48 protein-coding genes (1 of these 48 only partly in view) are annotated in these 56,955 nt (G+C 74.6%); 35 read left to right on the top strand and 13 right to left on the bottom strand.

The features are described 5' to 3' along the window. The first annotated feature begins 260 nt into the window (after positions 1 to 260). The 4 genes from ACIA5A_RS12425 (at position 261) to ACIA5A_RS12440 (ending at position 3,693) form a co-directional block, all read left to right on the top strand. A complete protein-coding gene (locus ACIA5A_RS12425) occupies positions 261 to 668 on the top strand; it encodes a hypothetical protein (RefSeq protein ID WP_396760175.1) in 408 nt (135 codons plus the stop codon). Next, a complete protein-coding gene (locus ACIA5A_RS12430; protein WP_181572704.1) occupies positions 668 to 877 on the top strand; it encodes a DUF6186 family protein in 210 nt (69 codons plus the stop codon). The genes ACIA5A_RS12425 and ACIA5A_RS12430 overlap by 1 nt, the downstream gene beginning before the upstream one ends. Positions 878 to 1,812: 935 nt before the next feature. Continuing rightward, positions 1,813 to 2,328 (top strand): adenylate kinase, encoded by a 516-nt coding sequence (locus tag ACIA5A_RS12435; protein WP_396760177.1) that lies wholly within the window; start codon positions 1,813 to 1,815, stop codon positions 2,326 to 2,328. 42 nt (positions 2,329 to 2,370) lie between these two features. Next, entirely contained in the window at positions 2,371 to 3,693 is a 1,323-nt protein-coding gene (locus ACIA5A_RS12440; RefSeq protein WP_396760180.1) for an MATE family efflux transporter, read from the top strand. 25 nt (positions 3,694 to 3,718) lie between these two features. Here the strand turns inward: ACIA5A_RS12440 and ACIA5A_RS12445 are convergent, their stop codons facing one another. Continuing rightward, positions 3,719 to 4,678: a hypothetical protein gene (locus tag ACIA5A_RS12445; protein ID WP_396760183.1), complete on the bottom strand. Its 960-nt coding sequence runs from the start codon at positions 4,676 to 4,678 to the stop codon at positions 3,719 to 3,721. A gap of 104 nt (positions 4,679 to 4,782) precedes the next feature. After that, complete coding sequence (locus ACIA5A_RS12450) at positions 4,783 to 5,778, bottom strand: hypothetical protein (RefSeq protein ID WP_396760186.1); 996 nt, start codon at positions 5,776 to 5,778, stop codon at positions 4,783 to 4,785. A gap of 107 nt (positions 5,779 to 5,885) precedes the next feature. Between ACIA5A_RS12450 and truB the strand changes: the two genes are divergently transcribed. The 8 genes from truB to ACIA5A_RS12490 all read left to right on the top strand — a co-directional run bounded on the left by truB (position 5,886) and on the right by ACIA5A_RS12490 (position 14,593). Beyond that, positions 5,886 to 6,770, top strand: coding sequence for a tRNA pseudouridine(55) synthase TruB (truB, locus tag ACIA5A_RS12455; protein ID WP_396760189.1), 885 nt, complete (start codon positions 5,886 to 5,888; stop codon positions 6,768 to 6,770). A 32-nt stretch (positions 6,771 to 6,802) separates the two neighbouring features. Continuing rightward, positions 6,803 to 7,729, top strand: a complete 927-nt coding sequence (locus ACIA5A_RS12460) for a bifunctional riboflavin kinase/FAD synthetase (RefSeq protein ID WP_396760192.1) — start codon at positions 6,803 to 6,805, stop codon at positions 7,727 to 7,729. Between the two features lie 163 nt (positions 7,730 to 7,892). Then, on the top strand, positions 7,893 to 8,162 hold the full coding sequence (gene rpsO / locus ACIA5A_RS12465) for a 30S ribosomal protein S15 (protein ID WP_013284678.1): 270 nt from the start codon (positions 7,893 to 7,895) through the stop codon (positions 8,160 to 8,162). A gap of 222 nt (positions 8,163 to 8,384) precedes the next feature. Beyond that, positions 8,385 to 10,757, top strand: coding sequence for a polyribonucleotide nucleotidyltransferase (locus tag ACIA5A_RS12470; protein ID WP_396760195.1), 2,373 nt, complete (start codon positions 8,385 to 8,387; stop codon positions 10,755 to 10,757). A 120-nt stretch (positions 10,758 to 10,877) separates the two neighbouring features. Next, on the top strand, positions 10,878 to 12,209 hold the full coding sequence (locus ACIA5A_RS12475; protein WP_396760198.1) for a M16 family metallopeptidase: 1,332 nt from the start codon (positions 10,878 to 10,880) through the stop codon (positions 12,207 to 12,209). A 51-nt stretch (positions 12,210 to 12,260) separates the two neighbouring features. Next, entirely contained in the window at positions 12,261 to 13,028 is a 768-nt protein-coding gene (dapB, locus tag ACIA5A_RS12480; RefSeq protein ID WP_396760200.1) for a 4-hydroxy-tetrahydrodipicolinate reductase, read from the top strand. Positions 13,029 to 13,104: 76 nt separating this feature from the next. Then, positions 13,105 to 14,031 (top strand): helix-turn-helix domain-containing protein, encoded by a 927-nt coding sequence (locus ACIA5A_RS12485; RefSeq protein ID WP_396760202.1) that lies wholly within the window; start codon positions 13,105 to 13,107, stop codon positions 14,029 to 14,031. Between the two features lie 94 nt (positions 14,032 to 14,125). Further along, entirely contained in the window at positions 14,126 to 14,593 is a 468-nt protein-coding gene (locus ACIA5A_RS12490) for a GNAT family N-acetyltransferase (protein WP_396760204.1), read from the top strand. Positions 14,594 to 14,666: 73 nt separating this feature from the next. Here ACIA5A_RS12490 and ACIA5A_RS12495 read toward each other — a convergent pair whose 3' ends face one another. Next, complete coding sequence (locus tag ACIA5A_RS12495; protein WP_396760206.1) at positions 14,667 to 16,778, bottom strand: glycogen debranching N-terminal domain-containing protein; 2,112 nt, start codon at positions 16,776 to 16,778, stop codon at positions 14,667 to 14,669. Positions 16,779 to 16,952: 174 nt separating this feature from the next. Here ACIA5A_RS12495 and ACIA5A_RS12500 point away from each other — a divergent pair, with 174 nt between their 5' ends. From ACIA5A_RS12500 to ACIA5A_RS12515, 4 genes are all read left to right on the top strand, one after another. After that, on the top strand, positions 16,953 to 17,915 hold the full coding sequence (locus ACIA5A_RS12500; RefSeq protein WP_396760209.1) for a LacI family DNA-binding transcriptional regulator: 963 nt from the start codon (positions 16,953 to 16,955) through the stop codon (positions 17,913 to 17,915). A 25-nt stretch (positions 17,916 to 17,940) separates the two neighbouring features. Further along, on the top strand, positions 17,941 to 19,188 hold the full coding sequence (locus tag ACIA5A_RS12505; RefSeq protein WP_396760211.1) for an extracellular solute-binding protein: 1,248 nt from the start codon (positions 17,941 to 17,943) through the stop codon (positions 19,186 to 19,188). A gap of 83 nt (positions 19,189 to 19,271) precedes the next feature. Beyond that, on the top strand, positions 19,272 to 20,390 hold the full coding sequence (locus tag ACIA5A_RS12510; protein ID WP_396760215.1) for a carbohydrate ABC transporter permease: 1,119 nt from the start codon (positions 19,272 to 19,274) through the stop codon (positions 20,388 to 20,390). Position 20,391: 1 nt separating this feature from the next. After that, positions 20,392 to 21,276 (top strand): carbohydrate ABC transporter permease, encoded by an 885-nt coding sequence (locus tag ACIA5A_RS12515; protein ID WP_396760218.1) that lies wholly within the window; start codon positions 20,392 to 20,394, stop codon positions 21,274 to 21,276. Positions 21,277 to 21,358: 82 nt separating this feature from the next. Here the strand turns inward: ACIA5A_RS12515 and ACIA5A_RS12520 are convergent, their stop codons facing one another. Continuing rightward, positions 21,359 to 21,943 (bottom strand): GNAT family N-acetyltransferase, encoded by a 585-nt coding sequence (locus ACIA5A_RS12520; protein ID WP_396760221.1) that lies wholly within the window; start codon positions 21,941 to 21,943, stop codon positions 21,359 to 21,361. Between the two features lie 35 nt (positions 21,944 to 21,978). Here ACIA5A_RS12520 and ACIA5A_RS12525 point away from each other — a divergent pair, with 35 nt between their 5' ends. After that, complete coding sequence (locus ACIA5A_RS12525) at positions 21,979 to 23,292, top strand: glycosyltransferase 87 family protein (protein ID WP_396760224.1); 1,314 nt, start codon at positions 21,979 to 21,981, stop codon at positions 23,290 to 23,292. Here the strand turns inward: ACIA5A_RS12525 and ACIA5A_RS12530 are convergent. Beyond that, on the bottom strand, positions 23,191 to 23,742 hold the full coding sequence (locus ACIA5A_RS12530) for a GNAT family N-acetyltransferase (protein ID WP_396760226.1): 552 nt from the start codon (positions 23,740 to 23,742) through the stop codon (positions 23,191 to 23,193). The two genes, ACIA5A_RS12525 and ACIA5A_RS12530, sit on opposite strands and share 102 nt — an antisense overlap. 81 nt (positions 23,743 to 23,823) lie before the next feature. Between ACIA5A_RS12530 and ACIA5A_RS12535 the strand changes: the two genes are divergently transcribed. The 7 genes from ACIA5A_RS12535 to ACIA5A_RS12565 all read left to right on the top strand — a co-directional run bounded on the left by ACIA5A_RS12535 (position 23,824) and on the right by ACIA5A_RS12565 (position 32,187). After that, the gene (locus tag ACIA5A_RS12535; RefSeq protein ID WP_396760229.1) at positions 23,824 to 25,053 is read left to right on the top strand and encodes a winged helix-turn-helix domain-containing protein; all 1,230 of its coding nucleotides are present in this window, start codon (positions 23,824 to 23,826) and stop codon (positions 25,051 to 25,053) included. Continuing rightward, positions 25,043 to 25,672: a DUF2752 domain-containing protein gene (locus ACIA5A_RS12540; RefSeq protein ID WP_396760231.1), complete on the top strand. Its 630-nt coding sequence runs from the start codon at positions 25,043 to 25,045 to the stop codon at positions 25,670 to 25,672. Before ACIA5A_RS12535 ends, ACIA5A_RS12540 begins: the two co-directional genes overlap by 11 nt. A gap of 229 nt (positions 25,673 to 25,901) precedes the next feature. Continuing rightward, entirely contained in the window at positions 25,902 to 26,639 is a 738-nt protein-coding gene (thyX, locus tag ACIA5A_RS12545; protein WP_091071150.1) for an FAD-dependent thymidylate synthase, read from the top strand. A 52-nt stretch (positions 26,640 to 26,691) separates the two neighbouring features. Then, positions 26,692 to 27,618, top strand: a complete 927-nt coding sequence (dapA, locus tag ACIA5A_RS12550; protein ID WP_396760234.1) for a 4-hydroxy-tetrahydrodipicolinate synthase — start codon at positions 26,692 to 26,694, stop codon at positions 27,616 to 27,618. Positions 27,619 to 27,669: 51 nt separating this feature from the next. Beyond that, positions 27,670 to 29,358, top strand: a complete 1,689-nt coding sequence (locus tag ACIA5A_RS12555) for a ribonuclease J (protein ID WP_396760237.1) — start codon at positions 27,670 to 27,672, stop codon at positions 29,356 to 29,358. 174 nt (positions 29,359 to 29,532) lie between these two features. After that, positions 29,533 to 31,080, top strand: a complete 1,548-nt coding sequence (locus ACIA5A_RS12560; protein ID WP_396760240.1) for a S1 family peptidase — start codon at positions 29,533 to 29,535, stop codon at positions 31,078 to 31,080. 204 nt (positions 31,081 to 31,284) lie between these two features. After that, positions 31,285 to 32,187, top strand: coding sequence for a TolB family protein (locus ACIA5A_RS12565; RefSeq protein ID WP_396760243.1), 903 nt, complete (start codon positions 31,285 to 31,287; stop codon positions 32,185 to 32,187). A 150-nt stretch (positions 32,188 to 32,337) separates the two neighbouring features. Here the strand turns inward: ACIA5A_RS12565 and ACIA5A_RS12570 are convergent, their stop codons facing one another. After that, positions 32,338 to 33,918: a YbjN domain-containing protein gene (locus ACIA5A_RS12570; protein ID WP_396760246.1), complete on the bottom strand. Its 1,581-nt coding sequence runs from the start codon at positions 33,916 to 33,918 to the stop codon at positions 32,338 to 32,340. Next, a complete protein-coding gene (locus ACIA5A_RS12575; protein WP_396760248.1) occupies positions 33,915 to 34,385 on the bottom strand; it encodes a YbjN domain-containing protein in 471 nt (156 codons plus the stop codon). The genes ACIA5A_RS12570 and ACIA5A_RS12575 overlap by 4 nt, the downstream gene beginning before the upstream one ends. Before the next feature lie 113 nt (positions 34,386 to 34,498). Here ACIA5A_RS12575 and ACIA5A_RS12580 point away from each other — a divergent pair, with 113 nt between their 5' ends. Beyond that, positions 34,499 to 36,961, top strand: a complete 2,463-nt coding sequence (locus ACIA5A_RS12580; protein ID WP_396760250.1) for a DNA translocase FtsK — start codon at positions 34,499 to 34,501, stop codon at positions 36,959 to 36,961. A gap of 57 nt (positions 36,962 to 37,018) precedes the next feature. On the opposite strand, the gene ACIA5A_RS12585 is transcribed toward ACIA5A_RS12580, so the two are convergent. Both ACIA5A_RS12585 and ACIA5A_RS12590 read right to left on the bottom strand, forming a co-directional pair. Then, positions 37,019 to 37,264, bottom strand: a complete 246-nt coding sequence (locus tag ACIA5A_RS12585) for a hypothetical protein (RefSeq protein ID WP_396760252.1) — start codon at positions 37,262 to 37,264, stop codon at positions 37,019 to 37,021. 86 nt (positions 37,265 to 37,350) lie between these two features. Further along, complete coding sequence (locus ACIA5A_RS12590) at positions 37,351 to 37,665, bottom strand: DMT family transporter (protein WP_396760254.1); 315 nt, start codon at positions 37,663 to 37,665, stop codon at positions 37,351 to 37,353. A gap of 215 nt (positions 37,666 to 37,880) precedes the next feature. On the opposite strand from ACIA5A_RS12590, the gene ACIA5A_RS12595 reads away from it, so the two are divergent. From ACIA5A_RS12595 to ACIA5A_RS12625, 7 genes are all read left to right on the top strand, one after another. Continuing rightward, positions 37,881 to 38,804 (top strand): ornithine cyclodeaminase family protein, encoded by a 924-nt coding sequence (locus tag ACIA5A_RS12595; RefSeq protein ID WP_396760257.1) that lies wholly within the window; start codon positions 37,881 to 37,883, stop codon positions 38,802 to 38,804. Between the two features lie 63 nt (positions 38,805 to 38,867). Further along, a complete protein-coding gene (rimO, locus tag ACIA5A_RS12600) occupies positions 38,868 to 40,367 on the top strand; it encodes a 30S ribosomal protein S12 methylthiotransferase RimO (protein ID WP_396760260.1) in 1,500 nt (499 codons plus the stop codon). A 47-nt stretch (positions 40,368 to 40,414) separates the two neighbouring features. Continuing rightward, positions 40,415 to 40,996: a CDP-diacylglycerol--glycerol-3-phosphate 3-phosphatidyltransferase gene (gene pgsA / locus ACIA5A_RS12605; RefSeq protein WP_396760654.1), complete on the top strand. Its 582-nt coding sequence runs from the start codon at positions 40,415 to 40,417 to the stop codon at positions 40,994 to 40,996. Between the two features lie 50 nt (positions 40,997 to 41,046). Beyond that, positions 41,047 to 41,595, top strand: coding sequence for a CinA family protein (locus ACIA5A_RS12610; RefSeq protein WP_396760262.1), 549 nt, complete (start codon positions 41,047 to 41,049; stop codon positions 41,593 to 41,595). 140 nt (positions 41,596 to 41,735) lie between these two features. After that, positions 41,736 to 42,185: a helix-turn-helix domain-containing protein gene (locus tag ACIA5A_RS12615; protein WP_396760265.1), complete on the top strand. Its 450-nt coding sequence runs from the start codon at positions 41,736 to 41,738 to the stop codon at positions 42,183 to 42,185. Between the two features lie 127 nt (positions 42,186 to 42,312). Then, the gene (locus ACIA5A_RS12620; protein WP_396760268.1) at positions 42,313 to 43,170 is read left to right on the top strand and encodes a PspA/IM30 family protein; all 858 of its coding nucleotides are present in this window, start codon (positions 42,313 to 42,315) and stop codon (positions 43,168 to 43,170) included. Positions 43,171 to 43,185: 15 nt separating this feature from the next. Beyond that, complete coding sequence (locus ACIA5A_RS12625) at positions 43,186 to 43,947, top strand: hypothetical protein (RefSeq protein WP_396760270.1); 762 nt, start codon at positions 43,186 to 43,188, stop codon at positions 43,945 to 43,947. A gap of 577 nt (positions 43,948 to 44,524) precedes the next feature. Here the strand turns inward: ACIA5A_RS12625 and ACIA5A_RS12630 are convergent. Continuing rightward, the gene (locus ACIA5A_RS12630) at positions 44,525 to 48,130 is read right to left on the bottom strand and encodes a fibronectin type III domain-containing protein (RefSeq protein WP_396760272.1); all 3,606 of its coding nucleotides are present in this window, start codon (positions 48,128 to 48,130) and stop codon (positions 44,525 to 44,527) included. Between the two features lie 170 nt (positions 48,131 to 48,300). Beyond that, complete coding sequence (locus ACIA5A_RS12635; RefSeq protein WP_396760274.1) at positions 48,301 to 49,092, bottom strand: DNA-formamidopyrimidine glycosylase family protein; 792 nt, start codon at positions 49,090 to 49,092, stop codon at positions 48,301 to 48,303. A gap of 107 nt (positions 49,093 to 49,199) precedes the next feature. On the opposite strand from ACIA5A_RS12635, the gene ACIA5A_RS12640 reads away from it, so the two are divergent. After that, positions 49,200 to 50,435: a hypothetical protein gene (locus ACIA5A_RS12640; RefSeq protein WP_396760276.1), complete on the top strand. Its 1,236-nt coding sequence runs from the start codon at positions 49,200 to 49,202 to the stop codon at positions 50,433 to 50,435. A 76-nt stretch (positions 50,436 to 50,511) separates the two neighbouring features. Here ACIA5A_RS12640 and ACIA5A_RS12645 read toward each other — a convergent pair whose 3' ends face one another. Continuing rightward, entirely contained in the window at positions 50,512 to 51,312 is an 801-nt protein-coding gene (locus tag ACIA5A_RS12645) for an S-adenosyl-l-methionine hydroxide adenosyltransferase family protein (RefSeq protein WP_396760280.1), read from the bottom strand. A 26-nt stretch (positions 51,313 to 51,338) separates the two neighbouring features. Beyond that, on the bottom strand, positions 51,339 to 56,039 hold the full coding sequence (locus ACIA5A_RS12650; RefSeq protein ID WP_396760283.1) for a DEAD/DEAH box helicase: 4,701 nt from the start codon (positions 56,037 to 56,039) through the stop codon (positions 51,339 to 51,341). A 168-nt stretch (positions 56,040 to 56,207) separates the two neighbouring features. On the opposite strand from ACIA5A_RS12650, the gene ACIA5A_RS12655 reads away from it, so the two are divergent. Together ACIA5A_RS12655 and ACIA5A_RS12660 are read left to right on the top strand one after the other, a co-directional pair. Next, entirely contained in the window at positions 56,208 to 56,561 is a 354-nt protein-coding gene (locus tag ACIA5A_RS12655) for a hypothetical protein (RefSeq protein ID WP_396760285.1), read from the top strand. A 231-nt stretch (positions 56,562 to 56,792) separates the two neighbouring features. After that, positions 56,793 to 56,955 carry the 5' end (the start) of a Na+/H+ antiporter subunit A gene (locus ACIA5A_RS12660; RefSeq protein WP_396760287.1) on the top strand. Its footprint extends 2,669 nt past the window's final position, so 163 of the gene's 2,832 nt are visible here — the first part of the coding sequence; its start codon is at positions 56,793 to 56,795; the stop codon falls past the right edge of the window.

Raw genomic sequence — 56,955 nt, forward strand, 5'->3', positions numbered from 1 at the left:
GCCTTCCTCAAGGGCCTCAAGCAGGTCGACGGCTGGCAGGACATGCCCCTCACCAAGGCCGCCCAGACCGTCCAGGTCTCCGCCTACCCGGACGCGTACGCCCAGTGGGAGAAGCAGGCCACCGACCTCGTCAACCAGCACTGGACCAAGTAAGCAACACCACGAAGGCCGGCACCCCGGGTGCCGGCCTTCGGCGTTTCGGGGCAATCACGAGGCGTGCCGGTCTTCCCGCCTTACGTCACGCTGGGGACAATCGGGTGATGGATCATCCCCCCGAGCTCACCGTCGAGGCGCCCCGGGTCTGGGACCGGCCGGTCGTCTCCGTACCGGTGTTGATCTGCCTCTCCCTGGTCGGTGGTCAACTGCCGTCGTTCTCGACCGCGGCGAACCTCTACATCCTCGGCACCGGCGGGGGACTGATCTGGGTCGGCCTCAACAACCGGGTGCCCCGACGCCCGGCGCCGCGCCGGCTGCCGTCGGCCGCGCTGTGGTGGCTGCTGCCGGTCACCGTCTTCGGGGTCTTCGAGGGGGCGACCTTCGTGATGTCCGTGGGCGACGACTTTCCCACGTTCTCCCGGCTGGCCGATCCGCTGCTCGAGGACCATCTCGCCCGGTCGGCGGCCTGGTTCGCCTGGCTGGCCGCGTTCTGGGGACTGGTCCGCCGATGATGCGCGCGCTGGCCATCGGCGGGTTCCTGACCGCGCTGCTGCTGTTCGCAGCCGTCGAGTGGGCCGCGCGTCGGGAGGGTTCGCGGATCCCGTCCCTGGCCGACGTCTGTGCCTTCGTCATGCGATACGAGGTCGGTCCGGTGCCGGTGGGCCGGATCGGTCTGTTCGGTTTCTGGTGGTGGCTCGGCTGGCACTTTCTCGCCCGCTGAGGAGCTGCCGAGAAGCCACCCGGAAAGAGGTTGGCCTGTCCGCATCGCGGGAACTGTGCGCAGTATCTGGAAAGTGAACGTTAATTTGGGTGAGGGATCGGCGCTTCGCGGCGCTGGTCACGGGCGGTGGTGCCGCACCCGGCGCCGCCTCCCTCCAGGGTCAGACCGACCCGGGCTCACGTTGCCAGGCGAGCCGCTCCGGTGATCCCGGACCGCTGCCGGGCGCGCAGCAGGCCGACGACTCCGGTCACGGCGCGACTGTCGTCGCGCCGCCCGAGCACGGGGCGTCGGGCGCCCGCAGGGCTGCCGTGCGCGGTGGTCCGCACCCTGGAAGGACACAGTCATGTCGAGCAAGCGCAAGCCGCAGACCGAAACCACCACCGACGAGGCGCGCGAGCAGATGCGTCGCGCGCTGCAGACCTCGATGGACACCCGTCAGTGACGCAGGCCGTCCGGCGGTGACGCCGGCCGGGGCCGCCGCAGCACCATGATCGGCCCCGCCACCCGCGTCACCGCCGCACCGGTCGCCGGAGCGGCCTCCCGCCGGCCGAACTCGGCTCCGGCCGAGCCGGACGCGCTCCCGCCGCACCGAGGTCGGCCGCCCGTCGGGCGAACTCAGCTCCCACCGGGCCGGGCGAGGCTCCCACCGGGCCGGGCGAGGCTCCCATCGGCCCGGAGCGCGGGCTCCCATCGGCCCGGAGCGCGGGCTCCCATCGGCCCGGAGCGCGGGCTCCCATCGGGCCGAGGTGAGGCTTCCACCGGGCCGGAGCGCGGGCTCCACCGGGCCGGAGCAGGCTCCACCCGGGCGATAAGGACGCCGGGCAACCGGAGCGGATCTCCACTGGACCGGGTCGGGCTCCGGCAGGCGGGGAGCCGGTGCCACCGCCGTGCGTCGGGCTGCTGCGTCAGGGCGCGACGGCGCTACCGTTCCCCGGGTGCGCCGCATCCTGGTCGTCGGCAGTTCGGGAGCCGGCAAGAGCACCCTCGCCGGTGAACTCGCCCGGCGGCTCGATCTTCCGCTGATCCACCTCGACCGCCACTACTGGCGGCCCGGCTGGACCGCCCCGGCCGGGGACGAGTTCCGCGCCCGGGTGGCCGAGTTGGTCGCGCGCCCGGCCTGGGTGATGGACGGCAACTACGCGAGCACACTCGATCTTCGGCTGCCCCGCGCCGAACTGCTGGTGCTCTGCGACCCGCACCGGCTGCGGTGCCTGGTCCGGGTGCTGCGCCGCCGCTGGGCGTACCGCGCCGAGCCTCGGTCGGATCTTCCGCCGGGCTGTCCGGAGCGCGTCGACCTCGACCTCCTGCGTTACGTCTGGCACTACCCGGTCCGGTCCCGGCCCCGGGTGGTGGCGGCCGTCGCCGCGTACGCCCCGACCGTGCCGGTGCGCCGGGTGCGCGGCCGGCGCGACGTGGCGCGCCTGCTGGCCGAGGTGAGTAAGCAGTCCTAGGGGGTTGTGGACCTTACCGGGCGCGTGCCAGGATCAGCGGCGATGAGCAGCACCGTCGTACCCGCCACCGCCGTGTCGCCCCGGCGGATCGCCGCGCTCGCGCTGCCCGCCCTGGTGGTGCTGGCGGCGGAGCCGCTCTACGTGCTCGTCGACACCGCGGTGGTCGGTCACCTGGGGCGGGTGCCGCTCGCCGCGCTCGCCATCGGCGGCACGGTCATGACGCTCACCGCGTGGATCGGCACTGTCGTCGCGTACGGCACGACGGGGCGCTCGGCCCGTCGCTTCGGCGCCGGCGACCGGGCCGCCGCGGTGGCCGAGGGCGTCCAGGCGTCCTGGCTCGCGCTGACCGCCGGGCTGCTGGTGGCGGTCGCCATCGGCGTCGGCGGGGGCGCGTTGGCGCGTACCCTCGCCGGAGGCCCCGGCGAGGTGGCCGACGCCGCCGCCGGGTGGCTGCGGATCGCGGCGCTGGGCGCGCCCGGCCTGCTGCTCGCCGCCGCCGGCAACGGGTGGCTGCGGGGGATCCAGGACACCCGGCGGCCGCTGCTGTTCGTGCTCGCCCCCAACCTGCTCTCCGCGGTGCTCTGCCCGCTGCTCGTCTACCCGGCCGGGCTCGGCCTGGCCGGCTCCGCAGTGGCCAACGCCGTCGCCCAGACGCTCTCCGGTGTGCTCTTCGCCGCCGCGCTGGTGCGCGAGCGGGTCGCGCTGCGGCCCCGGCCCCGGGTGATCGGGCAGCAGTTGGTGCTCGGCCGTGACCTGCTGGTGCGCGGCATCGCGTTCCAGGCGAGCTTCCTGTCCGCGACCGCTGTCGCGGCCCGTTTCGGCGCCGCCGCGGTCGGGGCGCACCAGATCGCCGTACAACTCTGGTTCTTCACCGCGCTGGTGCTGGACGCCCTCGCGATCGCCGCGCAGGCGCTCGTCGGCGCCGCGCTCGGCGGCGGCGACGCGGCCGGCGCGCGGTTCCTCGCCCGCCGCGTCGCGCTGCTCGGTGGGCTGTGCGGCGTGGCGTTCGCGGTGCTGATCGCCGCCGGCGCCGGCGTCGTGCCGTCGTTGTTCAGCTCCGATCCGCTGGTACGCGACCAGGCCATGGTGGCCTGGCCCTGGCTGGTGGCGCTCCAGCCGATAGGCGGCGTGGTGTTCGCCCTCGACGGCGTGCTGATCGGCGCCGGGGACGTGCGCTACCTGCGCAACCTCACCATCGTGGCCGCGTTCGGCGCGTTCCTGCCGGCGATCTGGCTGGCCTACGGACTCGACCTCGGGCTGGGCGGGATCTGGGCCGGGTTGACGCTGTTCGTGGTGCTGCGGCTGGTCGCGTTGCTGCTGCGGCTGCGCTCCGGCGCCTGGGTGGTGGTAGGCGCGGTCCGCTGACCACGGCCCGTCCCGGTGGCCGGGCTCAGCACGAGACCGGCAGGCGGATCGGGTGCGCCGGGTCGTAGAGCTTGTCGGGGTCCTCCGGGGGCGGTGGGGCGTCCGGGTCCGCCCGGCCGGGGCGGATCAGTCCGTGCCGGATGACGTCGCAGTCCACCCCCCACGCGTAGCTCGACATCCGGTGCAGCCACAGGCCCCGGTCCGACCGGACCACGTCGCCGGCGCGGGGCAGGCGCCAGACCACCTCGTCGTGCAGCACGACGACGGAGTGGCCGGTGCGCGAGTCGAGGTCTCGGAAGCCGTAGACCCAGACGACGTTGCCGGTCACCTCCAGCGTCCGCGCGCCGCCCTCGTCCCGGACCCCCCGGTAGGTGACGGTGCCCTTCGCCCGGGGTGGGTCCGGGGTGAGCCGGGCGTCCGGGGCCAGCCGGGTCGCGTAGGTCTCGATGGTGGCGGTGGACCAGTCCTTGCGTACCAGCTCCCGGGCGGCCGGGGCGAAATGGCGCAGGAGCGGGGTCGGGCTGTCGCCGGTCATGAACGCCCGGTCCAGGCGGGCGGTCAGCATCGTGGCGCGGACCCGGGCCAGCCCGGCCGACACCTCGGCCGCGGTGAAGCCGTCCGTCGGCCGGGCCACGGGCCAGGTGATCCCGGCCGGCCCCGCCGGCCAGTCCGCCGCCGGGGTTCCGGCGAAGACGCCCGGCGCCGGCGCGCTCGACGTCCCGGCCGCCGGGGACGCCGCCCCGTCGGCCGGGGGCGTCGCGGCGGCCGGGCGGCGGAACTGCCGGTACCCGTATCCGCCCGCGCCCAGCAGGGCGGTCAGCAGGATCAGGACCCCGGCGGCGGCCAGCAGCCGGCGGGCCCGGCGCCGGCACCAGATGCGCAGCCGTACGACGGGGCCGGGCCGGATCTCCCGCTCCAGCCGGTGCAGCCAGTCGGGGTAGCCGTCCGGCCCGGCGTGGTCGGCGGCGGGGCGCTCAGGCGTCATGGCGGACGATCCGGTGGAAGAGGCGGAGCGTGCCCACCGGACCGGTCGGCGGATCGGTGCTCATCGTGGGTTCCTGTCGATCGCGGGGGTGGCCTGGCGCGGGGTCAGCACGTGTCCGGCAGGTCGAGGGTCTTGTCCGGGTCGAAGACCGCGTCCGGGTCCGGGTCGGCGGGACCGCCGAACGAGGGCTCGCCGAGCGCGAGCAGGCCCTTGTCCCAGGCCGCGCAGTCGATGTTGGAGGCGTACGAGTCGGACTTCTCGATCCAGAGTCCGACGGAGCCGGGACGCACGTCGCCGGGGTGCGGCACGCTCCATACCACGGTGTCGTGCACCACCACGACACCGTCGCCCGGCACCGTGCTCGCGGTGGGGAAGGCGTACGCCCAGACGAAGTTGGCGGTGATCGCCAGGATCCGGATGCCGTCGCGGTCCCTGGTGGCCCGGTAGCTGACCCGGCCCTTGACCCGGGGCTGGTCGGCGGTGAGCCGGGCGCCGGGGGCCAGCCGGGTGGCGTAGCTGCCCGCCTCGCCGGAGGGGAAGTCGTCCCGCAGGTCGGCGCGGGCGTCCGGCGCGAACTGGCGGACCAGTCGTTCCGGGTCCTTCGCGGTGAAGAACGCGCGGTCCAGCCGCGCGGTCACCATGGCCCTGCGCACCTTGGCGAGCGCGTCGGTGACCTGCCGGGCGGTAAACGGGCCGGTCCGCTTCGCCGGTGGCAGCGCGATCCCGGCCGTGCCCTGCGGGAAGCCGGCGGCCGGGGTGCCGTCGAACGGCCCGCCGGCCGGTGGCGGCGACGCCGAGGTGACGGCCTGCTCGCCGCTCGGCGGGCTGACCGTCGGGTAGGCCACCGGGGCGGCCCGCCACCGCTGGTAGCCCTGGTAGCCGACCGTGGCGACCACCCCGGAGCAGGCCAGCAGCAGCACCGCGACGCCGGCGCCGAGCAGCTTGCCGGAGTGCCGCCCCAGCGCGATCCGCGTGCGGTCGGCGCGGCCGGGCTCGACGTCCGGGGCGGGCTGCCGGAGCCACTCGGGGACCGGGCCGAGCGACTCGCCGGACGGGTCGCCGGCGGGACGCGGTTCGGGGGTGGGGCGGTGATCGGTCATCAGGCTTCCCGGGGCGGCGGGGCGAGGGCGCATGATCTTGACACCCCGTTGACCGGGGCGGTATCCCCCGCAGGGTCGATCACCGGCGTCTGGCAGGCTTGGCGGTCGTGAGCGCAGACGGTCTGATCGTGGTCGACAAGCCCGGCGGCATGACGTCGCACGACGTGGTGGCCCGGATCCGCCGGCTGGCCCGGACCCGCCGGGTCGGGCACGGCGGCACGCTGGACCCGATGGCCACCGGCGTCCTGGTGATCGGCGTCGGCCGGGCGACCCGGCTGCTCACCTACGTGATCGGGGCCGGCAAGAGCTACACCGCCACGATCCGGCTGGGCCAGGCCACGGTCACCGACGACGCCGAGGGCGACGTGATCGCGACCACGCCGGCCGGCGCGGTCACCGACGACGCGGTACGCGCCGCGCTGGCGCCGTTGACCGGCGAGATCGACCAGGTGCCGAGCGCGGTCAGCGCCATCAAGATCAACGGAGAGCGGGCGTACAAGCGGGTCCGCGACGGGGAGGCGGTCGAGCTGCCGGCCCGACGGGTCACCGTGTCCCGACTCGACGTGCGGGAGATCCGCCGGGACGTCCCCGATGTGGTGGACGTGGACGTGGACGTGACCTGCTCGTCCGGGACGTACATCCGGGCCCTGGCCCGGGACGCGGGCCTGGCGCTCGGGGTCGGCGGCCACCTCACCGCGCTGCGGCGTACCGCGGTCGGCGGCTTCGGCCTGGCCGAGGCGGCCACCCTGGCCGAGTTGGAGGAGCGCGCGCCGGAGGTGGTGAACCTGCCGCTGGACGCCGCCGCTGGGCGGTTCTTCCCGCGCCGGGACGCGACCGAGGCGGAGGCGCGGACGCTGTCGCACGGCGGGCCGCTGGCCCCGGCCGGCATCGCCGGCCCGTACGCGGTCTTCGGCCCGGCCGGCGGCGTGATCGCTATCGTCAGCGAGCGGGACGGGCGGGCCCGCGCGGAGATCGTCCTGGCCCCGGCCTGACGGCGCGCGGTCGGACACGGGAGGGGAGCGGCATGCAGCGGTGGCGGGGGTACGAGGCGGCGCCCGGCGGCTGGGGACGCTCGGTGGTCACCATCGGCGTCTTCGACGGCGTGCACCAGGGGCACCAGGCCACCATCGGGCACGCCGTGGCGCGCGCCCGGGAACTCGGCGTCCGGTCGGTGGTGGTGACGTTCGACCCGCACCCGGCCGAGGTGGTGCGCCCCGGCTCGCACCCGGCGGTGCTCACCGAACCGGCCCGCAAGGCGGAGTTGATCGAGGCGCTCGGCGTGGACGTGCTCTGCGTGGTGCCGTTCACCGCCGAGTTCTCCCGGCTGCCGGCCGAGGCGTTCGTGCACGACATCCTGGTCGAGCACCTGCACGCCGCGCTGGTGGTGGTCGGCGACAACTTCCGGTTCGGGCACCGGGCGGCCGGCGACGTGGCCCTGCTGGAGCGGCTGGGCCGCACGTTCGGCTTCGGCGTGGAGGGCGCGCCGCTTGTCGCGGAGGCGGGCACGGTCTTCTCCTCCACGTACATCCGGTCCTGCGTCGACGCGGGCGACGTGCGGGCGGCGGCGGTCGCGCTGGGCCGGCCGCACCGGGTCGAGGGCGTGGTGGTCCGCGGCGACCAGCGCGGACGTGAGCTGGGTTACCCCACCGCCAACCTGCTGACCCACCGCTACGCGGCGGTGCCCGCCGACGGGGTGTACGCGGCCCGGCTGGTGCGTCGCGGCGGCGACCCGCTCGCGGCGGCGGTCTCGATCGGCACCAACCCGACGTTCTCCGGCCGGGAGCGCCGGGTGGAGGCGTACGCGCTGGACTTCAGCGGTGACCTGTACGGCGAGCGGCTGGCCCTGGACTTCGTGGCGCACCTGCGCGAGCAACGGACGTACGACGCGATCGAGCCGCTCGTCGCCCAGATCGCCGAGGACGTGGAGCGCACCCGCCGGGTGGTGTCCTGACCGCGCGCCGGGCCGGGGCTGGTAGGCTGACGGAGACGTCGGCTGACCGACGGGGGCCTCGCGTGCCTGCACGACGCCGCGGGTGCGAGGAACCGGTCCGTCGCACCGGTCATCACGACCGCTCCGACGAACCTCATCGAACCACCCACGAAACAGGGAGAACATGGCGCTCGACCAGGAAGCCAAGGCCAAGATCCGCCAGGAGTACGCGACCGCCGAGGGCGACACCGGTTCGCCGGAGGTGCAGGTCGCGGTCCTGACCAAGCGGATCGCGGAGCTGACCGAGCACCTGAAGGTGCACAAGCACGACCACCACAGCCGCCGTGGGCTGCTGCTGCTGGTCGGCCGGCGCCGTCGGCTGCTCAACTACGTCCAGAAGAAGGACATCAACCGCTACCGGTCGCTCATCGAGCGGCTCGGCCTGCGCCGATGACCTGACGGGGGAGTGGCCGCTCGGCCGCTCCCCCGTTCCGGTACCACCAGAACCAACCCCGGCCGCGCGACGACCCGAGAGGGAGCCGTCCAGCACCGGTCTCCGGTAGTGGCCCCCGGGAATCCCGGCAGATGCCGGCCCACCCGGGCGCTTCGATCGAAGACCGGCCGCCTGAGCAGTTCCCGTGTCGTCGGCCGACGACGCGAAGGAGCACCACAGCACATGACCGAGACCAACCTCGGCACCGAATCCCGCACCGCCGTGATCGACAACGGGTCCTTCGGCACCCGTGAGATCACCTTCTCCACCGGCCGGCTAGCCCGGCAGGCCGCCGGCTCCGTCGTCGCCCAGCTCGGCGAGACGGTCGTCCTCTCCGCCACCACCGCCGGCAAGCAGCCGCGCGAGTCGTTCGACTTCTTCCCGCTGACCGTCGACGTCGAGGAGCGGATGTACGCCGCGGGCCGGATCCCCGGCTCGTTCTTCCGCCGCGAGGGCCGGCCCAGCGAGGACGCCATCCTCACCTGCCGGCTGATCGACCGGCCGCTGCGCCCGTCGTTCGTCAAGGGCCTGCGCAACGAGGTCCAGGTCGTCGAGACCGTGCTGGCGCTCGACCCGCAGCACCCGTACGACGTGGTGGCCATCAACGCCGCCTCGATGTCGACCAAGCTCTCCGGCCTGCCGTTCTCCGGCCCGATCGGCGCGACCCGGGTCGCCCACGTGGACGGCCAGTGGGTCGCCTTCCCGACCCTGGAGGAGCTGGCCCGGGCCACCTTCGACATGGTCGTGGCCGGTCGCACCCTGACCGACGGCGAGGTCGCGATCATGATGGTCGAGGCCGAGGCCACCCCGAACGCGGTGGCCCTGATCTCCGACGGCGCCACCGCGCCGACCGAGGAGATCGTGGCCAGCGGCCTGGAGGCCGCCAAGCCGGCCATCCGTGAGCTGTGCCGGGCGCAGAGCGAGCTGGCCGAGGTCGCCGCCAAGCCGGTCAGCGAGTTCCCGGTCTTCCTGGACTACTCCGACGACGTCTACGACGCGGTGGCCGACGTGGCCCGCGCCGACGTCACCGAGGCCCTGAAGATCGCCGGCAAGGCCGACCGCGAGGAGGCCCTGGACCGGATCAAGGCCAAGGTCGCCGAGGAGCTGACCGGTCGCTTCGAGGGTCGCGAGAAGGAGCTGTCCGCCGCGTTCCGCTCGCTGACCAAGTCCGAGGTCCGCAACCGGGTGCTGCGCGAGCAGGTCCGCATCGACGGCCGCGGCCCGCGTGACATCCGTCCGCTGAGCGCCGAGGTCGGCGTGCTGCCGCGGGTGCACGGCTCGGCGCTGTTCGAGCGCGGCGAGACCCAGATCCTGGGCGTCACCACGCTGAACATGCTGCGCATGGAGCAGATGGTGGACACGCTGTCCCCGGAGAACCGCAAGCGCTACATGCACAACTACAACTTCCCGCCGTACTCGACCGGTGAGACCGGCCGGGTCGGCTCGCCGAAGCGTCGCGAGATCGGTCACGGCGCGCTGGCCGAGCGGGCGCTGATCCCGGTGCTGCCGTCGCGCGAGGAGTTCCCGTACGCGATCCGGCAGGTCTCCGAGGCGCTCGGCTCCAACGGCTCCACCTCGATGGGCTCGGTCTGCGCCTCCACGCTGGGCCTGCTCTCGGCCGGTGTGCCGCTGAAGGCGCCGGTCGCCGGCATCGCCATGGGCCTCATCTCCGACGAGGTCGACGGCAAGACCCAGTACGTGACGCTGACCGACATCCTCGGCGCCGAGGACGCGTTCGGCGACATGGACTTCAAGGTCGCCGGCACCCGTGACTTCGTCACCGCGCTGCAGCTCGACACCAAGCTCGACGGCATCCCGTCGGACGTGCTGGCCGCCGCGCTCCAGCAGGCGCACGAGGCCCGGCAGACCATCCTCGACGTGATGCAGCGGGCCATCGAGACGCCGGCCGAGATGTCGGACTACGCGCCGCGGGTCACCACCGTCAAGATCCCGGTCGACAAGATCGGCATGGTGATCGGCCCGAAGGGCCAGACCATCAACGCCATCCAGGACGAGACCGGCGCCGAGATCTCCATCGAGGACGACGGCACCATCTACGTCGGCGCGACCAACGGCCCGTCGGCCCAGGCCGCGGTGGACCGGATCAACGGCATCGCGAACCCGACCCTGCCGAAGGTGGGCGAGCGGTTCCTCGGCACGGTGGTGAAGACCGCCGCGTTCGGCGCCTTCATCTCGCTGCTGCCGGGCCGTGACGGCCTGCTGCACATCTCCAAGGTGGGCGACGGCAAGCGGGTCGAGAAGGTCGAGGACTTCCTCAACGTCGGCGACAAGGTCGAGGTGGAGATCGCGGACATCGACGCCCGCGGCAAGATCTACCTGGACAAGATCCGTCCGGAGGGCGCCGAGGCGCCGGCCGCCGGTGAGGCCGCTGGTGGCGAGCGTCCGGCCGGCCGGGACCGCGGCGGCGACCGTGGCCCGCGCGGTGACCGTGGTGGCGACCGCGGCGGTGACCGTGGTGGCGACCGTGGCGGCGAGCGCCGCTCGGAGGGTGGCGAGGGCGGCGACCGGCCGCGTCGCCGCACCCGGCACAGCTGATCACCGACCGGCCCGGGTGACGTACGCGTCGCCCGGGCCGGCCCACGGCTCCAGGTCGCGTGGCGAGCTGGAGCCGTCGTTCGTCCCACCCCCCTTCGTGGCACGGAGAGCAGGTCTGTCGTGAGTTCGTCCTCCCCGGCACGGGCGGTCACCCGCACCCTCAGCGACGACCCGCTCGGCGGCACCGTCCGCCGCACCGTGCTCCCCAGCGGACTGCGGGTGCTCACCGAGGCGATCCCGGCGATGCGCAGCGTCTCGTTCGGCATCTGGGTGGCGGTCGGCTCCCGGGACGAGACCGGGCCGCAGGCCGGCGCCGCGCACTTCCTGGAGCACCTGCTCTTCAAGGGCACCAACAAGCGCAGCGCGCTGGAGATCTCGGCCGAGATCGAGGCGGTGGGCGGCGAGACCAACGCGTTCACCACGAAGGAATACACCTGCTACTACGCGCGGGTGCTGGACGAGGACCTGCCGCTGGCCATCGACGTGATGTGCGACGCGGTCGCCGACTCGGTGCTGGCCGCCGCCGACGTGGAGACCGAGCGCGGCGTCATCCTCGAAGAGATCGCCATGCACGACGACGAGCCCGGTGACGAGGTGCACGACCTCTTCGCCCGCGCGGTCTACGGCGACCACCCGCTGGGCCGGCTGATCTCCGGCACCGAGGAGACGGTCACGCCGATGACCCGGCGGCAGATCCAGGGCTTCTACCGCAGCCGCTACACCGCGCCGCAGATCGTCATCGCCGCCGCCGGCAACCTCGACCACGCCGCAGTGGTCAAGCTGGTCCGGCAGGCGCTGCGCGGCACCCCGCTGGACACCGACCCGGCCGCGCCGGCGCCGCACCGGGCGACCACCCCGGCGGTACGCACGAAGCCGGCCACCACGCTTGTCGAGCCGAAGGAGACCGAGCAGGCGCACGTGCTGCTCGGCTGCCCGGCCATCGACCGCACCGACGACCGGCGCTTCGCCCTGGGCGTGCTCAACAACGTGCTCGGCGGCGGCATGTCCAGCCGGCTGTTCCAGCAGATCCGGGAGCAGCGCGGGCTCGCCTACTCGGTCTACTCCTACGCCAGCCAGTACGCCGACAGCGGCGTGTTCGCCGTCTACGCCGGCTGCGCGCCCGGCAAGGTCGACGAGGTGCTGGACCTGACCCGCGCCGAGCTGGCCCGGGTGGCGGCCGAGGGCGTCACCGAGGCCGAGCTGGCCCGGGGCAAGGGGATGAGCAAGGGCTCCTTCGTGCTGGGTCTGGAGGACACCGGGTCGCGGATGAGCCGGCTGGCCAAGGGCGAGCTGCTCTACGGCAACCTGATGCCCGTCGACGAGCTGCTGGCCCGGGTAAACGCGGTGACGCTCGCCGACGTGAACGACCTGGCGGCCGAGCTGCTCGCCCTTCCGATGTCGCTGGCCGTGGTCGGCCCGTTCGACTCCGGCGCGTTCACCGTCGGTCGCTGAGCCGGCCGACCGGCGGGTGGGGCGCGTCCCGATTGGGATAGGTTGTGCCCCGTGACTGACGTGCGGGAGAAGGACCCGGCCCAGGCGGCCCGGGTCGGCGTGCTGGGTGCCCGGGGCCGGATGGGCATGGAGGTCTGCCGGGCGGTCGAGGCCGCCGACGACCTGGACCTGGTCGCGGGTGTCGACCAGGGCGACGCGCTCGACGCGGTCGCCGACGCCGGCGTGGTCGTCGACTTCACCACCCCGGACGCGGTCATGGACAACCTGCGCTGGTGCGTCGACCGGGGCATCCACGCCGTCGTCGGCACCACCGGCTTCACCGAGCAGCGGCTGGACGAGGTGCGGGGCTGGCTGGCCGACCGGCCCGGGGTGGGCGTGGTGATCGCGCCCAACTTCGGCATCGGCGCGGTGCTGATGATGCAGTTCGCGGCCCGCGCGGCCCGGCACTTCGAGTCGGTCGAGATCGTCGAGCAGCACCACCCGCGCAAGCTGGACGCGCCCAGCGGCACCGCCACCCACACCGCCCGCCTGATCGCGGCGGCCCGCGCCGAGGCCGGGCTCGGGCCCGCGCCGGACGCCACCCGCGACGAGGTGGCCGGCGCCCGGGGCGCCGACATCGACGGGGTACGCGTGCACGCGGTCCGCGCCACCGGCCTGGTCGCCCACCAGGAGGTGCTGTTCGGCACCACAGGCGAGACGCTCACCATCCGGCACGACTCGTACGACCGGGCCTCGTTCATGCCCGGCGTGCTGCTGGCGGTGCGCGAGGTCCCCCGCCGGCCCGGCCTCACGGTCGGCCTGGACGCCCTGCTCGACTGACGCCTGTCGCGCGGCGCCCGGCAGGTGCGCAACGGCGATCAAGCGACACCGCACCCGGCGGGTGCAGGCTGAACGCATGAACCGGAACGACGGACTCACCGGCCTCCTCGACGTCCTGCAGGCCGCGCTCGACGATCCGGCGGCGAGCCCGTCGGGTCTGGCCGCACGGGTCCACCTGTCCCGGTTCCACTTCGACCGGCTGGTCGCCGCGGCCACCGGGGAACCGCCGGGCGCGCTGCGTCGACGGCTGCTCCTGGAACGTGCGGCGCACCGGCTCGTCACCAGCGACCGGACCGTCCTCGACATCGCGGTCGAGGCCGGGTACGGCTCGCACGAGGCGTTCACCCGCGCCTTCCAGCGGTCGTACGGCTTCGCCCCGACCGCGGTCCGGCGGCGTCCGCCGCTGGTCTTCCGCGAGCTGGAGCTGCCCTGCCCCAGCGGCGTCCACTTCCAACCGCCCGGTGGCCTGCGGCTGCCGGCCGCACGTCAGGAGACCCCGATGAACGTGCTCCAACACCTGGTCGACCACCACGTCGAGACCCTCACCGCGATCATCGACCGCGCGGGCGGCCTCGACGAGGAGGTGCTCGACCGGCCGGTCACCGTGTCCGTGGAGACGATCGACGACGACCCGACGCTCCGCTCGCTGATCAACGCGATGGTCACGCAGGAGGAACACTGGCTGTCGGCGCTGCGCGGCGGCGACTGGCCGGACGAGAGCGACAGGTCGGTGCGCGGCCTGGCCGCCCGGCACGCGGTCGCCGGGCGGGACTGGCGGGCCTTCGTGGCCCGGACGCTCGCCGACGGCACCCTCGCGGACACCTTCGTCGACACCACCTGCGCGCCGCCGACCACCCACACGCTGGGCGGGACGATCGGTCACGTGATCACCTTCGCCGCGGTCCGCCGGACCATGGCGATCGGCGCCCTGCGCAGCGCCGGGGTCACCGACCTCGGCGCCGGCGACCCCCGCCCGTACCTCGACCACGCCGCCCGGGCGTAAGGAGGGGCCCCCTGTTAACGCATTCTGCATAACAGGGGGCCCCTGCTAACCCGCCCTATGGTCGGCGGGTGGGGGCGGTCCTAGGCTGGCGATCATGATCGACTCTGGAGAGCGTGACCGCCTCGGCCGCCTGGTGACCCTGCGGCCGGTGGGCGACGACAACTGGCGGCCGGTGGCCGACGTGGCGCCGCGCGACGACCAGCGCGGCTTCGTGCCGGCCCTGGCCGCCCGTTACCTGCTGCTCACCACGCACTCGGACGTCTGGACCTCGCTCGCCGTCTACGCCGACGACGCCGTGGTGGGGCACGTCATGTGGGGTGTGGACGACGACGGCTCCCGCTGGATCGGCGGCATGGTGATCGACGCCGCCGAGCAGGGCCGGGGCCTGGGCCGCGCCACGGTGCGCACGCTCGCCGGCCGGCTGGCCGAGGCGGGCCACCCGATCCGCCTGAGCTACCACCCCGACAACACCGCGGCGGCAGCCCTCTACACCTCCCTCGGCTTCCACCCGACTGGCGCCATGGAGGACGACGAGTTGGTGGCCGAACTCCTCCCGTCCTGACCCGCCCACCCGCCGCGCGAGCCGTCGATCATGAAGTTGGCGGCAGTGGGGGAGATCCACGAGACCGCCAACTTCATGATCGACGCGCGGGCGCGGGGGTGAGGGGGGTGCGGGGGGTGGGGATGTGGGCCGGTTTGAGAGAGGGCGGGAGGTCGGTCAGGGTGGGGTGGCCGGTGTGGTCGACGGACGCGGTGACCGGGGTGCCGGCGATGCGCAGGTTCGAGGCGCTCAGCGCGCCCAGTTCGGGGCCGGCCAGCGGACGCAGGTCGACCCGGCCGTTCGGCACGTCGGGGTAGACGCCCAGCCCGGCCTGGAGCAGCAGCACGGACGCCGCCGCCGACCAGGCCTGCGGCCGGCAGGCGGCCGGGTAGGGCACCGGCCGGCCGAGCGTCGCCCGGTCGTCGCCGCCGTACAGCTCGGGCAAGCGGTAGTCGAACGCCTCGGCGGCGGCGAGCAGGCCGTCGGCGAGCCGGAGCGCCGCCGCCCGGTGTCCGCCGCGGGCCAGGCCGGCGAGCACGATCGCGGTGTCGTGCGCCCAGATCGAACCGCAGTGGTACGACAGCGGGCTGAAGCCGGCGTCGTCGGTGGACATGGTGCGCAGCCCGAAGCCGCCGGCCATCGCCTCGGTGGAGAGCAGCGCCGCGACCTGGGCCGACTCGGCGTCCGACAGCAGCCCGGTGCCGAGCAGGTGGCCGATGTTGCTGGTCAGTGAGTCCACCGGGCGCTTGTCCCGGTCCAGCGCCAGCGCGGGTTGCGGGCCGTGCCGGCCGTCGACCCAGAACGTGGACCGGAACCGCTCGGCGAGCCGGTCGGCGTGGTCGCGCCAGCGGTCGGCGCCCGGGCGGCCGAACGCGTCCAGCAGGTTCGCCCCGTCGGTGGCCGCCTGGTACGCGTACCCCTGCACCTCGGCCAGCACGATCGGCGGCGCGGCCAGCCGGCCGTCGCGGAAGCGCACCGCGTCGCCGGAGTCCTTCCAGCCCTGGTTGGCGAGGCCGTGGCCGGTGGTGTCGACGTACTCGACGAAGCCGTCGCCGTCGGCGTCGGCGTGCTCGCCGAGCCAGCGCAGCGCCGCCTCCAGGTGGGGCAGCAGCGCCTCGACCTCCTCGGCGGGCAGGCCCCACCGCCAGGCGTCGTGCAGCAGGTTGACCCAGAGCATGGTGGCGTCGACAGTGCCGTAGTAGGCCGGCGGCAGCCGGAGTCCCTCGTTCGGGGCGAACTCGTGCCGGCGCAGCTCGTGCAGGATCTTGCCGGGTTGCTCGCCGGTGGCCGGGTCGACGCGGGTGCCCTGCCGGCGGGCCAGCACCCGCAACGTGCCGGCGGCCAGGTCGGTGCCGAGCGGCAGCATCATCCGGGCGGCCCAGAGGCTGTCCCGGCCGAACAGGGTGAGGAACCAGGGCACGCCGGCGCCGAGGAAGACGTCCTCGGGGTGGGCGGGTTCGGCCAGCCGTAGCCCGCGCAGGTCGGCCAGGGAGCGGTCGAGCAGCCGAAGCAGGCGGCGGTCGTCGGCGTCGGCGCGCGGCTCGGCCCAGCTCGCGTCGGGCGGGGCGGCGGTCACCACGGCCCGGGGGTCGGTGACGGCGAGCCGCCAGCGCAGCGTGACCGAGGTGCCCGGGTCGACGGTGACCGGCCAGCTCAGGCGCGGGGTGACCGCGCGCTCACCGGCGGCGTCCACGGTGGCGTCCTCGCCGGTGACGGTGACGGTCAGCCCGTCGGCGGCCCACCGGACCCGGCCCGGCTCGTCGGTCCCGGCCGCGAGCGGGACGACCGCGTGCCCGATCTTGACCTGCTCGATCGGCGCGAGGTCGCAGGCCAGGTCGACGGTGACGGTGGTGCGGACCGGCTCGGCGGCGGTGGAGGAGACGACGATCTCCTCGGTGAGCCCGCGCGGGCCGGCCTGCCGGGTGCGCTCCACCCGGACGGTCGGGTCGGGGGTGGGGTCGCCGAGCCAACGGGCCAGGCTGACGAAGCGGGCGTGGTGCGGACCGGTGGCGCCGCCGGCGATCGGCTCCGGCTCCCGCCCGTCGAGGCGCAGTTCGGCGTGGGAGAGCACCCGGGCGTCGGCGTGGAAGACGCCCTGGACGCCGCGCGGCCGGAGCTGACCGGCCGCGTCGCCCAGCGCGCTGGTGGGGGCGTGCACCACGCCGACCAGGTCGTGCAGCAGCGGTTGGAGGTGGCGTTCGGTCACGGAGGGACTCCTGGTGCTGATCGGTGGCGACGGACGTCTTGACAGATGGCCGTGGCCGGGTGCACAGTGCGAAACATTCCAGAAACTTTGAACGTTCTAATCCTGCCCCATCGGGATTGGATCGTTCAAGGCGGCGAGAGGGATTTCGTGGGAGAAAAGGTAACCATCGCAACGGTGGCCCGGCACGCCCGGGTCAGCCGGCAGACCGTCTCCAACGTGCTCAACGCGCCGCACATCGTCCGCGAGGACACCCGGCAGCGGGTACGCGAGGCGATCGCCGCGCTCGGCTACCGGGCCAACCAGGCCGCCCGGCAGATGCGGACCGGGCGGTCCCGCCTCATCGCCGTCCGCATCGAACCCACCCGCGACGGCATCAACGGCTCGGTGCTCGACCGCTTCCTGCACGGCCTCACCGAGACCGCCGACGCCACCGGCTACCGGGTCATGCTCTACACCGCCCGCGGCGACGAGCAGGAGATCGCCACCTACGACGACCTGCTCGGCGCGTACGACCTGGACGCGTTCGTGCTCACCGGCACCAAGCACGGCGACCCGCGCACCGCGTGGCTGGCCGAACGGAACGTGCCGTTCGTGACCTTCGGCCGGCCCTGGGACACCCCCGAGGCGCACCCCTGGGTCGACGTCGACGGTGCCGCCGGCACCGCCCAGGCCACCCGGCACCTGCTCGCCGCCGGGCACCGCCGGATCGCCTTCCTCGGCTGGCCCGCCGGCTCGGGAGTCGGCGACGACAGGCGCGCCGGATGGCGTACCACGATGGCGGAGGTCGGCCTGGACGGCGCCGCGCCGGACCGCGCCACCGAGGACGGCATCGCCCAGGGGGAGCGCGAGTCGCGCGCGCTGCTCGCCCTCGACGCGCCGCCGACCGCGGTGGTCTGCGCCAGCGACTCGCTCGCCCTCGGCGCGTGGCAGGCCGCCCGGGACACGGCGACCGACCTCGCCGTCGTCGGCTTCGACGACACCCCGGTGGCCGCCGCGGTCGGGCTGAGCAGCGTCAGCCAACCGCTCGGCGAGGCCGCCGCCCGCTGTGTCGAGCTGCTCACCGGGCTGCTCGACGGACAGCAGCGCGACCCCCGACTGCTGCTGAATCCCTCGCTGGTGCTCCGGCACTCGGCGTGATCCCATCCCCCACCAGGAGAGACAGATGACCCCTCGGATTCTCACCCGGGCCGCGGTGGCCGGCATCGCCGCCGTCGCCCTGCTCGGTTCCGCCGCCTGCGGCAGCGGCTTCGACGACTCGGCCGACGACGCCAAGCAGTCCAGCGGCCCGGCCAACCTGCAGATCCTGATCGGCTCGTCCGGCGACGCCGAGACCAAGGCCGTCAAGGACGCCGCCGCCGCGTGGGCCGGCTCCTCCGGCAACAGCGCCACCGTCACCCCCGCGCAGGACCTCACCCAGCAGCTCGGCCAGGCGCTCGCCGGCGGCACCCCGCCGGACGTGTTCTACGTCGACGCGGCCCGCTTCGCCGACTACGCGAGCGTCGGCGCGCTGGAGCCGTACGGCGACAAGGTGAACAACTCCGACGACTTCTACGAGAGCCTGCGCACCGCGTTCACCTACGACGGCAAGCTCTACTGCGCGCCGAAGGACTTCTCCACCCTCGCCCTGCAGATCAACACCGACCTGTGGGCCAAGGCCGGGCTGACCGACGCCGACGTGCCGACCACCTGGGACCAGCTCACCGCCGTCAGCCAGAAGATCAAGGCGAAGGGCCAGGTGGCGATCGCGCTCGGCGACACCCGGGACCGCATCGGCGCGTTCCTGGTGCAGAACGGCGGCTGGCTGATGAGCAAGGACGGCAAGCAGCCGACCGCCGACACCCCGGAGAACCTCCAGGCGCTGCAGTACGTCAAGTCGCTGCTCACCAACGGCTACGCGAAGTTCCCGAAGCAGCTCGACTCCGGCTGGTCCGGCGAGGCGTTCGGCAAGGGCAAGGCCGTCATGACGATCGAGGGCAACTGGATCAAGGGCGCCCTGCAGAACGACTTCCCGAACGTGAAGTACAAGGTGGTGCCGCTGCCGGCCGGGCCGAAGGGCCAGGGCACGCTCTCCTTCACCCAGTGCTGGGGCATCGCCGCCAAGTCCAAGTACAAGGAGCAGGCGATCAAGTTCGTCGAGGCGATGACCGCCGGCGAGCAGCAGATCGGCTTCGCCAAGGCGTTCGGCGTGATGCCGTCCCGCCAGTCGGTCCGCGACCAGTACACCGGCGCGTTCCCGGCGGACAAGCCGTTCATCGACGGCGTCGAGTACGCCCAGGGCCCGGTCAACGCGCCGAAGATGGACAGCGTGCTGCGTGACCTGGAGGCCGGCCTGCAGGGCCTGGCCACCGGCGACCCGAAGACCATCCTGGCCAACTTCGACAAGAACGCCAAGGCGGCGCTCGGCGGCTGAGGTGTGAGGCGGGGCCCCTTATTAACAGACGTGTGTTAACAAGGGGCCCCTCCTTACACCTCCCACGAGCGAAGGAGGAGGGAATGGCAACGGACACGCTCGCCGCGCCGGGCACCGCGCCGGCCGGCCGACCGCGCCGCCGCCCGGGCGGCACCCGCAGCAACGAGAACCTCGCCGGCTGGCTCTTCGTCGCACCGGTGATCGTGATCCTCGGGCTCTTCATGCTGCTGCCGATCCTGATGGCGCTCTGGGTGAGCCTCACCGGCTGGAACGGCCAGGGCAGCCCGTTCACCGGCGACGTGCCGTTCGTCGGCGGCGACAACTACGGCCGGCTGTTCACCGAGGACGGGCTCGCCCGCCGCGACTTCATGACCAGCATCCGCAACAACATCTACTACGTCGGGATCGTGGTGCCGGTGCAGACCGTGCTCGCGCTCGGTCTCGCCCTGGTGGTCAACAACCGGCTGCTCAAGGGGAAGGCGTTCTTCCGCAGCGCGTTCTACTTCCCCTCGGTCACCAGCTCGGTGGCGATCAGCGTGGTGTTCCTCTTCCTGTTCGCAAACTCCGGCGCGGTCAACCGGCTGCTCGGCCTGCTCGGCATGGACGGGCCGGAGTGGTTCGCCGACGGCCGCGGCGTGCTGCACCTGCTGTTCGGCGCGTTCGGCGTGGACGCCCCGCCGGCCGCGCTCACTTCCGGCGGCCCGTTCGGGCTGACCTGGTGGGACTGGCTCTCCGGGCCGAGCGTCGCGATGACGTCGATCATCTGCCTGGTCATCTGGACCACCTCCGGCACGTTCATGCTGATGTACCTGGCCGCGTTGCAGAGCGTCCCGGTGGCGCTCGACGAGGCCGGCATGCTCGACGGGGCGAGCCGCTGGCAACGCTTCCGCTACGTCACCCTGCCGCTGCTCAAGCCCACCACGTTCCTGGTGGTCACGCTGGGACTGATCGGCTCCTGGCAGGTCTTCGACCAGGTGTACGTGATGAGCCAGGGCGACCCGGCCAAGACCACGCTCACCCCGGCGTACCTGTCGTACCGCACCGCGTTCCGGGACTTCGACTACGGCTCCGGCGCGGCCATCTCGTTCGTGCTGTTCCTGATCATCATCGTGCTCACCCTGTTCCAGCGCCGGCTGATGGCCGACCGGGACGGTCCCCGGCGTGGCCGGTGGTGGCGTCGACGCGTACCGGAGGGGTCCTGACATGGCCGTGCTGACCGACCGGCCGGCGCCCGTCGCGCGCCGCGCCGACCGCGGGCCGCGCGCCCGGGTCAACCGGATCCTCGGGTACGCCGTCCTGATCTTCTTCGGGCTGGTCTTCCTCTACCCGTTCGTCATCCAGCTCGCGAACTCGCTCAAGACCGAGCCGGACGCGGCGGCCAACCCGCTCTCGCCGTTCCCCGACCCGCTCACCCTGGCCGGCTTCGACCGGATCTTCTCGGGCACCAACTTCCCGCTCTGGCTCGGCAACTCGCTGCTGGTCACCGTGCTGGTGACGCTCGGCCGGGTGTTCTTCGACTCGCTCGCCGGTTACGCGCTGGCCCGACTGCGGTTCCGTGGCCGGGCCGGGCTGTTCGCCGCGGTCATCGCGGTGATGGCGGTGCCGGGCGTGGTGCTGCTGATCCCGAAGTTCCTGGTGCTCAAACAGATCGGCCTCTACGACAGCTACGCCGGCCTGGTGGTGCCGCTGCTCGCCGACGCGGCGGGCGTCTTCATCATGAAGCAGTTCTTCGAGTCGATCCCGGTGAGCATGGAGGAGGCGGCCCGGATCGACGGGGCCGGCGTGTTCCGCACGTTCTGGTCGGTGGTGCTGCCGATGGCCCGACCGGCCCTGATCACGCTGACCATCCTGTCGTTCCAGGGCTCCTGGAACGAGTTCCCGCACAGCCTCGTCTCGGTGCAGAACCCGGATCTCTTCACGCTGCCGCGTGGGCTGGCCGACCTGGTCAGCGGCTCACTCGGCAAGGGCACGCAGTATCCGCTGAAGCTCGGCGCGGCGCTGCTGGCCACCATCCCGGTGGCGGTGCTCTTCGTGATCTTCCAGCGCTACTTCGTCCGGGGCGCCAACGAGGGGGCGGACAAGGGCTGACGGACGGCGGCCGGCGGTCCCGCCCCGTGCCGGGACCGCCGGTCTGCGCCGTCAGACGTCAGACCGGCGGCCGGCCGGAAACTCATCGCTGCGCCGGCACCTTTTCCTCCGGCACGGCGACGTGCAGGCGGAGCTGCGGAACCAGCATGTCGTCCACGTCCAGCGCCCGGGTCGCGCCGTCCGGCTCCCAGCCGGTCGAGCCGAGGAACGCGCGGGTCGCCGCGTCCGCGTCGAACGCCCACGCCACCGCCCGGCCGAAGCCGTCCGCGCGCCAGTGCTCGACCGCGGCGGCGAGCAGCCGGCTGCCGTGCCCGCGCCGGCCCCAGCGCGGCTCGACCAGCAGGTCCGTCACCGCCACCACGCCGGACGCGAGCGCGTCCGCCGGCTCACCCGGGGCGAGCGCCTCGGCGTCGGCCGGACCGGAGGCGGCGAACCCCACCAGATAGGATTGCGCGGCCTGTTCGACGGCGACCAGCACCCGGTGCGCGCCCGAGGGCGGCTCCTGCACCGCCGCGCCCCACCGCCGGGCGAGGTACGCCTCGTCCAGGTTGTCGAGCACGTGCCGGGGCAGGATCCGGCGGTACGCGACCCGCCAGGTCGCGAGCTGGATGCGGGCGATCTCGGCGACGTCCTCGGGACGCGCGGGGCGGACGTAGCCTTCAGCCATGGCACGTGAGCCTACGCAGGGCGAGGAGGGTGACGGTGGCGCAGGGTGCCGGGCGGACGACCGCGCAGGTCGTCGCCGTGGCGGCGCTCGCCGCGGCGGTCACCGTGTTCCTCTCCGTGGCGGCGGTCCGGCACGGCTTCTTCGACCTGCGGGTCTACTACGGCGCGCTGACCTACTGGACGCGTGACGGCGGGGAGATCTACGACTTCCTCAAGGCCGGCACCCAGTACGGCTTCACCTACCCGCCGTTCGCCGCGCTTGTCATGCTGCCGATGGCGTACCTGCCGTGGAACGCCGCGATCGTGGTCAGCGTCGCGGCGACGGTCGTGGTCAGCGCCGTGGTGATCTGGTGGCTGCTGGACCCGGTGGCCCGCCGCTCCGGCTGGACCCGGTGGTTCACCCTCGCGGTCGCGCTCTGCCTGGTCGCCGCGTACGAGCCGATGCGGGAGACGGTCAACTTCGGCCAGGTCAACATGCTGCTGCTGTTCCTGGTGGCGGTGGACCTGCTCCGGCTGCTGCCGGCCGGCAACCGCTGGGCCGGCGTGGGCATCGGCCTGGCCACCGCGATCAAGCTGACCCCCGGCATCTTCATCGTCTACCTGCTGGTCACCGGCCGCTGGCGGGCCGCCGCGACAGCGGTCGGCTCGGCCGCCGTCGCCACCCTGGTGGCCGCCGGGCTCTTCCCGGACGCCTCCCGGGAGTTCTGGACCGAGGCGCTGTGGAACACCGACCGGGTCGGCGAGCTGGCGTTCGTCTCCAACCAGTCGCTGCGCGGGGTGGTGGCCCGGCTCGACCCGGAGCACCCGAGCACGGTGGCCTGGCTGGTGCTCGTGCTGGCCACGCTGGCGATCTGGGGCTGGCGGTGCCGGGCGGCGGTGGCCGCCGGCGACGAGGCCACCGGCCTGGCCCTGACCGGCGCGGTGATGTGCCTGGTCAGCCCGGTGACCTGGGTGCACCACCTGGTCTGGCTGCTGCCGGGGCTGATCCTGCTCGTCGACAACGGCATGGCGGCGCCCGCCCGCGGCCGCCGGCGCCGCGTGCTGCTGGCCGCCGCGCTGATCGGGTACGCGCTGCTGTGCAGCCGGATCGTCTGGTCCTGGGAGAAGGACTTCACCGGCGTGGACGGCTTCCTGGGCAGCAACACCTACGTCTGGATCAGCCTGGCGCTGCTGCTCGCCCTGCCGATCCGGCGCGGGGCGACACCGGCGCGCCCGGACGGGCCGGCGCGCCCGGTCGACCCGGCCGGGTCAGCCGTCGATCCGGCCGGTGTAGCGCAGCTCGCGCAGGACGACCGGGTCCCGCCCGCCGTGCAGCGGCACCGGATAGGCGGACTCCTCCCCGTCCGGTGAGTGCCCGGCCCGCTCGTAGAAGCGGCGGGCCCGCGCGTTGTCGGCGAGCACCCAGAGCCGATACTCCGTCCACCCCCGCTCGGCCAGGCCGGCCCGGGCCGCCGCGAGCAGCGCCGAGCCGGCGCCCGACCCCCAGTGCGCCGGCTCCAGGTAGATGGCGAGCAGTTCCCCGTGCGCCGGGTCGAGGTCGCCGCGGTCCTGGTTGTTCCGGTACGGCCCGAACGTGGTGAAGCCGGCGACCTCCCCGTCGGCCTCGGCGACGAGCGTGGTGAACGGGTGCTCGGGGTCGGCCGTGCCGAGGTCGCGGCGGCGCTGCGCCCAGGCGCGCGGGTTGAGCCGGTTCAGCACCTCGTCCGGCATGATCCCGGCGTACCCGGCCTGCCAGCCGTGGATGTGCACCCGGGCGACCGCCTCGGCGTCGTCCGGCTCCTCCCGACGGATGGTCAGCACCTGTCCGTTCTATGCCCCGACGGGCGAGGGGTCCAGCCGCCGCTCCGTCCGTGTCGGAGGAGTGGATTAGGGTCGCCGACGATGGCCGCACCGGAATCGCTCTCGCTCGCCCAGGCCCGCCGGGTCGCCCTGGCCGCCCAGGGCTTCGCCGACCCGACGCCCACCGGCGTGCCGACCCGCCGGCACCTGCGCCGGGTGCTCGACCGGGTCGGGCTGATCCAGATGGACTCGGTCAACGTGCTCCAGCGCGCGCACTACCTGCCGCTCTACAGCCGGCTCGGGCCCTACCCGACCGCCCTGCTCGACACCGCCGCCTACCGCCGTCCCCGCGAGCTGTTCGAATACTGGGCGCACGAGGCGTCGCTGGTCCCGGTCGTGCTGCACCCGGCGCTGCGCTGGCGGATGGCCAAGGCGCGCGACGACGCCTGGGGCGGGATGCGCCGGATCGCCCAGGAGCAGCCCGAGCTGGTGGCGTGGGTGCGCGACGAGGTGGCCGCCCGGGGCCCGCTCACCGCTGCCGAGATCGAGCACGACGCGCCCCGGGAGACCGGCAACTGGGGCTGGAACTGGTCGACGGTGAAACGGGCGCTGGAGTTCCTCTTCTGGGCCGGCGAGGTGACCGCCGCCGACCGCACCAGTTCGTTCGCCCGCCGCTACGACCTGCCCGAGCGGGTCCTGCCGGCGGCGGTGCTGGACGCGCCCACCCCCACCGACGCGGACGCGCACCGCACCCTGGTGGCGATCGCCGCCCGGTCGCTCGGCGTGGCCGCCGAGCCGGAGCTGCGCGACTACTTCCGGCTGCCGGTGGCCGGGGCCCGGCAGGCGCTCGCCGAGCTGGTCGAGGCGGGCGAGCTGACCCCGGTCACCGTGCAGGGCTGGCGGCAGCCGGCCTACCTGCACGCCGAGGCCCGGCTGCCCCGCTGGGTGCGGGGCAACACCCTGGTCAGCCCGTTCGACCCGCTGGTGTGGGAGCGGGCCCGCGCCGAGCGGTTGTTCGGCTTCACCTACCGCATCGAGATCTACGTGCCGGCGCCCCAGCGGGTCCACGGCTACTACGTGCTGCCGTTCCGGCAGGGCGAGCGCTTCACCGCGCGGGTCGACCTGAAGGCCGACCGGAAGGCCGGCGTGCTGCTGGTGCCGGCCGCGTGGGCCGAGCCGGGCGTCGACGTGGGGGAGACCGCGATGGCGCTCGCCGTCGAGCTGCACCGGCTCGCCGGCTGGCTCGGCCTGGACGCGGTCGCGCCGCCCGCCGCCGGCGACCTCGCCCCCGCGCTGACCGCCGCGTTGGTGGGCGTGGCGGGTGTACGGTGAGCGCGTGACGAGCGTCGACCGGCCTGCCACCGCGCCCGCCCCGTCCGACGAGGCGCCCGGGCACACCGCCCCGCACGTGCCGGTCGGCCCGGCCGCGCCGCACGCGCCCGCCGGCGCTCCCGGGCAGCCCGGTGCGCCGTGGCCGGCCGGGGTGGCCTACCAGCCGGTCGAGCCGGACCGGTTCACCCGGGCGGTGCTGCGCCTGCACGCCCGCGCCCCGCGCTGGGCGGTGCCTCTGGCCGCGCTCGGCTGCGTCGGCCTCGGCATCACCTACGCGTTGATCAGCGACCCCACCCAGAGCGACCCGGACGCCCGGCCGACCTGCCTGCTCAAGCTCACCACCGGGCTGGACTGTCCGGGCTGCGGCGGCACCCGCGCCCTCTGGTACGTGCTGCACGGCGACCTGCCCGCGGCGGCCCGGCACCACTTCCTGTTCGTGTTCGCGCTGCCGTTCCTGGCCTGGCTCTTCGTCGCCTGGGCCGGCAACCGGGCGTTCGGCTGGCGGCTGCCCGAGCCGCGGTTCAGCCCGACGGTGCTCGGCGTCTTCCTGGCCGCCTGGGCGGTCTTCTCGGTGGTCCGCAACCTGCCCTGGGCGCCGTTCCCCTCGCTCTACGTCTGATCGCTGCGGGTCGGCGCCGCTCGGGTTCGGCGCTGCTCCGCGACCGAGCGTGGGTGACCACCCTCTGCTTTCGCGCGGTATACCTGTCAGTCATCATTATGACTCTCAGGTATACCGCTTTCTGGGCTCGGCGAGACGTCGGCCACGGGGCCGGCCCCAGGTGCTGGTCGGCCGCGTGCCCGATTTCCTCGGCGGGCGGGCGGCAACTACAGTCCTCGGCATGCCGGAGATGGTGCAGCCCCAGGTCAAGCTGATCGCGTGGACGCAGTTCCAGGCGCCGGACGAGGTGCCCTGGTCGACCGACGCCGACGGTGGGCAGGCGCTCGCCGAGTTCGCCGGTCGGGCCTGCTACCAGAGCTGGAAGAAGCCGAACCCGGCGACCGCGACGAACGCCGGCTACCTGGCGCACATCCTCGACGTCGGCCACCTGAGCGTGCTGGAGCACGGCTCGGTGAGCTTCTACTTCAGCGGTGTCTCGCGGTCGTTCACCCACGAGCTGATCCGGCACCGGCACTTCTCCTACTCGCAGCTCTCCCAGCGCTACGTACCCGAGCGGGACGCGGCGATGGTCGAGCCCGCGGTGATCGCCGAGGACCCGGAGCTGCACAAGCGGTTCGTCGAGGCGTCCGAGGCGGCGGTGCGGGCGTACACCGATCTGCTGGAGGGGTTGGAGGCCCGCTTCGTCGACGAGCCCAACCCGACGCTGCGCCGCAAGCAGGCCCGGCAGGCGGCCCGGGCCGTGCTGCCGAACGCGACCGAGACGCGGATCGTGGTGACCGGCAACTACCGGGCCTGGCGGCATTTCGTCAAGATGCGCGCCACCGAGCACGCCGACGTGGAGATCCGCGAGTTGGCCGTGGAGTGCCTGCGCCAGCTCCAGGGCGTGGCGCCGAACGTGTTCGCCGACTTCGTGATCTCCACGCTGCCGGACGGCACCGAGGTGGCGGCGTCGCCGCACGCCGAGTGACTCGTCGCCCTTCGCCGCCGGGGCACCGGTGCTCGTCCGCTAGGTTGTGAACATGACGCACGACCACTCCGCCGCCGTCGACCGAGGCCCGTCGCGCCCGTTCGGGCGGGTGATCACGGCCATGGTGACGCCGTTCACCCCCGACGGCGCGCTCGACCTCGACGGCGCGGCCCGGCTGGCCCGCCACCTCGTCGACGAGCAGGGCAACGACGCGCTGGTGCTCAACGGCACCACGGGCGAGTCGCCGACCACCACCGACGCGGAGAAGGAGACCCTGATCCGCGCCGTGGTCGAGGCGGTCGGCGACCGGGCCCGGATCGTCGCCGGGGTGGGCACCAACGACACCCGGCACACCGTCGAGCTGGCCGCGCAGGCCGAGAAGGCCGGCGCGCACGGCCTGCTGGTGGTCACGCCGTACTACAACAAGCCGCCGCAGGCCGGGCTGCTGCACCACTTCACCACCGTCGCGGACGCCACCGGGCTGCCGGTCATGCTCTACGACATCCCGCACCGCTCCGGCGTGGCGATCGCCACCGAGACGCTGGTGAAGCTCGCCGAGCACGGGCGGATCGTCGCGGTGAAGGACGCCAAGGGCGACCTGATCGCGACCTCGGAGGTGCTGGCCCGCAGCGACCTCGCGTTCTACAGCGGCGAGGACGCGCTGACCCTGCCCGCCCTGGCGATCGGCGCGGTCGGCGTGGTCGGCACGTCCACCCACTTCACCGGCGCGGCGACGAAGCAGATGATCGAGGCGTTCGACGCGGGCGACACCGCCGGCGCGCTCGCGCTGCACCGCCGGCTGCTGCCGCTCTACACCGGAATCTTCCGCACCCAGGGCACGATCCTGGTCAAGGCCGGGCTCGCCGCCCAGGGCCTGCCGGCCGGCCCGGTGCGACCGCCGCTGGTGCACGCCACCGGCGACGAACTGGCCCAGCTGCGCGCCGACTGCGCCGCGGCGGGGCTGCCCCTGCCCGAATGACCCGACGACACGACGGACGCCGCACGACGGCGTCGCAGAATGAGGTGACGCGTGACCGAGGCGCACATCGAGGGTGAGCTGCCCCCGCCGCTGCCGGAGGGCGGCCTGCGGATCATCCCGCTCGGCGGACTCGGCGCCATCGGCCGGAACATGACCGTCTTCGAGTACGACGGCAAGCTGCTCATCGTCGACTGCGGGGTCCTCTTCCCCGACGTCGAGCAGCCGGGCGTGGACCTGATCCTGCCCGACTTCGGCCCGATCCTGGACCGACTGGCCGACGTGCAGGCGATCGTGCTCACCCACGGCCACGAGGACCACATCGGCGCGGTGCCGTACCTGCTCGCCCACAAGCCGGACATCCCGCTGGTCGGCTCCCAGTTCACCCTGGCCCTGGTCGAGGCGAAGCTGGCCGAACGGCGGATCCAGCCCTACACGCTCACCGTGCGGGAGGGCGGCCGGGAACGGCTCGGCCCGTTCGAGTGCGAGTTCTTCGCGGTGAACCACTCGATCCCGGACGCGCTCGCGGTGGCCATCCGCACCCCGGCCGGCCTGGTGCTGCACACCGGCGACTTCAAGATGGACCAGCTTCCGCTGGACGGCCGGATCACCGACCTGGCCGGCTTCGCCCGGCTCGGCGCCGAGGGCGTCGACCTGCTGCTGTCCGACTCCACGAACGCGGAGATCCCCGGCTTCGTCACGCCGGAGCGGGAGATCGGGCCGGTGCTCGACTCGATCTTCGCGAAGGCCAAGGGGCGGATCATCGTCGCCTCGTTCGCCTCGCACGTGCACCGGGTGCAGCAGGTCTTCGACTCGGCGGTGGAGCACGGCCGCAAGGTGGCGCTGATCGGCCGGTCCATGGTCCGCAACATGGGCATCGCCCGCGACCTGGGCCTGCTCAACATCCCGCCCGGTCTGGTGGTCAACATCGAGGAGGCCACCAACCTGCCGCCCGAGCAGATCGTGCTGATGTCCACCGGTTCGCAGGGCGAGCCGATGAGCGCGCTCGGCCGGATGGCCAGCGGCGACCACCGGCACATCACCATCGCGCCGGGCGACACCGTGGTGCTCGCCTCGTCGCTGGTCCCCGGCAACGAGACGTCGGTCTACCGGGTGATCAACCGGCTGGCCCGGGCCGGCGCCGTGGTGGTGCACAAGGACGTGGCCAAGGTGCACGTCTCCGGCCACGCCCCGGCCGGCGAACTGCTCTACCTGCTCAACGTGGTGCGGCCGAGCAACCTGATGCCGGTGCACGGCGAGTGGCGGCACCTGCGCGCGCACGCGCGCCTCGGCATCGAGTCCGGCGTCGCGCCGGACCGGGTGGTGCTCTGCGAGGACGGCGACGTGGTCGACCTCGTCGAGGGCCGGGCCAGCCTGGTGGGGCACGTGCGCAGCCGCTACGTCTACGTCGACGGCCTCGCCGTCGGCGACGTCAGCGAGTCGCTGCTCACCGAGCGGCGGATCCTCGGCGACGGTGGTTTCATCGCCACCACCGTGGTGGTCGACTCCGTCACCGGCAAGGTGGTCGCCGGCCCGACCGTCTCGGCCAAGGGCTTCTCCGAGGACCCGGCGGCGTTCAACCCGGTGGTGCCGCTGGTCACCGAGGCGCTCAACCGGGCCGCCGCGGACGGCATCACCGACCCGCACCAGCTCCAGCAGATCGTCCGCCGGACGGTCGGTCGGTGGGTCAACGACGCGTACCGTCGCCGTCCGATGATCGTCCCGACCGTGGTCGAGGTCTGACCCGACAGCTTCGCGCGCCGGTCCACCGCCCGCGGTGGGCCGGCGTCGTCGCTTTCCGGGTACGCCCCGACACGCTCCGTCGAAATCCCGCGGCGCCGTTCAACCGATCGGCGTACGTCTCCGTACTCCCGGTCGACAGGCGTGCCCCCGCGCCCGTCGGGAGGAGCGTGGCGGATGGACCGCAGACGGATGACAGCCATCGGCGTCGTGGTGGCGGCGGCCGGACTGACGGCGGCGGTAACGCTGCCGTCGTTCGCCGGTGAGGAACCCCGGCGGGCCGCCTCGGCGGCCGACGGCGTCGCCCCGGAGGTCCTGGACGCGCTCGGCCGTGACCTCTCGCTCACCCGCGAGCAGGCGGTACGCCGGCTGAGGACCGAACGCTGGGCCGCCGGCACGGTCACCCGGCTGCGCACCGAACTGGGCGCGGACTACGGCGGTAGCTGGCTCAGCGACGACGGCGCCACGCTCAACGTGGCGGTCGCCGACCCGGCCGCCGAGGCCCGGGTGACGGCCACCGGGGCGGTGCCGAAGCCTGTCGCGCGCGGCGTCGCCGAACTGGACGCGGTGAAGACGCGGCTGGACGCGGCCGGCGCCGACGCCAGCCCGGACATCGCCGGCTGGTACGTCGACGTGGCCAGCAACTCGGTGGTGGTGGTCGCCCGGCCCGGCGCGGAGGCCGCCGGCCGCCGGTTCGCCGCCGCCGGTGGGACGGGAGCGGCCCCGGTCCGGGTGCGGACCGCCGACGAGACGCCCCGGCCGCTCTTCGACGTGCGGGGCGGCGACGCCTACTTCATCAACGACGCCGGCCGCTGCTCGGTCGGCTTCTCGGTGGTCGGCGGCTTCGTCACCGCCGGGCACTGCGGCCGGCCGGGGGACCGCACCACCGGGTCGAACCGGGTCGCCCAGGGCACGTTCTCGGCCTCCTCCTTCCCCGGCGACGACTGGGGCGTGGTGAAGGTCAACGGCGACTGGACGCCGCAGGGCGTGGTGAACGACTTCAACGGCGGCACGGTGCCGGTGAACGGCTCCACCGAGGCCCCGGTCGGCGCCTCGATCTGCCGCTCCGGCTCCACCACCGGCACCCGGTGCGGCGTGGTGCAGGCCAAGAACGCGACGGTCAACTACCCGGAGGGCACGGTCACCGGGCTGACCCGCACCGACGTCTGCGCCGAGCCGGGCGACTCGGGTGGCGCGTGGCTCTCCGGCGACCAGGCGCAGGGCGTCACCTCCGGCGGCTCCGGCGACTGCACCCGGGGCGGCGTCACGTTCTTCCAACCGGTCAACGAGATCCTCCAGCGCAACAACCTGACGCTGGTCACCGCCGGCGGCCAGCAGGCGCCCGCGGAGCCGCCCGCAGGTGGTGGCGAGACCGCCCCGCCGGCCAGCACGCCGCCCGCCCCGCCGGCCGCCGACACCGAGTGCGCCGGCCAGGTGAGCCGGACCGGCCGGATCGCCGCCGGCCGCGTCCAGGTGCAGCCGGACGGCCGCTTCTTCCGGGTGGCCGGCGGCGCGCAGGAGGCGTGCCTCGCCGCGCCGGCCGGCGCGCGGATGGTGCTGGAGCTGCAGCGCTTCACCGGCGGCACGTTCCGCACCGTGGCCCGCGCCGACAACGCCGACGGCATGGCGAAGCTGACCGCCGACACCCCGGCCGGCGCCTACCGCTACCGGGTCGTCGGCCTGGCCGGCTCCGGCGAGTACACGCTGGCGTTCTCCGCCCGCTGACCGCCGCCCGGCGGCCCCACGGACCGCGGCCCCCGACTCCCACCGCCCGGTGGTCGGGGGTCGCGCCGCGTCGGCGGCGCAGGTCCTTCGGGCACTCCCACCGCCCGGTGGTCGGGGGTCGCGCCGCGTCGGCGGCGCCGTGGCGGGGCAGCGCGACGGGCGGCCGGCCTCTAGTCTCCTGTGTGGACATCAACGGGGGTGGGCATGGCGAAGCGCGGGATGGCGGCGACGGTCGGTGCGATGGTGGTCCTGGGGCAGGTGCTGCTCGGGGGCGCCCCGGCGGGCGCCGCCGAGGCGAGCGGGGGCCTGCTGGCTTCCGGCTACGACACGACGCAGCGCCTGGATCCGGTCACCGGCCAGGCGCTCGGGGTGGTCGGCGCCGGTCAGGACGCCACGGTCAGCCGTTCCGGCCGCCTCGCCTACGTCCGGGACGTCGACCCCTGTCACCCGGACGTCGAGGGGTGCTTCGGCGCGAACGATCTACTGGTCACCGCGCGCGACGGCACGCGGGAGCGGGTCCTGGTGCACAACACCAACGCGCAGGGCGGGGTGTCCTGGCCCGACTGGTCCCCCGACGGTAGGTGGATCACCTACTACTGGGGCACGCCCGGCGAGCGCGGGCTCAACATCGTCAACGTCGACGGCACCGGCAACGACCAGTTGGTCCAGGTCGGCGGGCCGGGCACGTTCTCGCCCGACGGGCGCTCCATCGCGTATGTCAAGGACGGCGACGTGGCCGTGATCGACCTGGAGACGCGGGAGTCCCGCGCGGTGACCGCCGACGGGCTCGCCCAGTTCTCCCCGCCGGACTGGTCGCCCGACGGCCGGACGATCGTCTACGCCGGCCAGTCGGAGTTCCTCACCGTCCCGGCAGCCGGGGGGCCGTCGACGCACGCCGGCATCTGGCCCAATGCGCTGAGCGACGTCTTCGCGCCGGTGTTCGCTCCGAACGGGCGGAAGGTCGCCTTCACCGCCACCGAGGCGTCGTCCGACCCGGACCTGCCGGGCACCCGGCGCGTCTTCACCGCGCGGGTGGACGGGTCGAGACTGCGCGCGGTGGCGGACCTGGACGCGGAGTTGACCGACTGGCTGCGCGGGCGCGGATAGCTCGCGCCGTTCCCGGCGCGGGCGACGGATCCGCCACCGCCGGGGGGGCACCGCTCTCGCCCCCGGCCGGCCTCCGACCGCAACCCGCACGCGCGTCCGGGGGACGTGACCGGTCGTGGGCGGATCCTTCCGCCGACCGACGGCTCCCGGTCATGGCAGCGCGGCGACCGCGTCGGCGTAGGCCGTTCCGGTGCGGATCGCGGCGGCCACCAGCACGACGAGCTGAGCCGGGGCGACGCCGCAGGACAGGTCGGTGGTGATGCCGGCGGCCAGCACCAGCGTCTGGTCGTCGGGCTCGTGCACGTAGGCGGCGGGTAGCAGCCGGTCGTGGTTCCAGACGTTGCAGAACGCGTACGCCTCGGCGCGGCGGGCGGCCGGCAGTCGGCGGGTCGCCACCACCCGGGTGTGCAGCACGTCGCCGTGCCGGCCGAGCCGCCGGAACTGGATCGTCGCCTCGCCCCACCGCCCGACCAGCGTGCCGTCCGGCTCCACCGTGTACGCCTCGTCCCGGGCGTCCAGCACGGCGGCGAGCAGCGCCCCGTCGAGCGGGGCCGGCTCCTCCGGGTCGGGCGGGCCGGGGTCGGCCGGGTCGACCGTCGGCTCGTCGTCGAACTCGCTCTCGGCGGCCAGCGACACCGGCCCGGCGAGCGGCCGCTCGGCCAGCCAGGAGGCGATCCGCCCGGACTGGTGGCCGGTGCCGTTGCGGGCGTCGAAGCTGCCGGCAAGTGCGGTCGCCAACGCCTGGAGCTGGGCCCCGAGCGTGGCGACGTCCACCTCGGCCGCCGGGCGGGGACCGTGCCCGGGGCGGTGGATCCGCCGCCCGCCGAGACCGGCCTCGGCGGCCAGCCCGCAGAGCAGCGCGCCGGCCGCGGCGAACTCCATCGCGGACAGGTCGTCGGCCGGGTGGTCCAGCCGGGGCAGTTGCTCGGTCAGCAGCTCCAGCCCGCGGTGCAGGTATCCACCCAGCGCGCAGAACCGCAGGTGCGCGGCGAGCAGCGGGAACGCGGTGCGCTCCCGGCGGTGCCGGCGGTACGCGCGGACGTGGGCCCGTGCCGCGTCCTCCACCGCGCCGGTGCGCAGCCAGGGGAGCAGCCCGGTGGCGAGCGACCGTTCGGGTTGGTCGGTGCAGCCCGCCGGATCGGCGCTGGCCAACGCCGCCAGCGCCTCCTCCGGTTCGCCCCAGCCGGCCAGCAGCTCGGCCCGCCGCGCCGGGGCGCACCCTGGGCACCCGCCGACCGGGTCCGCCGGGTCACCGGCGGTCCACCGCGCGTACGCGTCCCGGGCGGCCGGCTCGTCGCCGAGATGGTCGGCGAGCCGGCAGCGCAGCTCGGCGACCGGCGAGGCGTCCGCGCCCAGCTCCTCGGCGAGCGTGTCGAGCAGGGACCGGGCCTGGTCCAGTCCCACCCTGGGGGTGCCGAAGAGCGCCTCGACCGCCTGCCGCTGGTGCCGGCGCAGCCGGGTCAGCTCGTCGGGCCGGGTGTCGAGCAGCCCGGGGTGCCGGGCCAGCGTGGCCCGCAGGTGGCCGACCTGCTCCACGGTCCGCCACCGCTCACCCAGGTGCAGGTACGCCTCGACCAGCGCGAACCGCGCGGAGAGGGCGGTACGTGGGTCGCCGGTGGCGTCGGCGCGGGCGGCGATGCGCGCCAGCTCGGCGCAGCGTTCCTCGCCGTCGGGGCGGTCCCGGGCGTCGGCGAGCGCGGCGGCCAGCCCCCGGTCGCGGGCCGTCGTCATCGGACCGACCCGTCGGGCAGGTCGGCGACGGCGTCGGCGAGCTGGCAGCCGGTGGTGACGCCACAGTCGACCAGCCGGTCGAGCTGGTGCGGGGTCACCCCGCGTTCCAGGTCGGTGGTGACCTCGCCGCAGACCTGGGCCGTCCCGTCGTCGGCGACGTGCACGTACGCCTTGGGCCAGAGCCGGTCGTGGTTCCAGGTGTTGCAGAACGCGTGCAGCTCGGGCACGCGTTCGATGCCGAACCGGGGCGCGGTGACGGTGCGCACCTGGAGCAGCTCGCCTGTCGCGCCACGACGGTGGAACCAGATGAGACTCCGCTCCCAGCGGCCGACCAGGGCGCCGTCGGGCTCGGCGACCACCGCGTATCCCCGGTGGGTCAGCACGGCGGCGATCAGCTCCCCGGTCAGCGGGCGCAGCGCCCGCGGGTGCCCGGCCAGCGGACCGTCCTCGATCTCCGGCGACGCCATCGGGCATCCCTTCTGAGGCGAATAACACAAACGACGGTCCGATCCGTGCTGTGACACGCGGACACGACCCGGAAAAGCGGCGTTCCGCCGGGTACCGCCGTTACCGTGACTCTATGGCGGGCCGTACCTCTCAGGCGAGCCGGCGGCGCGGCGCGTCGTCACGTGGCTCCACGAACAACCGTGCCCGTCAACCGGCGAAGAAGGCGGCGCGCAAGCCCGCGCGGCGGCGACCGGCCCGTGGGCCGAGCCCGGCGGCGTTCGTCGGCGGCGCGGTCAACGCGCTGTGGATGGGGCTGGCGCACTCGGTCGGCTGGGCGTTCCGGGCCGCCGGCCGGCAGGCCGCGTCCACCCGGGAGCTGGACCCCGAGCATCGCCGCGACGGCGCGGGCCTGTTGCTGTTCGGGCTGGCCATCCTCGCCGCGGTGGGCATCTGGGGCGGTGGCGCCGGCCCGGTCGGCAGGCACCTGGCCGACACCGTGCGCCTCTTCGTCGGGGCGATCTCGATCGTGCTGCCGGTGCTGCTGATGGTCGGCGCGTGGCGGCTGATGCGGACCCCGGTCGACCCGGAGCACCGCGGTCGCGGCCTGGTCGGCTGGGGCTCGATGCTGCTGGCCACCGCCGCGATGCTGCACATCGGGCAGAACCCGGTCGACGAGGTCCAACGCGACTACGCCGGTGGCCTGGTCGGCGCCGGTGTGGGCGACCTGCTGAAGTCGGCGGTGACCGCCTGGGTGGCGATGCCGCTGCTGGTCCTGCTGCTGGTGTTCGGCCTGCTGGTGGTCACCGCCACCCCGATCAACCGGATCCCGGAGCGGCTCGGGTTGCGGGCCGACCCGTCCGCGCCCGGACTGGCCGAGGAGGAAACCGACGAGGTCGAGGCGCCGCCGAAGCCGGCGCGCCGGCGGCCGGCGAAGCGGCTCCCGCCGCCGATGGACCCGCCGGAGCTGGACCCGGACGACGAGCTGGCCGGCGTCGACCTGCAGGACACCATCGTGCTGCCGCGCAAGATGCCCAAGGTGCCGGCGAACCGCAAGCCGGTCGAGCCGCCGGAGCACTCGCCGCTGCCCACCCGCGCCGAGCAGCTCGCGCTGACCGGGCTGGCCGGCGACTACACGCTGCCGCCGGCCAACCTGCTGGGCAGCGGGGCCGCGCCGAAGACCCGCAGCAAGGCCAACGACGAGGTGATCGCGGCGCTGACCGGCGTCTTCGAGCAGTTCGACGTGGACGCCGCGGTCACCGGCTTCACCCGCGGCCCGACCGTCACCCGCTACGAGGTCGAGCTGGGGCCGGGCGTCAAGGTCGAGCGGATCACCCAGCTCTCCCGCAACATCGCGTACGCGGTGAAGTCGCCGGACGTGCGGATCCTCAGCCCGATCCCGGGCAAGAGCGCGGTCGGCGTGGAGATCCCGAACACCGACCCGGAGAACGTGTCGCTCGGTGACGTGCTGCGCTCGCGCGCCGCGACCAGCGACCACCACCCGATGGTGGTGGCGCTCGGCAAGGACATCGAGGGCGGCTACGTGGTGGCCAACCTGGCGAAGATGCCGCACATCCTGATCGCGGGCGCCACCGGCGCCGGCAAGTCGTCGTGTCTGAACTCGCTGCTGGTGTCCGTCCTGACCCGGGCCACGCCGGACGAGGTGCGGCTGCTGCTGATCGACCCGAAGCGGGTCGAGATGACCGGCTACGAGGGCATCCCGCACCTGGTCACGCCGATCGTGACAAACCCGAAGAAGGCGGCCGACTCGCTGGAGTGGGTCGTGCGCGAGATGGACATGCGCTACGACGACCTCGCCGCCAACGGGGTCCGGCACATCGACGACTTCAACCGCAAGGTGCGCAACGGCGAGATCAAGGCCCCGCCGGGCAGCGAGCGGGAGATGCGCCCCTACCCCTACCTGCTGGTGATCGTGGACGAGCTGGCCGACCTGATGATGGTCGCGCCGCGCGACGTGGAGGACTCGGTCGTCCGGATCACCCAGCTCGCCCGCGCCGCCGGCATCCACCTGGTGCTGGCCACCCAGCGGCCGTCGGTGGACGTGGTCACCGGCCTGATCAAGGCGAACGTGCCGTCCCGGCTGGCGTTCGCCACCTCGTCGCTCGCCGACTCCCGGGTCATCCTCGACCAGCCGGGCGCGGAGAAGCTGCTCGGCCGCGGTGACGGCCTGTTCCTGCCGATGGGCGCGTCGAAGCCGGTGCGGATCCAGGGCGCGTGGGTGACCGAGCGCGAGATCGCCGACGTGGTGAAGTTCTGCAAGGACCAGCGCGAGCCGGAGTTCCGGCCGGACGTGCTCGCCCCGGCGCAGGACAGCAAGAAGAAGATCGACGAGGACATCGGCGACGACCTCGACCTGCTGGTGCAGGCGGTCGAGCTGGTGGTGACCTCGCAGTTCGGCTCGACCTCGATGCTCCAGCGCAAGCTGCGGGTCGGCTTCGCCAAGGCGGGCCGGCTGATGGACCTGATGGAGACGCGGGGCGTGGTCGGCCCGTCCGAGGGCTCCAAGGCCCGCGACGTGCTGGTCAAGCCGGACGAGCTGGAGGAGGTCCTGGCCGGCCTGCGCGGCGGCGAGGACTGACGCCGGACGCGACGCGGGCCCGCCGGACGACCGGCGGGCCCGTGTGACGTGGCGGCCTCAGTTGGCGAGGATGGCGTAGCTGATGATCATGCCGAGCACGGCGCCGGCGACGCTGGCGGCGGCGGCGTACCAGCCGAGCGGCTTGTCGCCCAGCACCGCGCCGACGATGCCCAGCACGAGGCCGACCAGGCCGAACAGCGGCGGCAGGATGAGGATCGCGATGGCCGCGAAGACGAACGCGATGATGGTGCAGATCCGGGCGGCGCCGCTGCGCGGACGGGCGGTGGCGTGGACGTCGGCCATGGGTTCCTCCGTGGGGTGATCTCTCTCGGTGAGCTGCGGATCACCTACCCCGACCGCGCGGCCGTCCAAACCGGATCGCGCATCGATCAGTGGAAGAGTTTCAGCCCGACCACGCCGGCGACCACCAGCAGCAGGCTGGCGATCCGGGGCAGGTTCGCCGGCTCGCCGAGCGCGAACATGCCGACCAGCGCGGTGCCCACCGCGCCGATACCGACCCAGACCGCGTAGCCGGTGCCGACCGGGATGTCGCGCAGCGCGTACGCCAGGCCGGCCATGCTGCCGACCAGGGTGACCGCGAAGACGGCGGAGGGGAGGGGGCGGGTGAAGCCGGCGCTGCGGTCCAGGGCGATCGCCCACGCGGTCTCCAGCAGTCCGGAGAGCACCAGCACGATCCAGGCCATGATCAGTCACCTCTGACGGGCGGGCCCGGCTGTCGCACCGGGCGGTGGTCGTTTCCGCGGGGCGTCGTGCCTGACCGGGTACGCCCACCACTCGTCCGGGACGGCGCGGGGGCCGTCGTGCCCGACGCTAGCACCGGCCGGGTGGAACCGAGGGCGGGGTGAGAAAGCCCACCATGGCTGGAGTTGACGCGAACTTCAGGTTGCACGATGGGGACATGACCGTGCTCTTCTCCGACGAGGACGTCGCGGCGGCCGTGGACGCCCCGCTCACCGTCGCCGCCATGCGGGACGCGCTGCTCGCCGCGCACGAGGGGCGGCTGATCGCCCCGCCCCGGGCGTCCGCCCCGCTCGGTGGCGGGCGGATGGTGCTCACCGCCGGCCACCTCACCGGCGAGTGGTACGGCTTCCGCTCCTACGACACGTTCGGGCACCCGGAGAGCGGGCAACTTGTCGTGCTGCACGACGCCACCACCGGCGCGGTACGCGCCATCGCCGTCGGCGAGGAGCTGGGCTCGCGGCGTACCGGGGGACTGGGCGGCGTGGCCGTGGACGCGCTGGCCCGGTCGGACGCCGCCACCCTCGGCGTGGTCGGTTCCGGCCGCCAGGCGTGGACCCAGGTCTGGGCCGCGGCGGCGGTCCGGCCGCTGCGCGAGGTGACCGTGCACAGCCGTTCGGCCGCCCGGCGGGAGGCGTTCGCCGCCCGGGTCCGAGCCGAGCTGGGCGTGCCGGCCCGCGCCGTCGGGTCCGCCGCCGCCGCGGTGCGTGACCGGGATCTCGTGGTGCTCGCCACCACCAGCACCGCCCCGGTGCTGGCCGCCGCCGACCTGGCCCCGGGCACGCACGTCAACACCGTCGGCTTCAAGCAGGTCGACAGGCACGAGTTCGGCACCGACCTGCTCGACGCCGCGGACGTGTTGGTCACCGACTCGCCGGGGCAGGCCGCCGCGTACGCGCCGCCGATGCTCGCCGCCGTCGAGCCGTACGCCGGGCGGCTGCGCGACCTGGGCGCGGTGCTGGCCGGCGCGGTCCCCGGCCGGACCGGCGCGGACCAGATCTCGGTGTTCTGCTCCACCGGCCTGGCCGGCACCGAGGTCTTCCTGCTGGACCGCCTGTCCCGCGTGGCGGCTCCGGCGCGGTGAGAGGGGGGCCCTTCTCTACCACGGGCGTTAAGAAGGGGCCCTTCCTTGCACCTGTACCCTCGGATGGTGTCTGATACCTCCTCCTCCGCATCCGACGGGCGCCGCGTCGCGCTGCTGACCCTGGGCTGCGCCCGCAACGAGGTCGACTCGGAGGAGTTGGCCGCCCGGCTGCACGCCGACGGCTGGCAGGTGACCACCGACGGCGAGGGCGCCGACGTGGTGGTGGTGAACACCTGCGGCTTCGTCGAGAAGGCCAAGCAGGACTCGATCCAGACGCTGCTGGCCGCCGCCGACACCGGCGCCAAGGTGGTCGCCGCCGGCTGCATGGCCGAGCGGTACGGGCGTGAGCTGGCCGACAGTCTCCCCGAGGCGCAGGCGGTGCTGAGCTTCGACGACTACCCGGACATCGCCGCCCGCCTGGACGCGGTGGTGGCCGGCGAGGCGATCGACGCGCACACCCCGCGCGACCGGCGTGAGCTGCTCCCGCTGACCCCGGTGAAGCGGCGCGAGGCGGCGGTGTCGCTGCCCGGCCACGGCACCCCGACCCGGGTCGCGCCGGAGACCGACGCGCACACCCCGGCGCACCTGCGCCAGGTGTTGCGGCACCGGCTGGACACCGGTCCGGTGGCCTCGCTGAAGCTGGCCAGCGGCTGCGACCGGCGGTGCGCGTTCTGCGCCATCCCGGCGTTCCGGGGGGCGTTCGTCTCGCGTACCCCGGACGAGCTGCTCGCCGAGGCCGAGTGGCTGGCCAAGACCGGCGTCCGCGAGCTGGTGCTGGTCAGCGAGAACTCCACCTCCTACGGCAAGGACCTGGGTGACCCGCGCGCGCTGGAGAAGCTGCTGCCGCAGCTCGCCGCGATCGACGGGATCGTGCGGGTACGCGCCAGCTACCTCCAGCCCGCCGAGACCCGGCCCGGACTGGTCGAGGTGATCGCCACCACGCCCGGCGTGGCCGCCTACTACGACCTGTCGTTCCAGCACTCCAGCGAGCCGGTGCTGCGCCGGATGCGGCGCTTCGGCTCCACCGACCGGTTCCTGGAGCTGCTGGCCTCGGCCCGCGCGCTCGCGCCGGAGGCGGGCGCCCGGAGCAACTTCATCGTCGGTTTCCCCGGTGAGACGAAGCAGGACGTGGCCGAGCTGGTCCGGTTCCTGACCGACGCCCGGCTGGACGCGATCGGCATGTTCGACTACAGCGACGAGGACGGCACCGAGGCGGCCGGACTGCCCGGCAAGGTCTCCGCCGGCACGGTCAAGCGGCGCTACGACAGGCTCAGCGCGCTCGCCGACGAGCTGTGCTCGCAGCGGGCCGAGGAGCGGCTCGGCTCGACCGTGGAGGTGCTTGTCGACTCGGTCGCCGACGGCGTGGTCGAGGGCCGGGCCGCCCACCAGGCGCCCGAGGTCGACGGCTCGACCACGCTCGTCGCGCCGGACGGCGGCGGCGTCGACCTGGCCGCGCTGCGCCCGGGCGACCTGGTCCGGGCCCGGGTCACCGCGACCGAGGGTGTCGACCTGGTCGCCGTGCCGGATGAGATGATCTCGGCGGCGCCCGGCGCGGCACGGTGACGGCGGGTCCGGACGGAGCGGGGAAGCCACGTGGGGCGATGCCGGACATGACCGGGGCGGAGTCGACGGTGGCCACGCCCGTGCCACTGCTCAACGCGGCCAACCTGCTGACCGCGGCGCGGCTGGTGCTGGTGCCGGTGTTCGCGGTGACCGTCGTCGCGTCCGGGATGACCCACGCCGGTTGGCGGATGGCGGCCTGCCTGATCTTCGTGGTGGCCTCCGCCACGGACTTGGTCGACGGGTGGATCGCCCGCCGCTTCGAGCTGGTCACCTCGCTGGGCAAGGTCGCCGACCCGATCGCCGACAAGGCGCTCACCGGCGCCGCGCTGGTGCTGCTCTCCTGGTACGACCGGCTGCCCTGGTGGGTGACCGTGGTGATCCTGGTGCGCGAGCTGGGGATCACCGCGATGCGCTTCTGGGTGATCCGGCACGGGGTGATCGCGGCCAGCCGGGGCGGCAAGATCAAGACGGCGCTGCAGATCCTGGCGATCACCTGGTACCTCTGGCCGATGCCGGCCGCGCTGGCCCCGGTCGGCCCCTGGATCATGGGGGCCGCCGTGCTGGTCACCGTGGCGACCGGCTTCGACTACGTGGCGCAGGCGCTGCGGCTGCGCCGTCCCGCGCGTTGATCCGGTCAGCCGGCGAGTAAGCCGGCGCGACGCGGGAAGAAGGGGCGGTCATGGAGGACACCGACGCGCGACACCAGCGGCCCGCCGGCAGCCCGGCGGCCTCCGTGGTGCACCGCCTGCACGACCGCGGCGAGACGCTGGCCACTGTCGAGTCGCTGACCGGTGGCCTGCTCGCCGCCGCGATCGTGGAGATCGCCGGGGTCAGTTCGATCTACCGGGGCGGGTTCGTGGTCTACGCCACCGAGCTCAAGGCGACCCTGGCCGGCGTACCCGAGGACCTGCTGGCCGCGCGCGGGCCGGTGGACCCGGACGTGGCCGTCGCGCTCGCCGAAGGCGGGCGGCGGCGCTGCGGCGCGGACTGGGGCCTGGCCACCACCGGCGTGGCCGGCCCGGAACCGCAGGACGGCAAGCCGGTGGGCCTGGTCTACGTGGCGGTCGCCGGCCCGGCCGGCGCCGAGGTGCGCCGGCTCGACCTCGACGGCGGCCGCGACCGCATCCGCACCGCCGCGGTGGTGGAGGCGCTGCGCCTGCTCGCCGAGCGGATCCAGACGGTCCACGACGCGTCGGCCGCCGACCCGGCCGGCGCCGGCCGGCGATGACCGCCGCCCGGCGACCGGTCCGGCGGGATTGGACAGGCGGGGTGGGATGTCGTCGTGGCGGTCAACGGGTACGGTTGCGGGAAGGCTCCGGCGCGGCGCTCGCCGGTCGGGCGCGATGACCCGTTTCAGGGGGAGGTGCGATGGTCCTGCTACGCCGGGTGATCGGTGACGCACTGCGGGCGCGCCGGCAGGGGCAGCACCGCACCCTCCGCGAGGTCTCGTCCGCCGCCAACGTCAGCCTCGGCTACCTCTCCGAGATCGAGCGCGGCCAGAAGGAGCCCTCCAGCGAGCTGCTGGCCGCCATCTGCGACGCGCTCGGCGCGCGCCTGTCCGAGCTGCTGCGCGAGGTGAGCGACACGGTCGCCCTGGCCGAGCAGATGCCGGGCGTGCTGGTGCCGGTGGTCGACGAGCCGGTCGAGTCGACGCCGGTGGCTCCGGCCGCCGTGCGCAAGGCGACCAACCGGGGGGTCCGGCAGGTCACCTCCGACGGCGCGGTGGCCGTCCAGGTCCGGCAGGACTCGCCGCTCAAGGCGACGCTGCGCAGCACCCGGGTGCGCCCCGCCGAGCGGGACGTGGTCTGCGCGGCCTGACCCCGTCGGCTCGCGCATGGTCGCCAGTGGCGCTCGCGTCGTAGTGTTGATCAGGGTCGTACGGGTGCCGGGGTGGCGTCCGACTGGGACGATGTAGGCGCGACGCTACTGAGGGGACGAGGCGGAGATGGCGAACCCGTTCGTCAAGGGTTGGAAGTACCTGATGGCGCTCTTCGGGGCGAAGATCGACGAGCACGCCGATCCGAAGGTGCAGATCCAGCAGGCGGTCGAGGAGGCGCAGCGGCAGCACCAGGCGCTGGTCCAGCAGGCGGCGGCGGTGATCGGCAACCAGCGTCAGCTCGAGATGAAGCTGTCCCGGCAGATCACCGAGGTGGAGCAGCTCCAGGGCAACGCGCGGCAGGCGCTCGCGCTGGCCGACCAGGCCCGGGCGAAGGGCGACGAGACCGAGGCCGGGCGCTACGAGCAGTCCGCCCAGATGCTCGCCACCCAGTTGGTCTCCGGCGAGCAGGCGCTGGAGGACCTCAAGACGCTGCACGACCAGGCGCTCGGCGCGGCCGCGCAGGCCCGCAAGGCGGTCGAGAACAACTCGATGATCCTGCAGCAGAAGCTCGCCGAGCGCACCAAGCTGCTGAGCCAGCTCGAGCAGGCCAAGATGCAGGAGAGCGTGGCCCGCTCGCTGGAGTCGATGTCGTCGTTGACCGCGCCGGCCAGCACCCCGTCGCTGGACGAGGTCCGCGACCGGATCGAGCGCCGCTACGCCACCGCCATGGGCCGGGCCGAGCTGGCCGGCAACTCGGTCGAGGGCCGGATGCTGGAGATCCAGAAGGCGACGCTCGACTCGGCCGGATCGGCCAGACTGGAACAGATCCGGTCGAGCATGGCCGGCGACCAGCTCGGCGGCCGGCAGGAGCGCCCCGCGGTGGGGCAGCAGCAGTCGACCGACCCGGCCGCCGCCGCGCGACTGGACGAGATCCGGGCCAGCATGAGCCGCGAGCGCGGCACCGGGGAGACCACCACCGGCTGACGGACGAGGAGAGCCATGGCGGACGAGCGAGCGCGACACTTCCGGCGGCTGGGCAAGCTGCGGCGTTCGGCCCGACGCTGGAGCGTCCTGGCCGGTGGGCTCGGCGGCGCCGCCGCGGTGCTCACCCCGTACGCCGGGCTGGGCCTGCCGGACGCGGCGTGGGCCGGCGCCGCGGGCAGCGCGATAGCGGTCGCCGTGTGGCGCTGGGCCGACCACCGGGCCCTCGCCGCGGTGCCGGCCCCGCCGGCGCTCGACCCGGCCGAGGCCGCCGCCCGCTCCCGCGCCCGGCTGGTCGCCGCCGTCGAACGGTTGCCGGTCGGTCCGGGCGTCCTCGCCGAGGTCCGCCGGGTCCGCTCCCGCCTGGCGTTCCGCGGCACCGCCGCGGCCGAGCCGTGGACCCGGCTGGACCGGGCCGCGCTCACCCTGGCCGGGCTGGCCGGTCGGCTGACCGGGCTGGCCGAGCCGGCGGTACGGGAGGCGGCCGAGGCGGACCGCTCCCTGCGTGAGCTGGCCGCAAGGGTGGCGAGCGTGGAGGGCGCGGTGAAGCTGGCCCCGCAGGGCCCGCTCGCCGAGGTGCACGCGACGCTCGTCGCGCAACTGCAGGAGGGCGTGGCCGCCTACGAGCGGCTGGTGGTGGCCGCCGCCGGCTACGTGGCCGAGGACGCCCGCCCGAACACCGCGCACCCGGCCGCCGCGCGCCTCACCGAGGCCACCGACCTGCTGCACGGCGTCGCCGCCGCCCTGGCCGAGCTCCGCACCCCGCTCCGCACCCCCTGACCGTCCGCGCCCGCCGACCCATCGGCTGCGTCCCGGCCCCGGCCCCGGCGTTGTCCGGCCCGGCGTTGCCCGGCCCCGGCGCGGCCCGAGCCCGGGGTCGGCCCCGCCGTCCTCGTTCCGATCGACGTCATCCGGCGTCGTGCCGATATCGGCTCACCTCGAAATTCGCCGGGGATGGGAAGAGGCGCGGGCCGAACAGGTTGTCTCGTTCGGGTCGCTACCCTCCGTGACACCTTCCCAAAAGAACGATGCGGGGAAGGCGGATATACCTCAGAGGCATAATTATGCCTCTGAGGTATATGGCTCTGAAGTGATGTCTTCTTCTGGAGCGGCGCCCCGCGATCCAGCGGGACGCCGCTGCGGCCTGGCGTGGTCCGGGCTCGCCTCGGTGTGATCCGGGCCTGCCTCTGCGGGGACCGGCGGCGCGGCTCGGTGAGCTGCGTGGCGACTCGGCGCGACCGCCGGGTGGGCGGTCACGTCGGTGATCCGGTGCGGGCTGGCGCGATGGGGCGGGTCCTCGGTCGGCCCGAGGCGCGCCGGATCACGCGGATCGGCGCCCGTGTGCGCGGGCGACCGGTCAGTCCGGGGTGGTGACGGGGACCGGCGGGGTCCAGGGGGAGGTGCCGACGACGTTCGTCGCGCGTACCCGGTAGTGGTAGGTGACGCCCCGGGACAGCCCGGTGTTGGTGAAGCCCCGGCCGGTCACCCGGAACGTGGTCGGCTCCCGGGTGAAGCTCGCGTCGGCGGCCCGCTGCACGACGAACCCGCCGCCCGGTCCGGCCGGCGTCTCGGCCGACCAGCTCAGCGTCACCGTGGCCGTGTCCGTCGACGGCGCGCCGGCGGTGGCGGCCAACCCGATGGGCGCGGACGGCCGGGGCGGGACGTTCACCGTGGCCACCGTCGACCAGGGTGACGCCGCGCCCAGGTACGTCGTGCGTACCCGGTAGTAGTAGGTGGTGTCCGGGGCGACCGCCGGGTCGACGTGGCTCTCGCCGACGGCGATCGCCGTGGTGCCCGGCCCGCTGGTGAAGGTCGGGTTCGTGGCGCGTTGCACGTCCACCCCGGTGGCGAAGGAGTGGTTCGTCCAGCGCAGCGCCACCCGGGCCGGCGCGGCCGGCGGCACCGCCGCGGTCAGCCGGGCCGGCGCGGCCAGCAACACCGAGGCCGGCGCGCTGTTCGACCAGACCGAGCAGCTCATCGCGTTCTCGGCCCGGATCCGGTAGTGGTAGGTGACGCCAGGCGTGACCGTGGCGTCCGTGTAGCGGGTCGCGGCGGCGGCCACGGTGATCTCGGTGAGGCCGGCGGTGAAGGCGCTGTCGGTGGCGCGTTGCAGGCGGTGGCTGGTGGCCGGCGGACGGCTGCCGTTGCCGGTCCAGGTCAGCGCGATGGCGGGCAGCGCGGTGGCCGAACCCGGCATCGGGGTCGCGGTCAGCCCGGTCGGCGCCCGGGGCGTCACCCGCAGCACCAGCGGCCGGCTCATGCCCTGGTCGCGCAGCCCGGCCGAGCGGGTCTGCCAGCGGTACTCCCAACCCAGGTTGACCAGTTGGTTGACCACCACTGTGGGCCGGCCGTCGACCGGGCTGACACCACCGGCGTCCAGCCGCGCGCCGGCCGGTCTGGTCGGGTCGAGCAGCCGTACGCTGTCGCCGACGCGGAACGGCAGGCCGGGCGGGACGGGGCGCAGCGCCACCACCACGTCCTCCCGGGGGTTGACACGGACGGTGTCCTTCCAGCCCAGCTCGTCGTCCGCCGGCGGACGGAGCGTGCCGTCCCAGCCGACCCGGTTGACCAGTTGCACGTCGCAGCCCTCGACGTGCACCGGGTGGGTGCGGTCCGCGGCGCCGACGATCCGCCAGAGCTGGGTGCCGTCGCCCGGCACGCCCACCGGCACGGCCGGGTCGGTCGCGAACAGCACCTCGGTGGCCGGCTCGCCCGGGCCGAGCGGCAGGACGGCCGGGGCGAGCGGACCGCCGACCGGGTGGCCCACGCCGAGCCGCCCCACCAGCCGGCCGTGCCGGGGCTCGAACACCTGCCCGACCGACTTCACCGACAGCGGCAGCGTGACCGGGGCGGACGCGCCGGACGGGGTGAACGTGACCGAGGTGGCCCGCGCCGGGACCAGGGTCGGACCGGCGGTACGGGTGCCGAACGCCGGGTCGTACGCCGGTTGCGGCACGATCGGCGGCGGCTGGCTCCACGCGTACGCGGCGGGCAGGCGGGCGGCGAGCCACCGGAGGTCGTACCGGGGGGACGGCGTGCCGGCGACCCGGATCTGGAGCAGCGTCCGGGTGTTCGGGCCGTAGCCGGGGCGCGTCGGCGGCAGGCCGCCCGAGGCGGTGCGGTCCGGTGCGCCGGTGTGGTGGTCGTGGCGCGGGTCGAACCGGGGCAGCGGGGCCGGGCAGTCGTTGTAGAGGATCAGGGTGGTGCCCGGCGCGACGGTGGAGAAGTCCACCACCACGTCCGCGCGCTCGCCCGGAGCGAGCAGCAGCGCGTGCCCGTCCACGTTGAGCACGGTCGGGTCCTGCCGGTCGTAGCGGTAGTCGACCGGCCGGTTGGCCAGCACCACCGGGGCCGGCAGCAGGCCGCCGTCGTTGCCGATCCGGATCAGCTCCGGCCCGGCGGCGGCCGGGTCGGGGACGCCGCCGTCGCGCCCGTCGACCGGCCAGTACGCGGGCCGCCCGGCCGCCCGGACCGCCTCCACCATCGGCACCTCGCCGGCGAGCGGATCACCCGGCCCGCCGTCCGGCGCCCAGATCGGCGCGTCCGAGGCGGCCCGGTAGAGCTGGAGGTTGAGCGCCCGGTCGCCGCAGGCGTTCAGGATCCGGAACCGGTACGCCCGCGGCGCGACCTCCAGGTACGGGTACGCCACGCCGTTGACCAGCGGGGTGTCCCCGTACGCCTCGGGGACGGCCGACGGGTGCGGCACGCCCGGGACCAGCGGCGGCTCGTCCGGGTCGGCGACCGGGTCGTGGTGCGGGTTCGGCACCGGGGCGACCCAGGGACTCGCCCCGCCGTCCGGGTCGTGGGCCCACGGGCCGTAGTCCCAGCGGCCGGTCGGGTTGGTGCCGCTGAGCCGGTACGGGTTCTGCCGGGGCTGGTAGACGTGCGGGTGCCAGAGGCTGCCCTTGGCGCCCCAGCGGTCCCGGTCCCAGGTCGGGTCCTGGGCGGCGAGTTGGGCGTCGTCGGGGACGAACGTCTTGTCCTCGATCACCAGCGGGAACTGGTCGGCGGGGAGCACGCCGTCGTCCACCAGCCGCTCCTCGGCCGGGTCGGTGAGCAGGTAGAGGGCGAGTTGCCCGGAGTAGACGGTGAGCCGGGACAGGCCGAGCGTGTTGTCGTGCAGCCACATCAACCGACCGCTCTGGTCGTTCGGGAAGTAGAGCGTGGTGGCGCCCGCGCCGGGGGCCGGCATGTCGGGCACCGGCGTCACACCCACCCCGACCGGGTACGGGGTGATCTCGCCGGCCGGGGTCACCCACTGCCACGGGTTGCCGGCGCTGATCCAACCGGTCTGCGCCCCGGCCAGGTGCGGCACCGCCCGGTTCTGCGGGTAGGGCGCGGGACCGTCCAGCGGGCCGGCGCCGGCCCCGTCGACCGTCTCGTCGACCGGTAGGAACAGCTCGCCGGCCCGGCCGGTGGGGAGCTGGTTGATGAACTTGATCCGCACCGGCCGGCCCCGTCGGGCCACGATCATCGGACCGAGGTGCCATGGCCGGTCGGGCGGGCTCACCGTGTTGTGGCCGGCCGGGTCCGTGCCCAGGTTGAGTTGGCGGTAGCCGCGCAGCCGGGTGGCCGGCAGGTCCCGGTGCAGGCGTTGGGCGTACTCCTGGAGGCCGATCTCGTAGTAGTCGCACCCGGGCCACGTGATGGTGTCCGGCGTGGCGACCGGCAGCCGGGCGCCGAGCCCGTCGGTGGCCGGTCGGCCGGGCAGCGGCAGCGTGTCGACGAACTTGCGGATGCCGGTGCCGGGCACCGGCCGGCCGTCCGGGTCGAGCGCGGGCAGCGGGCTGCCGGCGGTGTTCGGCACCGGACCGAACAGGCGCGGTACGGCGGCCGGGTCCAGGCTGGCCGGCGCGGCGGTCGGCTCGTCGGCGGCGCGGGCGCTGGGGACGGTGGGCGCGGTCTCCTCGGCGACGTCGGCCCGGTCCGGCCGGCCGGGCCGGAGTCTGCGGAACAGCACCATGGCTCTCCCCGGGATCGGGGCGCGCCGGCCGTCACCCCGGCGTGGCGGGCGGACGCGCCGCTGACGATCGGTGAGCGGTCCACCGCAGCATGCGACGCCGGAGGGCTGCGAGGGAAGTACCCAATCGTCCGTATCTCGGGGGATCTTCGACGGTTCGTGGAAGTTCCACGTCACTCGCGTTCCGGCTGGCAGACCGGGCACCAGTAGGTGACCCGCTCGCCCAGCTCCTCCTTGCGGATCGCGGTCCCGCAGCGCCGGCACGGCTGCGCCCGCCGGCCGTAGACGTAGCTGGTCCCGCCCCGGCGGAGCACGCCCGTGGTGCTCTGCGTCCAGCGGCCCCGATTGGCCGCGAGCAGCCGTTGGGCCAGCGCGACGGTGCCGGCCAGGTCCGGTACCGCCCGTACCGGCGTCCACGGCGACACCCCCCGCAGGAAGAGCACCTCGCACTTGTAGAGGTTGCCCACCCCGGCCAGGTTGCGCTGGTCGAGCAGCGCCTCGCCGATGGTGGCGTCGGGGTGCGCGGCCAGCCGGCGGACCGCCTCGGTCGGATCCCAGTCCGCGCCGAGCAGATCCGGGCCGAGGTGCCCGACCAGCGAGTCCTCCTCGGCGGTCGGGACCAGCGCCAGCTCGTGCAGGTGGTAGCCGACCGCGACCGCGCCGGGGGAGCGGAGCACCACCCGGATCAGGTGCGCCGGCCGCGCCGTCCACCGCTCGCCCGGCGCGTACGCCCGCCATGCGCCGTCCATCCGTAGGTGCGAGTGCAGGGTCAGCTCCGCCGCGTCGGGGTCGCGCAGGCGTAGCAGCAGGTGCTTGCCCCGGCTGGCCGACTCGCGGACGGTCCAGCCGGTCAGGTCGGTGGTGGCGAGCTGCGGCACGCGGAAGTCCGACCCGGTCAGGCGGGCCCCGGCCAGCGCGCGTTCCAGGACGCGGGCGGTGTTCCAGACGGTGTCACCTTCGGGCACGCCACCATTCTCCCCGACCGAGCGAAATTCGCGTGTTTCGCTATTTGCACCTATGTTCCCATTCATCCGTCCGACGGCGAGGATCAGGGGGTTCTGAGGAGAATCCCATGGCCCGTGCCCGCCGTACCCTGGTCGCCCTGACCGCCCTGCTCACCCTCACCGCCGGCCTGCCCGGCACCCCCGCGCCGGCCGCGCCGCCGGCGCCCGCCGCACCGGCGGACGCCGCCGAACACTGGTCCGCCGACCTCGCCGTCGGTGGCGACGACGACGTCAACGTCGCCTGGCGGTCCGGCCGCCTGCGGCTCGCCGACCCCCGGCCCACCCCGCGCACCCGACCCGCCGCCGCGGCCGGGCCGGTCGCCGAGGGCATCCTGCTCTCCGCGCCACGCGCGCTGGACCGGCCCGCCACCCGGGTACGCGCCCGGCTCGCCGCCCGCACCCGTGCCGGCGGCACGGCCACCGCCCAGGTGCGCGGCTGGCGCGCCGGCCGCTGGACCGAGTGGCGCGACGCCGCCGAGGCGGTCTTCGACCAGCCGGTCACCCGCGTGCAGACCCGCGTCGTGCTGACCACCCCGGACGCCACGGCGGAGGCCACCGTGACCGGGCTGACGCTCAGCGCCGACCGGGTCGCCACCACCGCGACCCCGGCGGCCGCCGCGCGCACCTACCGGGTGTACGCCACCCGGATCGGCCTGGTCGGCGGCGTCACCGCCAACGGGCACACCGTGGCCGTCCGGGACCACTTCGCGGCGCTGCCCACCCGGCGCGGCCTCTCCCCGCGCGGGACCGGCGACTACACGGTCAAGGTCTGCACCACGAACGGCAGCCGCTGCGAGTACGCGCCGGTCTGGGACGTCGGCCCGTGGAACACCCGCGACGACTGGTGGAACCCGCCGACCGTCCGGGAGAACTGGAAGGACCTGCCGCAGGGGCTTCCCGAGGCGCAGGCCGCCTACCAGAGCGGCTACAACGGCGGGCGCGACCAGTTCGGGCGGACCGTGCGCAACCCGGCCGGCCTCGACCTGGCCGACGGCACCTTCTGGGACGGATTGCGACTCGCCGACAACGCGTGGGTGGACGTGACCCTGCTCTGGACCGGCAGTGGGGCACGGGCCGTGGTGGGCTCCGGACCGTTGAACCTGCGCGCCGGCGCGAGCACGACCTATCCCAGCCGGGGCCTGGCCGCCACGGCCGCCCAGGTGCCGGTCGAGTGCTACCTGACCGGCCAGCGGATCGCCGGGACCTACCGCACCACGACGAGGTGGTACCGCCTGGTCGGCGGCACCTACGTCAGCCACGCGTACCTGTCCTCGGTGTCCGGCGGCACCGTCCCCCGCTGCTGACAGAGGTCACCTCCACCCTCCGCGATCGTGCAGTTTCAGCCCTCCTGCCGAGGCTTTCGTCCCTTATGGCGGGGCATCAACCGCATGATCGCGGAGGAGGGGTGGTGATGGTGAGCACGTCGCCGGGGTTGGCTCGGAGGGCGTCGGCCGCTCGTCCGGTGTTCACCGCGATGGCCACCTGGGCGGCCGAGTCGACGTAGACCACCAGGGCGCCGGGCGGGGCGTCGCCGAACGTGCGGCCGTGCACGGCCTCGCGCCCGTTCACCCGCACCCGAGCCGGCAGCGCGTCCAGCAGCGCGCCGGGCGCGGCGAGCTGGACGTTGCCGAAGTGGTCGACGGTCAGCACCTCGGCGGCGAAGCCGTCGGCGTCGGCGCGGACCACCGGATCCGGCAGCCGGACCAGCGTCGCCGGGTCGACGGCCGGACCGGCGTCGGTCAGCCGCGCACCCGTCACCAGCCGGGCCGCCACCGGCACGAACACGTCCCGCCCGTGGAAGGTGCGGGACACCGCCGGCGCGAGCCACTCCGGGTTGGTCAGCTCCACCGCGTCGGTCACTCCGCCGAGCGCCGCCGCGGCCGGCAGGAGCAGCCCGTTGTCCGGCCCGACCAGCAGCCCGGCGGGCGTGGCCAGCGCGACCCCCCGCCGTTCGGTGCCGACCCCCGGGTCGACCACCGCCACGTGCACCCCGACCGGCAGGTACGGCACGGTCTGCGCCAGCACCGCCGCGCCCCGGCGGACGTCGGCCGGCGGCACCAGGTGCGTCACGTCGATCACCCGGGCGGTCGGCGCGAGCCGGGCGAGCACCCCGTGGCAGGCCGCCACGAACCCGTCGGTGAGCCCGTAGTCCGTGGTCAACGAGACGCACGCCCCGGTCATCGCCCCCTCCTCGTCCTCGTGCCCGGTCAACCGCGCAGGCGCAGGCCCCGGGGGGTGGCCCGGAACCCGGCGGCGGTCAGCGCGTCGCGCAGCGGCGAGGAGTGCACCGCCTCGCCGTCGGCGCGTTCCACCGAGATCGCGCCCAGCGCGCCGGAGTGCACCGCGTCGGCGAGCGCCTTGCCGGCCGCGCCCAGCGTGTCGGCGTCCTCGCTGAACGACAGGATCGTCCGCCCGCCCCGCTCGACGTAGAGCACCAGGTCGCCGCCGACCAGCACGACGAGCGCGCCCGCCTTGCGCCCGGCCCGGTGACCGGTGGCCGGGGCGGCGCCGTCACCCGAGTCGACGACCCGCTCGGGCCAGGGCAGCGCCGCGCCGTACGGGTTCGCCGGGTCGGTGGCGGCCAGCACCACTGTCGGCCCGCCGCCGCCCCGGCCGCCGTCCGCCGGGTCGGCCAGGGCGCGGATCCGGTCCACCGCGCCGGGCACCGCGAACTGGGCCGCGCCCAGCCCTTCGACGAAGTAGCCGCGCCGGGCCGCCCCGCGCTCCTCCAGCGCGGACAGCACCGGGTAGACCCCGGCGAAGCCACCCGTCACCTGCTCGGCCACCACCGCGCCCCGGGTCACCACGCCGTGCCGTTCCAGCAGCAGGTCGGCCAGGGCGGCGGCCCGGCGGGTCGGGTCGAGGTCGCGCTCGGGCAGCCGGGACCAGCGCCCGGCCATGGTCGGCGGGCCGCCCCGGCTGGGCAGCGCCACCCGCCCGGGGCGGCGGTAGCGGGTCCGCGGGGCCGACGGGCGGGACCGGTGCGCCCCACCCGCGCCCAACGCCGCCCGCAGCGGCGCGAGCGTGTCGTTGGTCAGGTGCCCGGCCCAGACCAGGTCCCACACCACGCCGGAGAGGGCGGCGTCGTCGGTCGCGCCGACCCGGTCGGAGAGCGAACGGAAGAAGAGCGCCTGCCCGTCGGCGAGCGCGTCGAGCACCGACTCGTGCAGCGGGGTGAGCGTCAGCGCCTCGTCCGGCGGCGGCAACAGCAGCGGCGCGACGTCGGCGTACGCCAGCGTCACCCACCCGTCGCCGCCGGAGATCGCGCCCGCGCCGGCCCACACCACCTCGCCGCTCGCGCACAGCTCGTCGAGCTGGGCGGGCGAGTAGTCGGCGACCCGGGCGGGGAGCACCAGGCGTTCCAGCGCGGACGCCGGCACGGTCACGCCCTGCAACTGCTCGACCGTCGCGGCGACCGCCTCGACGCCCCGGGCCGAGGAGCCGACCTGCTGCCAGCGGGGCAGGAACGCGGCCAGCGCCCGGGGCGGCACCGGCTCGATCTCCCGGCGCAGCGCCGCCAGGGAACGACGGCGCAGCAGGCGCAGCACCTCCGCGTCGCACCACTGGGTGCCCACGCTGTCCGGGGCGAACTCGCCGGAGACCACCCGGCCGGTGCCGGCGAGCCGGCGCAGCGCCTGCTCGACCACGAACACGCCGAGGCCGAACCGGGCCGCGCAGGTGGCCGCCGCGAACGGGCCGTGGGTGCGGGCGTAGCGGGCGACCAGGTCGCCGAGCGGGTCGGCCACCGGGGCGAGGTGCGCCTCGGCCACGCCGACCGGCAGCGCCACGCCCAGCGCGTCGCGCAGCCGGGCCGCGTCCTCGACGACGATCCAGCGCTCCTCGCCCGCGATCCGCACCCGCAGTGCCCGGCGGGCCGCCGCCAGCTCCTCCGGCCAGGCCGCCGGCACCCCCCGCTCGGCCAGCTCGGCGGTGCTCAGGTCACCGACCACCCGGAGCAGCTCGACCACGTCCTCGGCGTCGCGGGGCCGCCGCTGCTCGGTGCGCCAGCGCAGTTGGCGTTCGGTCTCGGCGAGCACCGCCGGGTCGAGCAGCTCCCGCAGGTCGACCCGGCCGAGCAGCTCGCCGAGCAGGCCGGAGTCGAGTGCCAGCGCGGCGGCCCGTCGCTCGGCCAGCGGCGCGTCGCCCTCGTAGAGGAACGCCCCGACGTAGCCGAACAGCAGCGACCTGGCGAACGGCGACGGGCGCTCCGACTCCACCTCGACCAGGCGGACCTTGCGGGCGGCCAGGTCACGCATCAGCCCGGCCAGCGCCGGCTGGTCGAAGACGTCCTGAAGGCACTCCCGGGCGGCCTCCAGGGTGACCGGGAAGTCGGCGTATTCCCGGGCCACGTCGAGCAGTTGCGCGGCGCGTTGGCGCTGCTGCCACAGCGGCTGCCGGCGGCGCGGGTCGCGGCGGGGCAGCAGCAGCGACCGGGCCGCGCACTCGCGGAACCGGGAGGCGAACAACGCCGACGTGCCGACCGACTCCTCGACCAGTTGGGCGATCTCGTCCGGCTCGAACACCACCACGTCGGCGCCGGGCGGCTCCTCGGCGGTGTCCGGCAGTCGGACCACGATGCCGTCGTCGGAGGGCATCACCTGGGCGTCCACGCCGTAGCGCTCGGCCAGCCGGCGGCCGATGGCCAGCGCCCACGGCCCGTTGACCCGGGCGCCGAGCACCGAGTGCACAGCCAGCCGCCAGTCGCCCAGCTCGTCGCGGAACCGCTCGACCACCACCGTCCGGTCGTCGGGCAGCGAGCGGGTGGCCGCCTTCTGCTCGCGCAGGTAGGTCATCAGGTTGCCTGCGGCCCAGTCGTCCAGCCCGCCGGCGCGCAGCGCCGCCACCGCGTCGTCGTCGGACTGGCGCAGCAGCGCGCGGACCCGGGCGCCGATCGCCCGGCCCAGCTCGACCGGGCGACCGAGCTGATCGCCCTTCCAGAACGGCATCCGGGCGGCCTGGCCGGGCGCGGGGGAGACCAGCACCCGGTCGGGGGTGATCTCCTCGATCCGCCAGGACGACGAGCCGAGCAGGAACACGTCGCCGACGCGGGACTCGTAGACCATCTCCTCGTCCAGCTCGCCGACCCGGGCCGCCCGCTCGGCCCCGGCCAGGAAGACGCCGAACAGGCCCCGGTCGGGAATGGTGCCGCCGCTGGTCACGGCGAGCCGCTGGGCGCCGGGCCGGCCGGTCAGCACGTCGGTCGCGCGGTCCCAGACCAGCCGGGGCCGCAGCTCGGCGAAGGCGGTGGACGGGTAGCGGCCGGAGAGCATGTCGAGCACCGCGTGCAGCGCCGAGTCGGGCAGCTCGGCGAAGGGCGCCGCCCGGCGGACCAGCACGGCCAGGTCGCCGAGCTGCCACGGCTCCAGCGCCACCATGGCGACGATCTGCTGCGCCAGCACGTCGAGCGGATTGCGCGGGTAGTGCAGCTCCTCGATCGCGCCCTCGCCCATCCGCTCGGCGACGACGGTGCAGGAGAGCAGGTCGCCGCGGTGCTTGGGGAACACCACGCCCCGGGAGACCGCGCCCACCTGGTGCCCGGCCCGGCCCACCCGTTGCAGGCCGGCCGCGACGCTGGGCGGCGCCTCGATCTGCACCACCAGGTCGACCGCGCCCATGTCGATGCCCAGCTCCAGGCTGGAGGTGGCGACCACGGCGGGCAACTGGCCGGACTTCAGCGCCTCCTCGATGTGCTTGCGCTCCTCCCGGGAGACGCTGCCGTGGTGCGCCCGGGCGATCACCGTCGGCGCGCCGGCCGCCGCGCCGGACTGGGCCATCACCTCGGCCGGCTGCCGGGGCGCGCGCACCGGGCCGACCGGCCCGCCGAAGGCGTCCGCGCCGCGCCGCCCGTCGCCGGCCGGCGGGTCGCCGCGGCCGGGCAGGAGATCGGATACGCGCACCGGCTCGCCGCCGGCGGCCACGCGGCCGCCCTCCGGGGCGGCGGACGCCTCCGCCTCCTCGGCGGCCAGCTCGTTGAGGCGGGCGCAGAGCCGTTCGGCGCCGCGCCGGGAGTTGGTGAAGACGATTGTGGACCGGTGCGCGCGGATCAGCGCCAGCACCCGCTCCTCGACGGCCGGCCAGATCGACGGGCGGCGCGGACCGAGCCCGCCCAGCTCGTCCTCCGGGGGCTCCTGCTCGTCGAGGCGGGTCATGTCCTCCACCGGGACCTGGACGCTGACCTCAATGGTCTTGTCGGCCGGCGGTTGCACCACGTCGACCGGACGGGCCCCGCCGAGGAACCGGGCGCAGACGTCGATCGGCCGCACCGTGGCGGAGAGCCCGATCCGCTGCGCGGGGCGGTCGAGCAGCGCGTCGAGTCGTTCCAGGGAGAGCGCCAGGTGCGCGCCGCGCTTGGTGCCGGCGACCGCGTGCACCTCGTCGACGATCACCGTGTCCACCCCGCGCAGCGAGTCGCGGGCGGCGGAGGTGAGCAGCAGGAACAGCGACTCGGGCGTGGTGATGAGGACGTCCGGCGGGGTGCGGGCGAAGGCGCGCCGCTCGTCGGCGGGGGTGTCGCCGGTGCGCATGCCGACCGTGACCTCGGGCGGGGCCAGGTCGAGCCGGGTGGCGGCCTGGCGGATGCCGATGAGCGGGGTGCGCAGGTTGCGCTCCACGTCGACGGCGAGCGCCTTGAGCGGGCTCACGTAGAGCACCCGGCAGCGTCGCCGGGGATCGGCCGGTGGCGGCTCCTTGCCGAGCCGGTCGAGCGACCAGAGGAACGCCGCCAGGGTCTTGCCGGAGCCGGTCGGGGCGACCACCAGGGCGTTGCGCCCGGCCGCGACGGAGCGCCAGGCGCCCTCCTGGGCCGGTGTGGGCGCGGCGAACGCCGCGGTGAACCACGCCCGGGTCGCCGCGCCGAATTCCGCCAGCACCCCGCCGGGCGGGGTCGCCTCGTCCGTCACGCTCCCCATCCTGCCGCGCCGGTGTGACATCCGGCCCTCGGCCGGGGCGTTCTGTCCGGCGCCGGCAAATGACGCGCTGAATGAACGCTTTGGACCGTTAAGTCTTACTTAACTGCTTGCTTGTGCAGTGCAACATAAAGTAACTTCACTCGCAACGCGGCGCGGCTGGAGGCATGGATGACCGTTGACGAGCGAGGCATCAGGCTCGGCACCGACGTGCTCATCCGCAAGGTGGACAGCCGGCTCGCCACGCTCCGCACCGGGCTGCACGGCACAGAGCTGGAGCTCGCCGAGGAGCTGGCCCGGCGCCTGCGCGAGCTGGTGGTCGCCACCGCGCGCTCCAGCGCCGCCGACCGGGCGCTGGTCCGCGCCGCGGTGCACTACTTCGTCCTGCGTCGCGGCAGCCGGGACGCCCGGCTGCCGGTCCGCTCCCTGGCCGACGCGCAGCGCGTGGTCGACCGCACCGCCCGCCAGCTCGCCGGCGCCCACCCGGCCGCGGTCGCCCACCGCGACCCCGCCACGCTGAGTTGACCCCGGGCCACGCTCGGCTCCCGGTCCGCGACCTGCCCACCCACGCGCCACACCCCTGCTCGCCCGCGGCAGGGCCTCCCGTGACGTGGGATTCGAGTGCGCCCGGGTTGTGGCGGGGTGCGGCGGTTGGGCGGGTTTCGGGAAAAGCGGCGCGGCACGGTGGGAAGTGGCGTGTGATCGGTCGTGCCCCCAGCGTGCGCCGCCGCGCTGTCACCTCGACCGGGAGTGCGCGTGCTCGTCCTGCTGATCCTGCACCTGGCGGCGGCGCTCGTCGCCCCGCTGCTGGTCCGCAGGTGGGGACCGCGCGCCTGCCTGGCGCTCGCGCTCGTCCCGGCCGCCGCGGTCGGCTGGGCGGTGGCGCACACCGGTGCGGTACGCGACGGCGGCGCGGTGG

Origin of the sequence: Micromonospora sp. NPDC051300 (assembly GCF_044455315.1) — a bacterium.
Taxonomy (GTDB): Bacteria; Actinomycetota; Actinomycetes; order Mycobacteriales; family Micromonosporaceae; genus Micromonospora; species Micromonospora robiginosa.

Coding starts and splice junctions, on each gene's coding strand:
- ACIA5A_RS12425 (WP_396760175.1), top strand. CDS start 261: ATGGATCATCCCCCCGAGCTCACCGTCGAGGCGCCCCGGGTCTGGGAC.
- ACIA5A_RS12430 (WP_181572704.1), top strand. CDS start 668: ATGCGCGCGCTGGCCATCGGCGGGTTCCTGACCGCGCTGCTGCTGTTC.
- ACIA5A_RS12440 (WP_396760180.1), top strand. CDS start 2,371: ATGAGCAGCACCGTCGTACCCGCCACCGCCGTGTCGCCCCGGCGGATC.
- ACIA5A_RS12445 (WP_396760183.1), bottom strand. CDS start 4,678: ATGACGCCTGAGCGCCCCGCCGCCGACCACGCCGGGCCGGACGGCTAC.
- ACIA5A_RS12450 (WP_396760186.1), bottom strand. CDS start 5,778: ATGACCGATCACCGCCCCACCCCCGAACCGCGTCCCGCCGGCGACCCG.
- ACIA5A_RS12460 (WP_396760192.1), top strand. CDS start 6,803: ATGCAGCGGTGGCGGGGGTACGAGGCGGCGCCCGGCGGCTGGGGACGC.
- rpsO (WP_013284678.1), top strand. CDS start 7,893: ATGGCGCTCGACCAGGAAGCCAAGGCCAAGATCCGCCAGGAGTACGCG.
- ACIA5A_RS12470 (WP_396760195.1), top strand. CDS start 8,385: ATGACCGAGACCAACCTCGGCACCGAATCCCGCACCGCCGTGATCGAC.
- ACIA5A_RS12485 (WP_396760202.1), top strand. CDS start 13,105: ATGAACCGGAACGACGGACTCACCGGCCTCCTCGACGTCCTGCAGGCC.
- ACIA5A_RS12490 (WP_396760204.1), top strand. CDS start 14,126: ATGATCGACTCTGGAGAGCGTGACCGCCTCGGCCGCCTGGTGACCCTG.
- ACIA5A_RS12505 (WP_396760211.1), top strand. CDS start 17,941: ATGACCCCTCGGATTCTCACCCGGGCCGCGGTGGCCGGCATCGCCGCC.
- ACIA5A_RS12510 (WP_396760215.1), top strand. CDS start 19,272: ATGGCAACGGACACGCTCGCCGCGCCGGGCACCGCGCCGGCCGGCCGA.
- ACIA5A_RS12515 (WP_396760218.1), top strand. CDS start 20,392: ATGGCCGTGCTGACCGACCGGCCGGCGCCCGTCGCGCGCCGCGCCGAC.
- ACIA5A_RS12520 (WP_396760221.1), bottom strand. CDS start 21,943: ATGGCTGAAGGCTACGTCCGCCCCGCGCGTCCCGAGGACGTCGCCGAG.
- ACIA5A_RS12535 (WP_396760229.1), top strand. CDS start 23,824: ATGGCCGCACCGGAATCGCTCTCGCTCGCCCAGGCCCGCCGGGTCGCC.
- thyX (WP_091071150.1), top strand. CDS start 25,902: ATGGTGCAGCCCCAGGTCAAGCTGATCGCGTGGACGCAGTTCCAGGCG.
- dapA (WP_396760234.1), top strand. CDS start 26,692: ATGACGCACGACCACTCCGCCGCCGTCGACCGAGGCCCGTCGCGCCCG.
- ACIA5A_RS12560 (WP_396760240.1), top strand. CDS start 29,533: ATGGACCGCAGACGGATGACAGCCATCGGCGTCGTGGTGGCGGCGGCC.
- ACIA5A_RS12565 (WP_396760243.1), top strand. CDS start 31,285: ATGGCGAAGCGCGGGATGGCGGCGACGGTCGGTGCGATGGTGGTCCTG.
- ACIA5A_RS12570 (WP_396760246.1), bottom strand. CDS start 33,918: ATGACGACGGCCCGCGACCGGGGGCTGGCCGCCGCGCTCGCCGACGCC.
- ACIA5A_RS12575 (WP_396760248.1), bottom strand. CDS start 34,385: ATGGCGTCGCCGGAGATCGAGGACGGTCCGCTGGCCGGGCACCCGCGG.
- ACIA5A_RS12580 (WP_396760250.1), top strand. CDS start 34,499: ATGGCGGGCCGTACCTCTCAGGCGAGCCGGCGGCGCGGCGCGTCGTCA.
- ACIA5A_RS12585 (WP_396760252.1), bottom strand. CDS start 37,264: ATGGCCGACGTCCACGCCACCGCCCGTCCGCGCAGCGGCGCCGCCCGG.
- ACIA5A_RS12590 (WP_396760254.1), bottom strand. CDS start 37,665: ATGGCCTGGATCGTGCTGGTGCTCTCCGGACTGCTGGAGACCGCGTGG.
- ACIA5A_RS12595 (WP_396760257.1), top strand. CDS start 37,881: ATGACCGTGCTCTTCTCCGACGAGGACGTCGCGGCGGCCGTGGACGCC.
- rimO (WP_396760260.1), top strand. CDS start 38,868: ATGGTGTCTGATACCTCCTCCTCCGCATCCGACGGGCGCCGCGTCGCG.
- pgsA (WP_396760654.1), top strand. CDS start 40,415: ATGACCGGGGCGGAGTCGACGGTGGCCACGCCCGTGCCACTGCTCAAC.
- ACIA5A_RS12610 (WP_396760262.1), top strand. CDS start 41,047: ATGGAGGACACCGACGCGCGACACCAGCGGCCCGCCGGCAGCCCGGCG.
- ACIA5A_RS12615 (WP_396760265.1), top strand. CDS start 41,736: ATGGTCCTGCTACGCCGGGTGATCGGTGACGCACTGCGGGCGCGCCGG.
- ACIA5A_RS12620 (WP_396760268.1), top strand. CDS start 42,313: ATGGCGAACCCGTTCGTCAAGGGTTGGAAGTACCTGATGGCGCTCTTC.
- ACIA5A_RS12625 (WP_396760270.1), top strand. CDS start 43,186: ATGGCGGACGAGCGAGCGCGACACTTCCGGCGGCTGGGCAAGCTGCGG.
- ACIA5A_RS12630 (WP_396760272.1), bottom strand. CDS start 48,130: ATGGTGCTGTTCCGCAGACTCCGGCCCGGCCGGCCGGACCGGGCCGAC.
- ACIA5A_RS12640 (WP_396760276.1), top strand. CDS start 49,200: ATGGCCCGTGCCCGCCGTACCCTGGTCGCCCTGACCGCCCTGCTCACC.
- ACIA5A_RS12645 (WP_396760280.1), bottom strand. CDS start 51,312: ATGACCGGGGCGTGCGTCTCGTTGACCACGGACTACGGGCTCACCGAC.
- ACIA5A_RS12650 (WP_396760283.1), bottom strand. CDS start 56,039: ATGGGGAGCGTGACGGACGAGGCGACCCCGCCCGGCGGGGTGCTGGCG.
- ACIA5A_RS12655 (WP_396760285.1), top strand. CDS start 56,208: ATGACCGTTGACGAGCGAGGCATCAGGCTCGGCACCGACGTGCTCATC.